49 protein-coding genes (1 of these 49 running past the window's edge) are annotated in these 57671 nt (G+C 72.7%); 25 read left to right on the top strand and 24 right to left on the bottom strand.

Going from position 1 to position 57671, the window contains the following annotated elements; genetic code table 11:
* Positions 1-188: 188 nt before the first annotated feature.
* Genes ACZ6S5_RS26255 through ACZ6S5_RS26270 form a run of 4 tightly spaced genes read left to right on the top strand, consistent with a single transcriptional unit; the run spans position 189 to position 4157 of the window.
* Complete coding sequence (locus ACZ6S5_RS26255) at positions 189-1115, top strand: ABC transporter permease (RefSeq protein ID WP_466004599.1); 927 nt, start codon at positions 189-191, stop codon at positions 1113-1115.
* Entirely contained in the window at positions 1108-2094 is a 987-nt protein-coding gene (locus ACZ6S5_RS26260; protein ID WP_466004600.1) for an ABC transporter permease, read from the top strand. The genes ACZ6S5_RS26255 and ACZ6S5_RS26260 overlap by 8 nt, the downstream gene beginning before the upstream one ends.
* 25 nt (positions 2095-2119) lie before the next feature.
* Positions 2120-3148, top strand: a complete 1029-nt coding sequence (locus ACZ6S5_RS26265) for an ABC transporter ATP-binding protein (protein WP_466004709.1) — start codon at positions 2120-2122, stop codon at positions 3146-3148.
* On the top strand, positions 3141-4157 hold the full coding sequence (locus tag ACZ6S5_RS26270) for an ABC transporter ATP-binding protein (RefSeq protein ID WP_466004601.1): 1017 nt from the start codon (positions 3141-3143) through the stop codon (positions 4155-4157). The genes ACZ6S5_RS26265 and ACZ6S5_RS26270 overlap by 8 nt, the downstream gene beginning before the upstream one ends.
* A 120-nt stretch (positions 4158-4277) precedes the next feature.
* Here ACZ6S5_RS26270 and ACZ6S5_RS26275 read toward each other — a convergent pair whose 3' ends face one another.
* Positions 4278-4631, bottom strand: coding sequence for a chorismate mutase (locus ACZ6S5_RS26275; RefSeq protein WP_466004603.1), 354 nt, complete (start codon positions 4629-4631; stop codon positions 4278-4280).
* Between the two features lie 292 nt (positions 4632-4923).
* On the opposite strand from ACZ6S5_RS26275, the gene pcrA reads away from it, so the two are divergent.
* Positions 4924-7359: a DNA helicase PcrA gene (gene pcrA, locus ACZ6S5_RS26280; RefSeq protein WP_466004604.1), complete on the top strand. Its 2436-nt coding sequence runs from the start codon at positions 4924-4926 to the stop codon at positions 7357-7359.
* Between the two features lie 60 nt (positions 7360-7419).
* Here pcrA and ACZ6S5_RS26285 read toward each other — a convergent pair whose 3' ends face one another.
* Together ACZ6S5_RS26285 and ACZ6S5_RS26290 are read right to left on the bottom strand one after the other, a co-directional pair.
* Positions 7420-8196, bottom strand: a complete 777-nt coding sequence (locus tag ACZ6S5_RS26285; RefSeq protein ID WP_466004605.1) for a M23 family metallopeptidase — start codon at positions 8194-8196, stop codon at positions 7420-7422.
* Positions 8197-8445: 249 nt separating this feature from the next.
* Positions 8446-9156: a M23 family metallopeptidase gene (locus ACZ6S5_RS26290; protein WP_466004607.1), complete on the bottom strand. Its 711-nt coding sequence runs from the start codon at positions 9154-9156 to the stop codon at positions 8446-8448.
* Between the two features lie 587 nt (positions 9157-9743).
* Here ACZ6S5_RS26290 and ACZ6S5_RS26295 point away from each other — a divergent pair.
* From ACZ6S5_RS26295 to sucD, 4 genes are all read left to right on the top strand, one after another.
* Complete coding sequence (locus ACZ6S5_RS26295; protein WP_123243328.1) at positions 9744-10148, top strand: cobalamin B12-binding domain-containing protein; 405 nt, start codon at positions 9744-9746, stop codon at positions 10146-10148.
* Between the two features lie 997 nt (positions 10149-11145).
* The gene (locus ACZ6S5_RS26300) at positions 11146-11661 is read left to right on the top strand and encodes a hypothetical protein (RefSeq protein WP_466004608.1); all 516 of its coding nucleotides are present in this window, start codon (positions 11146-11148) and stop codon (positions 11659-11661) included.
* 181 nt (positions 11662-11842) lie between these two features.
* Positions 11843-13021 carry an ADP-forming succinate--CoA ligase subunit beta gene (sucC, locus tag ACZ6S5_RS26305; protein ID WP_189195509.1) on the top strand — a complete coding sequence of 393 codons (1179 nt, stop codon included), beginning with the start codon at positions 11843-11845 and terminating at the stop codon, positions 13019-13021.
* A 3-nt stretch (positions 13022-13024) separates the two neighbouring features.
* Positions 13025-13912: a succinate--CoA ligase subunit alpha gene (gene sucD, locus ACZ6S5_RS26310; RefSeq protein ID WP_466004610.1), complete on the top strand. Its 888-nt coding sequence runs from the start codon at positions 13025-13027 to the stop codon at positions 13910-13912.
* A gap of 57 nt (positions 13913-13969) precedes the next feature.
* On the opposite strand, the gene ACZ6S5_RS26315 is transcribed toward sucD, so the two are convergent.
* On the bottom strand, positions 13970-14239 hold the full coding sequence (locus ACZ6S5_RS26315; RefSeq protein ID WP_466004612.1) for a DUF4190 domain-containing protein: 270 nt from the start codon (positions 14237-14239) through the stop codon (positions 13970-13972).
* 160 nt (positions 14240-14399) lie between these two features.
* On the opposite strand from ACZ6S5_RS26315, the gene ACZ6S5_RS26320 reads away from it, so the two are divergent.
* Complete coding sequence (locus tag ACZ6S5_RS26320; RefSeq protein WP_466004614.1) at positions 14400-15758, top strand: cell division protein PerM; 1359 nt, start codon at positions 14400-14402, stop codon at positions 15756-15758.
* A 163-nt stretch (positions 15759-15921) separates the two neighbouring features.
* Here ACZ6S5_RS26320 and ACZ6S5_RS26325 read toward each other — a convergent pair whose 3' ends face one another.
* Positions 15922-16575, bottom strand: a complete 654-nt coding sequence (locus ACZ6S5_RS26325) for a DUF4190 domain-containing protein (RefSeq protein WP_466004615.1) — start codon at positions 16573-16575, stop codon at positions 15922-15924.
* A gap of 301 nt (positions 16576-16876) precedes the next feature.
* Here ACZ6S5_RS26325 and purN point away from each other — a divergent pair, with 301 nt between their 5' ends.
* From purN to ACZ6S5_RS26345, 4 genes are all read left to right on the top strand, one after another.
* Positions 16877-17506 carry a phosphoribosylglycinamide formyltransferase gene (purN, locus tag ACZ6S5_RS26330; protein WP_466004617.1) on the top strand — a complete coding sequence of 210 codons (630 nt, stop codon included), beginning with the start codon at positions 16877-16879 and terminating at the stop codon, positions 17504-17506.
* Complete coding sequence (purH, locus tag ACZ6S5_RS26335; protein ID WP_466004619.1) at positions 17503-19074, top strand: bifunctional phosphoribosylaminoimidazolecarboxamide formyltransferase/IMP cyclohydrolase; 1572 nt, start codon at positions 17503-17505, stop codon at positions 19072-19074. The genes purN and purH overlap by 4 nt, the downstream gene beginning before the upstream one ends.
* A 262-nt stretch (positions 19075-19336) precedes the next feature.
* Positions 19337-19816, top strand: a complete 480-nt coding sequence (locus ACZ6S5_RS26340; protein ID WP_466004620.1) for a hypothetical protein — start codon at positions 19337-19339, stop codon at positions 19814-19816.
* Between the two features lie 178 nt (positions 19817-19994).
* Positions 19995-22628 carry a glycosyl hydrolase gene (locus ACZ6S5_RS26345; protein WP_466004622.1) on the top strand — a complete coding sequence of 878 codons (2634 nt, stop codon included), beginning with the start codon at positions 19995-19997 and terminating at the stop codon, positions 22626-22628.
* A 61-nt stretch (positions 22629-22689) separates the two neighbouring features.
* On the opposite strand, the gene ACZ6S5_RS26350 is transcribed toward ACZ6S5_RS26345, so the two are convergent.
* The 5 genes from ACZ6S5_RS26350 to ACZ6S5_RS26370 all read right to left on the bottom strand — a co-directional run bounded on the left by ACZ6S5_RS26350 (position 22690) and on the right by ACZ6S5_RS26370 (position 28321).
* Positions 22690-23718, bottom strand: coding sequence for an ABC transporter ATP-binding protein (locus ACZ6S5_RS26350; RefSeq protein WP_466004624.1), 1029 nt, complete (start codon positions 23716-23718; stop codon positions 22690-22692).
* Entirely contained in the window at positions 23702-24739 is a 1038-nt protein-coding gene (locus ACZ6S5_RS26355; protein ID WP_466004625.1) for an ABC transporter ATP-binding protein, read from the bottom strand. The genes ACZ6S5_RS26350 and ACZ6S5_RS26355 overlap by 17 nt, the downstream gene beginning before the upstream one ends.
* Positions 24740-24744: 5 nt before the next feature.
* Entirely contained in the window at positions 24745-25701 is a 957-nt protein-coding gene (locus tag ACZ6S5_RS26360) for an ABC transporter permease (RefSeq protein WP_466004627.1), read from the bottom strand.
* On the bottom strand, positions 25694-26632 hold the full coding sequence (locus ACZ6S5_RS26365) for an ABC transporter permease (RefSeq protein WP_466004628.1): 939 nt from the start codon (positions 26630-26632) through the stop codon (positions 25694-25696). The genes ACZ6S5_RS26360 and ACZ6S5_RS26365 overlap by 8 nt, the downstream gene beginning before the upstream one ends.
* Before the next feature lie 90 nt (positions 26633-26722).
* Positions 26723-28321 (bottom strand): peptide ABC transporter substrate-binding protein, encoded by a 1599-nt coding sequence (locus ACZ6S5_RS26370; protein WP_466004630.1) that lies wholly within the window; start codon positions 28319-28321, stop codon positions 26723-26725.
* A gap of 413 nt (positions 28322-28734) precedes the next feature.
* Between ACZ6S5_RS26370 and ACZ6S5_RS26375 the strand changes: the two genes are divergently transcribed.
* The gene (locus tag ACZ6S5_RS26375; protein ID WP_466004632.1) at positions 28735-29598 is read left to right on the top strand and encodes a bifunctional methylenetetrahydrofolate dehydrogenase/methenyltetrahydrofolate cyclohydrolase; all 864 of its coding nucleotides are present in this window, start codon (positions 28735-28737) and stop codon (positions 29596-29598) included.
* A 100-nt stretch (positions 29599-29698) separates the two neighbouring features.
* Positions 29699-30649 (top strand): malate dehydrogenase, encoded by a 951-nt coding sequence (locus ACZ6S5_RS26380; protein ID WP_466004634.1) that lies wholly within the window; start codon positions 29699-29701, stop codon positions 30647-30649.
* A gap of 208 nt (positions 30650-30857) precedes the next feature.
* Here ACZ6S5_RS26380 and ACZ6S5_RS26385 read toward each other — a convergent pair whose 3' ends face one another.
* On the bottom strand, positions 30858-31646 hold the full coding sequence (locus ACZ6S5_RS26385; RefSeq protein WP_466004636.1) for an MBL fold metallo-hydrolase: 789 nt from the start codon (positions 31644-31646) through the stop codon (positions 30858-30860).
* A gap of 133 nt (positions 31647-31779) precedes the next feature.
* On the opposite strand from ACZ6S5_RS26385, the gene ACZ6S5_RS26390 reads away from it, so the two are divergent.
* Entirely contained in the window at positions 31780-32997 is a 1218-nt protein-coding gene (locus ACZ6S5_RS26390) for an NADP-dependent isocitrate dehydrogenase (protein ID WP_466004638.1), read from the top strand.
* A 288-nt stretch (positions 32998-33285) separates the two neighbouring features.
* Here ACZ6S5_RS26390 and galT read toward each other — a convergent pair whose 3' ends face one another.
* The 4 genes from galT to ACZ6S5_RS26410 all read right to left on the bottom strand — a co-directional run bounded on the left by galT (position 33286) and on the right by ACZ6S5_RS26410 (position 38591).
* Complete coding sequence (gene galT, locus ACZ6S5_RS26395) at positions 33286-34359, bottom strand: galactose-1-phosphate uridylyltransferase (RefSeq protein ID WP_466004640.1); 1074 nt, start codon at positions 34357-34359, stop codon at positions 33286-33288.
* Positions 34356-35144, bottom strand: a complete 789-nt coding sequence (locus ACZ6S5_RS26400; protein WP_466004641.1) for a DeoR/GlpR family DNA-binding transcription regulator — start codon at positions 35142-35144, stop codon at positions 34356-34358. The genes galT and ACZ6S5_RS26400 overlap by 4 nt, the downstream gene beginning before the upstream one ends.
* Positions 35145-35345: 201 nt before the next feature.
* Positions 35346-36875 carry an adenylyl-sulfate kinase gene (gene cysC / locus ACZ6S5_RS26405; protein WP_466004642.1) on the bottom strand — a complete coding sequence of 510 codons (1530 nt, stop codon included), beginning with the start codon at positions 36873-36875 and terminating at the stop codon, positions 35346-35348.
* A 210-nt stretch (positions 36876-37085) separates the two neighbouring features.
* Positions 37086-38591: a glycosyltransferase family 2 protein gene (locus ACZ6S5_RS26410; protein ID WP_466004643.1), complete on the bottom strand. Its 1506-nt coding sequence runs from the start codon at positions 38589-38591 to the stop codon at positions 37086-37088.
* A 240-nt stretch (positions 38592-38831) separates the two neighbouring features.
* Between ACZ6S5_RS26410 and ACZ6S5_RS26415 the strand changes: the two genes are divergently transcribed.
* The 4 genes from ACZ6S5_RS26415 to ACZ6S5_RS26430 are packed head-to-tail and all read left to right on the top strand — an operon-like array spanning position 38832 to position 42284.
* Positions 38832-39746, top strand: a complete 915-nt coding sequence (locus ACZ6S5_RS26415) for an ABC transporter ATP-binding protein (RefSeq protein ID WP_466004644.1) — start codon at positions 38832-38834, stop codon at positions 39744-39746.
* Positions 39739-40620 carry an ABC transporter permease gene (locus ACZ6S5_RS26420; protein ID WP_466004646.1) on the top strand — a complete coding sequence of 294 codons (882 nt, stop codon included), beginning with the start codon at positions 39739-39741 and terminating at the stop codon, positions 40618-40620. The genes ACZ6S5_RS26415 and ACZ6S5_RS26420 overlap by 8 nt, the downstream gene beginning before the upstream one ends.
* On the top strand, positions 40617-41570 hold the full coding sequence (locus ACZ6S5_RS26425; protein ID WP_466004647.1) for an ABC transporter ATP-binding protein: 954 nt from the start codon (positions 40617-40619) through the stop codon (positions 41568-41570). The genes ACZ6S5_RS26420 and ACZ6S5_RS26425 overlap by 4 nt, the downstream gene beginning before the upstream one ends.
* 3 nt (positions 41571-41573) lie before the next feature.
* Positions 41574-42284 carry an ABC transporter permease gene (locus ACZ6S5_RS26430; RefSeq protein WP_466004648.1) on the top strand — a complete coding sequence of 237 codons (711 nt, stop codon included), beginning with the start codon at positions 41574-41576 and terminating at the stop codon, positions 42282-42284.
* A 158-nt stretch (positions 42285-42442) separates the two neighbouring features.
* On the opposite strand, the gene valS is transcribed toward ACZ6S5_RS26430, so the two are convergent.
* The 6 genes from valS to ACZ6S5_RS26460 all read right to left on the bottom strand — a co-directional run bounded on the left by valS (position 42443) and on the right by ACZ6S5_RS26460 (position 52642).
* Positions 42443-45112, bottom strand: coding sequence for a valine--tRNA ligase (gene valS / locus ACZ6S5_RS26435; RefSeq protein ID WP_466004649.1), 2670 nt, complete (start codon positions 45110-45112; stop codon positions 42443-42445).
* A 69-nt stretch (positions 45113-45181) separates the two neighbouring features.
* Positions 45182-46726 (bottom strand): trypsin-like serine protease, encoded by a 1545-nt coding sequence (locus ACZ6S5_RS26440; RefSeq protein ID WP_466004651.1) that lies wholly within the window; start codon positions 46724-46726, stop codon positions 45182-45184.
* A 160-nt stretch (positions 46727-46886) separates the two neighbouring features.
* Positions 46887-48791 (bottom strand): ABC transporter ATP-binding protein, encoded by a 1905-nt coding sequence (locus ACZ6S5_RS26445; RefSeq protein WP_466004652.1) that lies wholly within the window; start codon positions 48789-48791, stop codon positions 46887-46889.
* Positions 48788-50602, bottom strand: coding sequence for an ABC transporter ATP-binding protein (locus ACZ6S5_RS26450; RefSeq protein WP_466004654.1), 1815 nt, complete (start codon positions 50600-50602; stop codon positions 48788-48790). Before ACZ6S5_RS26450 ends, ACZ6S5_RS26445 begins: the two co-directional genes overlap by 4 nt.
* 37 nt (positions 50603-50639) lie before the next feature.
* Complete coding sequence (locus ACZ6S5_RS26455; RefSeq protein ID WP_466004656.1) at positions 50640-51152, bottom strand: methylated-DNA--[protein]-cysteine S-methyltransferase; 513 nt, start codon at positions 51150-51152, stop codon at positions 50640-50642.
* Positions 51149-52642: a DNA-3-methyladenine glycosylase 2 family protein gene (locus ACZ6S5_RS26460; RefSeq protein ID WP_466004658.1), complete on the bottom strand. Its 1494-nt coding sequence runs from the start codon at positions 52640-52642 to the stop codon at positions 51149-51151. The genes ACZ6S5_RS26455 and ACZ6S5_RS26460 overlap by 4 nt, the downstream gene beginning before the upstream one ends.
* Positions 52643-52971: 329 nt before the next feature.
* On the opposite strand from ACZ6S5_RS26460, the gene ACZ6S5_RS26465 reads away from it, so the two are divergent.
* Complete coding sequence (locus ACZ6S5_RS26465; protein ID WP_466004660.1) at positions 52972-53427, top strand: hypothetical protein; 456 nt, start codon at positions 52972-52974, stop codon at positions 53425-53427.
* On the opposite strand, the gene ACZ6S5_RS26470 is transcribed toward ACZ6S5_RS26465, so the two are convergent.
* On the bottom strand, positions 53359-54396 hold the full coding sequence (locus ACZ6S5_RS26470) for an EamA family transporter (protein ID WP_466004662.1): 1038 nt from the start codon (positions 54394-54396) through the stop codon (positions 53359-53361). The genes ACZ6S5_RS26465 and ACZ6S5_RS26470 overlap by 69 nt on opposite strands.
* 7 nt (positions 54397-54403) lie before the next feature.
* On the opposite strand from ACZ6S5_RS26470, the gene ACZ6S5_RS26475 reads away from it, so the two are divergent.
* Positions 54404-54913 (top strand): MarR family winged helix-turn-helix transcriptional regulator, encoded by a 510-nt coding sequence (locus ACZ6S5_RS26475; RefSeq protein WP_466004663.1) that lies wholly within the window; start codon positions 54404-54406, stop codon positions 54911-54913.
* 35 nt (positions 54914-54948) lie between these two features.
* Entirely contained in the window at positions 54949-55695 is a 747-nt protein-coding gene (locus ACZ6S5_RS26480) for a Type 1 glutamine amidotransferase-like domain-containing protein (protein WP_466004665.1), read from the top strand.
* Here the strand turns inward: ACZ6S5_RS26480 and ACZ6S5_RS26485 are convergent.
* Complete coding sequence (locus tag ACZ6S5_RS26485) at positions 55683-56246, bottom strand: exonuclease (protein ID WP_466004667.1); 564 nt, start codon at positions 56244-56246, stop codon at positions 55683-55685. The two genes, ACZ6S5_RS26480 and ACZ6S5_RS26485, sit on opposite strands and share 13 nt — an antisense overlap.
* 104 nt (positions 56247-56350) lie before the next feature.
* Between ACZ6S5_RS26485 and ychF the strand changes: the two genes are divergently transcribed.
* Entirely contained in the window at positions 56351-57436 is a 1086-nt protein-coding gene (gene ychF, locus ACZ6S5_RS26490) for a redox-regulated ATPase YchF (protein ID WP_466004669.1), read from the top strand.
* A gap of 44 nt (positions 57437-57480) precedes the next feature.
* Here ychF and ACZ6S5_RS26495 read toward each other — a convergent pair whose 3' ends face one another.
* On the bottom strand, positions 57481-57671 hold the 3' portion of the coding sequence (locus tag ACZ6S5_RS26495; protein ID WP_466004671.1) for a DoxX family protein. 160 nt of this gene lie beyond the right edge of the window; the window shows 191 of its 351 coding nt (coding positions 161-351); its start codon lies off the right edge, out of view; the stop codon is at positions 57481-57483.

The raw sequence follows: 57671 nt of genomic DNA on the forward strand, positions 1-57671 counted from the left end.
CCCCCCCCCCCCCCCCCCCCCCCCCCCCCCCCCCCCCCCCCCCCCCCCCCCCCCCCCCCCCCCCCCCCCCCCCCCCCCCCCCCCCCCCCCCGGGGCCGTTCCGCGAGGGGGTGTACAACAAACCCCTCGCACGTTTGTCACCATCCGTGTCGGCCGTCCGACGCGCCCCCTGTCTGGAGGACCACCCCATGGGCCGTTATCTCTTGAGACGGCTGCTGCAACTCGTGCCGGTCTTCATCGGCACGACGTTCCTGATCTACTGGCTCGTCTGGTCGGTACCCGGCGACCCCTTCGCCGGCAAGTGCGGAGATCGGCCCTGCCCGGACAACTACGTGGCAGTGATGACCGAGAAGTACCACCTGAACGACTCGATCTGGGTGCAGTACGCCACCTACATGAAGAACCTTTTCCAGGGTGACTTTGGCAGCACGTTCAGCGGTCGCGAGATCAGCGACATCATCATGACGTCGTACCCCAACACCCTGAAGCTGGCGGTCGTCGCGCTCAGCATCGAGGCCATCATCGGTCTCGGCGCGGGCGTGCTGACCGGTCTCCGGCGAAACGGCTTCCTGGACAACCTGGTCCTGATCTCCACCCTCTTCCTGATCGCGCTGCCGGTCTTCGTCATCGGCTTCGTGCTCCAGTGGCTGGTCGGCGTCAAGTGGGGCCTCGTCCGCCCGACGGTCTCGAACGACATGCCGATGACCGAGCTGCTCCTCCCCGGCTTCGTGCTGGGCAGCGCCTCGATGGCGTACATCGCCCGGGTGGCGCGGACCAGCATCGCGGAGAACCGCCGCGCCGACTATGTCCGCACCGCCATCGCCAAGGGCCTCCCGATGCGCCGGGTGGTCGGCGTGCACCTGCTGCGCAACTCGCTGATCCCGGTCGTCACCCTGCTCGGCACCGACCTCGGCGCCCTGATGGGTGGCGCCATCGTCACCGAGGGCATCTTCGGCATCAACGGCATCGGCCGCCAGGTGCTCCGAGCGATCGTCACGAAGCAGAGCGCTACCGTTGTCGGCATCGTGGTGGTGCTGGTGCTGGTCTACCTGGTGATGAACCTGCTGGTGGACCTGCTCTACGCCGCCCTGGACCCGAGGATCCGCTATGAGTGACCCGACCGCCGCGTCGATCGTCTCGACGCCGCCCGCGACCATGCCGACCGAGGCCGGTTCCGGCGCGCCCACCAACGCCGGTCTGCCGGAGAGCGCGCAGAAGCAGCACAAGCCGCGTGGCCTGCTCGGGGATGCCTGGCTCGACCTGCGCCGCAAGCCGCTGTTCTGGATCTCGGCCGCGTTCATCCTGGTGTTCCTCCTGATGGCGGCCTTCCCGTCGCTGTTCACCTCCGGCGACGCGGTCAACGGCGCGTTGTCGCGCAGCCGGGTCGAGCCGTCGGCGCACGCCTGGTTCGGCTACGACGTGCAGGGCCGGGACGTCTACGCCCGGGTCATCTACGGCGCCCGCGCCTCGATCTTGGTGGCTGTGCTCTCCACCCTCGGCACCCTGCTGATCGGTGGCGCGATGGGCATCATCGCCGGCTACCGTGGTGGCTGGGTGGACGCGCTGCTCTCCCGGATCGCGGACATCTTCTTCGGCCTGCCGTTCGTGCTCGGCTCGATCGTCATCCTGACCACGTTCAACGGCGCGGGCACGGACAACAGCGAGTGGCAGATCATGGGCCTGGTCATCATGTCGCTCACCGTGCTGAGCTGGCCGGTGACCATGCGGCTGATGCGCTCCTCGGTGCTGGCCACCAAGGAGGCCGACTACATCGTCGCGGCCCGGGCACTGGGTGCCGGCACCGGCCGGATCATCCTCAAGCACCTGCTGCCGAACTGCCTGGCTCCGCTGCTGGTCTACGGCACGATCATGGTCGGCTCGTTCATCGGCGCCGAGGCCACGCTCTCCTTCCTGGGCATCGGCCTGAAGACCCCCGTCGTGTCCTGGGGCATCATGATCAGCGAGGCGCAGAACTACATCCGGGTCTCGCCGTTCCTGCTGTTCTTCCCCTCCGCGTTCCTCGTCGCCGCCGTGCTGAGCTTCGTCATGCTCGGCGAGGCGGTCCGCGAGGCCCTCGACCCGAAGCTCCGATAGGGGAACTGAGTTGTCCGACATTCTCGTGTCCGAGCAGTCCGCCCCGGGCGCCGACGGATCCGGCCGCCCCTCGGGCCGCCTGCTCGAGGTCGACGACCTTCGGGTGGAGTTCCGTACCCGGGACGGCGTCGCCAAGGTCATCAACGGGGTGACGTACCACGTCGACGCGGGGGAGACCCTCGCCGTGCTCGGCGAGTCCGGCTCCGGCAAGAGCGTCACGGCGCAGACCATCATGGGCATCCTGGATAGCCCGCCCGGCTTCGTCACCGGTGGGCAGGTCCGCTTCCACGGCAAGGACATGCTCAAGATGTCCGCCGAGCAGCGGCGCCGGATCCGGGGTGAAGGCATTGCGATGATCTTCCAGGACTCGCTCTCCGCCCTCAACCCGGTTTTCACCGTCGGCTTCCAGATCGCCGAGCAGTTCCGCATCCGCCGGGGCATGAGCCGCGCGGACGCCAAGAAGCGCGCGGTCGAGATGCTCGACCAGGTGAAGATCCCCAACGCCAAGGGTCGGTACAGCAACTACCCGCACCAGTTCTCCGGCGGTATGCGGCAGCGGGCGATGATCGCGATGTCGCTGGCCCTCGACCCCGAGGTGCTGATCGCGGACGAGCCGACCACCGCGCTGGACGTGACCGTGCAGGCCCAGATCATGGACCTGCTCGGCGAGCTCCAGCGGGAGCGGCAGATGGGCATGATCCTGATCACCCACGACCTCGGCGTGGTCGCCGACGTCGCGGACCGGATCGCGGTCATGTACGCCGGCCGGATCGTCGAGGAAGCCGACGTGTACGACCTGTACGCCAAGCCGGCGCACCCGTACACCCTCGGCCTGCTCAACTCGATCCCGCGGATGGACGAGAAGGGGCAGGAGCTCCGCACCATCAAGGGCCTGCCGCCGAACCTGATGAACATCCCGCCGGGCTGCCCGTTCAACCCGCGCTGCCCCATGGCGCAGCCGGTGTGCCGGGAGAAGCTGCCCCCGCTGCTGCAGGTCGGCCGCGCCCGGGCCAGCGCCTGCCACTTCGCCGAGGAGCTCGTGAACCGTGACTGAGAACATCATCGAGGTTCGTGACCTGGTCAAGCACTACCCCGTGACCCGGGGTGTCGTGTTCAAGAAGACCATCGGTCATGTCAAGGCGGTCGACGGCGTCTCCTTCGAGCTGAAGACCGGCGAGACGCTGGGCGTGGTGGGCGAGTCCGGCTGCGGCAAGTCGACGCTGGCCCGGGTCCTGATGAACCTGGAGCGGCCCACCGCCGGCCAGGTGCTCTACAAGGGCCAGGACATCTCCAAGCTCTCCGGCGGCGCGCTGCGGCGCCTGCGCCGGCAGATCCAGCTGGTGATGCAGGACCCGTACACCTCGCTGAACCCGCGGATGACGGTCGGTGACCTGATCGGCGAGCCGTTCGAGATCCACCCCGAGGTGGCCCCGCGGGGCAGCCGGCGCGGCAAGGTCAAGGAGCTGCTCGACCTGGTCGGCCTCAACCCGGAGCACATCAACCGGTACCCGCACCAGTTCTCCGGCGGTCAGCGGCAGCGCATCGGCATCGCCCGGGCGCTCGCCCTGCGGCCCGAGGTCATCGTCTGCGACGAGCCGGTGTCCGCCCTGGACGTGTCCATCCAGGCGCAGGTGATGAACCTGCTGGAGAAGCTCCAGGCGGAGTTCGGCCTGTCGTACGTCTTCATCGCCCACGACCTGTCGGTCGTGCGCCACCTCTCCGACCGGGTCGCGGTGATGTACCTGGGCAAGATGGTGGAGGTCGGCACCGAGGACGAGATCTACGAGCGGCCGACCCACCCGTACACCCAGGCGCTGCTCTCGGCGGTGCCGGTGCCGGACCCGACGCTGCGGGACAACAAGGCGATCATCCGGCTCACCGGTGACGTCCCCTCCCCGGTCAGCCCGCCCTCGGGCTGCCGGTTCCGCACCCGGTGCTGGAAGGCGCAGGACGTCTGCGCCCAGGAGGTGCCGCTGCTTCAGATCCGGCATGGCTCGGACCACCCGAGCGCCTGCCACTTCGCGAAGCCGCGGGAGATCGTCCCCACCCACGAGGCGGCCTGATCCGTCCCCGAACCGCCTGCCGGCGTCAGCACGACGCCGGCAGGCGGTTCGTCGTCTGCGGCGACTCCAGCTCGGCGCGTCTACCGCCGCGCCACGACCCGGAGCCGCCGTCCGGGCCGCTCACAGCGGGCCGCGGCCGGCGCGCAGCAGCAGCAGCGCCAGCTGGGTGCCGTCTGCGCCGAGCGCCTCGCGGAACCGCTCCAGGATCTCCCGCTCCCGGCTGAGCACGAGGCGGGTGCCGCCGGAGGCCATCCGGGTGGCCCCGACCTCCTGGGACAGGGCGGCGCGCTCCTGCCAGAGCGCGATGATGGTGCGGTCGATCTCGTCGATCCGCTCCCGGATCTCCACGATCCGCTCCGCGGCCGCCGAGTCGTCGGTGCCGGTGCGGGCCGCCGCGGCCCCGGTCGGGTTCGCGCCGTTCGGCCGGTCGTGCCGCGCCAGGCCGCCGCTGGACTCCACCACGTCAGTCATCATCGTCGTACCCCTCGGGGTCTCGGGCCCGGTGCCCGGATCCCGGGACGAAAAAGCCCCGGGCTCCAGGAGCCCGGGGCTTTTCGCAGGTCTTGTGATCAGGCGCGACCTACGGCTGCCGGACTCCCGGTGCCGTAGTAAAAGTAGAAGCGCTGATCGAACACGCCGTCGAGTATGCCGACCCGCGGGCGGCCGGCGCAAGGAAACCGCCAACCTGTGGGACGGGACGCCTTCGTCGGCTCGCGGCCCCGCGCGCACCGGAGATGTCCGGCCGGCGGCATAGACTCGCCGTGCGATGCATCCTCTCTTCGACATCCCCGCGTCCCCGCCCGCGCCGGAGCGCCCGCCACACCGGTCCGGGCCCCGCGACGACTCCGGCTCGCCGCGCCACGGCCTGACGCCGTCGGCCAGCCGGCCGGGCCCGCAGGCCCTTCTCGACGGGCTGAACGGCCCCCAGCGGGACGCGGTCACCCATGCCGGGTCCCCGCTGCTGATCGTCGCCGGCGCCGGCTCCGGCAAGACCCGGGTGCTGACCAACCGGATCGCCTATCTGCTCGCCGCGCGGGACGTGCACCCGGGCGAGATCATCGCGATCACCTTCACCAACAAGGCCGCCGGTGAGATGAAGGAGCGGGTGGCCGCCCTGGTCGGTCCGCGCGCCCGGCTGATGTGGGTGTCGACCTTCCACTCGGCCTGCGTCCGGATCCTGCGCGCCGAGCACGAGCACGCCGGTCTGAAGTCCACCTTCTCGATCTACGACGCGGACGACTCCCGCCGGCTGATGCAGCTCGTCGCCCGCGAGCTGGACCTCGACCCGAAGCGTTACCCGGCGCGCGGCCTCGCCGCCCAGGTCTCCAACCTCAAGAACGAGCTGGTCGACCCGGAGGAGTTCGCCACCCGGGCCAAGGGGCCCAACGAGCGGGCCCTGTCGGAGGCCTACACGCTCTACCAGCGGCGGCTGCGCGAGGCGCACGCGCTGGACTTCGACGACCTGATCATGACCACGGTGCACCTGCTCCAGTCGCACCCGCACGTGGCGGAGAGCTACCGGCGCCGGTTCCGGCACGTCCTGGTCGACGAGTACCAGGACACCAACCACGCCCAGTACGTGCTGATCAAGGAGCTGGTCTCCGGCACCGAGGGGATCCCGCCGGCCGAGCTCTGCGTGGTGGGTGACGCCGACCAGTCGATCTACGCGTTCCGCGGCGCGACCATCCGCAACATCCTGGAGTTCGAGCGCGACTTCACCGACGCCCGGACGATCCTGCTGGAGCAGAACTACCGCTCCACCCAGACCATCCTCAACGCGGCCAACGCGGTGATCGACCGGAACTCCTCCCGCAAGCCCAAGCGGCTGTGGAGCGACGCCGGTGCCGGCGAGCAGATCGTCGGGTACGTGGCCGACACCGAGCACGCCGAGGCGGACTGGGCGGCCCGGGAGATCGACCGGCTGGTCGACGCGGGCGGCACCCGTCCCGGCGACGTGGCGGTCTTCTACCGCACCAACGCCCAGTCCCGGGTCTTCGAGGAGGTGTTCATCCGGGTCGGCCTGCCGTACAAGGTGGTCGGCGGGGTGCGCTTCTACGAGCGCAAGGAGGTCCGGGACGCGCTGGCCTACCTGCGCGCGGTGGTCAACGACGACGACACGGTCAGCCTGCGCCGGGTCCTCAACACCCCCCGTCGCGGCATCGGCGACCGGGCCGAGGCGTGCGTGGAGGCGCTGTCCAGCCGGGACCGGATCTCCTTCGGCGCGGCGCTGCGCCGGGCCAAGGACGCGCCGGGGATCTCCACCAGGGCGGCCAACGGCATCGCCGACTTCGTCGCGCTGCTGGACTCCGCACGCGAGCTGGCCGAGACCGGCACCCCGGAGGACGTGCTGGAGGCGCTGCTGACCCGTTCGGGCTACCTCACCGAGCTGGAGGAGAGCCTGGACCCGCAGGACGCCGGCCGGGTGGACAACCTCCAGGAACTGGTCAGCGTCGCCCGGGAGTACACCGAGCGGATCGAGGCGCTGGGCGCCGAGGGCGAGCGGGCCACCGTCGCCGGCTTCCTGGAGCAGGTGGCCCTGGTCGCCGACGCCGACCAGGTGCCCTCCGACGACCCGGAGCACCAGGGCGTGGTCACCCTCATGACGCTGCACACGGCGAAGGGCTTGGAGTTCCCGGTGGTCTTCCTGACCGGCCTGGAGGACGGGGTCTTCCCGCACCTGCGCTCGCTCGGCGACACCCGCGAGCTGGAGGAGGAGCGCCGGCTGGCGTACGTGGGCATCACCCGGGCCCGGCAGCGGCTCTACCTGTCCCGGGCGGTCACCCGGTCGGCCTGGGGGCAGCCGGCGTACAACCCGCCGTCGCGCTTCCTGGAGGAGTTGCCGCCCGAGCTGGTCCGCTGGGAGCGCACCGAAGGGTCGTACACCTCGTGGGCCGGCGGGGGCGGCGGCGTCGGCGGCCGCGCGGACCGCGCGCCCGGCGGGCGTGGCGGCTTCACCGGGGGTACGCCGAAGGCGGCCCAGCTCGCCAAGCGGCTCGGGGTGGACGGCAGCCGGCTGGCCACGGCGAGCGAGCTGAAGCAGACGCCGAAGGTATCGGTGGGGGACCGGGTCAACCACCAGCGCTACGGCCTGGGGCGGGTGCTGGCCGTCGAGGGGCACGGCCCGGGGGCCCGGGCGCAGATCGACTTCGGCGACCAGACGATGTGGCTGGTGCTCCGGCACGCCCCGATCGACAAGCTCTGAGCGACGATGAGGCCCGGCCCGGCGAAGTGCCGGACCGGGCCTCTCCTCGTGCCGTGGCCGTCAGCAGGCCACGTCGATGCCCCGGGCGCGCAGGAACGGCGCCGGGTCGATCTGGTTCCACATCTCGCCCTTGTGCACCTCGAAGTGCAGGTGCGGGCCGGTGGCGTCGCCGGTGGCGCCCTCGTAGCCGATGATCTGGCCGGCGCCCACCTTGTCGCCGACGCTGACGATGAGGCGGCTCTGGTGCGCGTAGTGGGTCAGGTAGCCGTTGTGGTGGTCGATGAAGACCGAGTTGCCGTAGCCGTCGCCGGCGTCACCGGCCTTCACCACGGTGCCCGCCGCGGCGGCGTGGATCGGGGTGCCGGCGGGCATGGCGAAGTCGATGCCGGCGTGCAGGGTGCCCCACCGCTGGCCGTAGCAGGAGGTGATCTCCGCGCCCTTCATCGGGATCACCCAGGTGGGCTTGGGCCGGCTGGTCTTCGTCGGCTTCGGCGCGGCGGTCTTCGTCGGCTTCGGGCTGGCCGTGGTCGGGCTCGGCGACGGGCTGACCGGGGTGGCGGACGGGGTGACCGGCGCGGTCGACTCGCGGACCGAGCGGTCGGCGCGGGCGGCGGCCTCGGCGCGGGCCTGGGCGTCGAAGTCCACGGCGGCCGGGGTCGGGGTGTCGTGGCCGGCGGTGGCGACGGAGACGCCGCCGAGGCCGAGGCCGACCAGGGCGGCCGCGCCGATGACGAGGTATGTGGTGCGCCGGACCGGGCGCTTGCGCCGGTGGCGGGCGGGGGCGTTCCGGGTGTTCTCGTTTCGGATGGAGCTGTCTTCCTGCACGGGGACCTTCACCAGTCGAGGGGCACGTGACCTCGAAATACTGGTGTCAGCCCGGGGCGCGGCGGGTATTGGCACCAGGACGCCGCGATGGTCGACAGCCGCCGCTGACCGGCTTCATGCCGGGTCGCGGCTTTTGCGCAGGAAAAGGATCATGTACGGGTGTGCCGCCGTTCACACTTCTGACTGTGACCCGGCAGACTTTGCCGAAACGAAAACCGCCCGGATCGACTGATCCGGGCGGCAAAAAGGCAATACGCAGCGTCAGGACGCGGCTACTTCGCCGTAGATTGCCTCGACTTGCAGCTTGATGTCCACTCCATGGTCCGCCAGGAACGGCACCGGGTCCAGCGGCTGCCCGTTGACATGGATCTCCAGGTGCAGGTGGGAGCCGTACGAGTGGCCGGTGTTGCCGACCAGGCCGAGCTGGTCGCCCGCCTTGACCTGCTGGCCCTCCTTGACGGTGACCGCCGAGGAGTGGCCGTAGATGGCCTCGCTGCCGTCCGGGTGCTGGACGATCACGGCGTAGCCGTAGCCGCCGAACCAGCCGGCCTTGGTGACCGTGCCGTCGTGGATCGCCACGTACGGGGTGCCCTCCGGGGCGACCAGGTCGATGCCGGTGTGCAGCTTGCCCCAGCGCATGCCGTAGGGCGAGTTGAAGTCGTAGCCCAGCAGCGGCAGGCGCCAGACGTCCTGCGCGGTCGAGGACTTGTCGGCACGGCTGTCGCGGGTGGCGCGGTCGGCGGCGTCCCCACGGGCCGCCACGTCCTGGCTGGCGATCGAGGCCTGCTTGAGCTCGTCGAGGACCGACGGGCTGGGGCTCTTGGCGTCCGGGAGGGCGTTCGCGCCGAGGGCGACGAGGCCGGCTCCCACGAAGGCGGTGGTCACGACCGCGGCGTAGCGGCTCCGCGGGGGGGTGGGTACGCGGCGGCGGCCGCGATATCTATCGGGCTCAGACGACAGGCGCTGGCGCACGCACACCCTCCGTTGTCGGGGATCAGATGCGACCTCGAACCGTTCGGTGAAGCTCCGTCGAACGTCCGGTGGCCGCGTCATCACCCGTCCGTGGACCTGATGACAACCGTGGACACGTTAGCCAACCGCCACTCCTGTCACAAGCCGAAGCGCCGAATTGGCGTTTCTTTCTGTCCGTTTCCGTCCGCTCTTGTCATAGCTCGTGCCGCCGGTCGGCTGGCCCGGTGACTGCCCGTTCGTCGCGGACAGTGACCGTTCGGCGGAGGTGTCCGGCTTCCGATGCGACGCGTCCGACGCTAGTGGATCACCGCACGGCGGGCCGCCTTGTTGATTCACTCCGTCTGCGGCATGTCGCGGTGTCGCCTGCGCCGGATACCCCGGGTTGCGCCGAGCCGAGTCGATCAAGGCGGGTCGCCGGACGAGACGTCGCCCGAACCCGGCCGGGCACGGTCGCCGTCGGGCGCGTGTCGGGTGGGCGTGTCGTGGGACACCGGGGCAGGGGTGCAGCCCGGGTTTCCGGCCCCGGGTCGGCCGGGTTACCGTTCGTTCAGGTCAGGAGTGCCCTAGCCGGTGAAAGGTGTGCGCTGATGAGCTCTCGTATCCGGGTCGTCGTCGCGAAGCCCGGCCTGGACGGCCACGACCGGGGCGCGAAGGTGGTCGCGCGCGCCCTGCGGGACGCCGGCATGGAGGTCATCTACACCGGCCTGCACCAGACGCCGGAGCAGATCGTGGAGACCGCGATCCAGGAGGACGCCGACGCCGTCGGCCTCTCCGTTCTCTCCGGCGCGCACATGACCCTCTTCAAGCGGGTGATGGAGCTGCTCGCCGAGCGCGACGCCGCCGACGTGGTGGTCTTCGGCGGTGGCATCATCCCGGACGCCGACATCCCCGAGCTGGAGCGGCTCGGCGTCGCGAAGATCTTCACCCCGGGCGCGACCACTCAGGCGATCGTGGAGTGGGTCCGGGAGAACATCGCCCAGCCGGTCGGCTGACCCGCGCGGGCCGCGACGCCGGCACCCGGACAGGGGGAGGGGCCGGACGCACCCCTCACACGCCCGGCCCCTCTATGCACGATGCCCCGCCGCCACCCCTCGACCGACAGGGCATCGGCCGTTTCGTCGTCGCGCCGTTCAGCGCTCCGACATCAGACTCAACGACGCCCCCACGAGGGGGTTACGCCCCTGTCTCAACATCCCCCGTACGGCTGAACCCGCCCGGCCCGGTGCCGCCCGCCGGCCCGGTGTCACGGCCGCCGCGAGGCAGCAACTTCCGCGAAGTTGGCGTCTCCCGGCTCGTGGAGACCGCAGTTTCCGGGAAGTTGTCGCCTCCTCATGCCCGAGACCGCGGCGTCGAGGGACCGCTGGGCACGGGGCGCGGGTCGTATGGTGTGGCTGCCCGTACCGCGTCCGCGTTCGACGATCCCGCCGGGAGCCCGCCGTGACCCAGCCGTCGTACCCGTCTCCGAACCCGGCCGAGGGGAGTCCGCCGGCCGGCGGCGGGGCGCAGCCGCAGCCGGGTCGGCCGACCCCGCCGCAGCAGGGCGGTGCCGGCTGGCCGGCCCAGCAGACCGGCCCGGCTTGGTCGCCGGCGTCCCAGCAGCCGCCGGCTCCCGGTTGGCCGACCTCGCCTCAGCAGCCGCCGGTTGCCGGCTGGCCGGCCTCGCCCCAGCAGCCCGGCGTGCCGGGGCAGCCGGGGCAGAGCTGGCCGGGCCAGCCGCCCCAGCACCCCGGCGCGGGCTCGCCGGGCCAGGGTCAGCCGCCGCAGCCTGGCCCGGGCTGGCCGGGCCAGCAGCCCGGTCCGGGTTGGCCGGCGCAGTCGCAGCCGCCCGGTTGGCCGGGGCAGCCGTCCCAGCACGCCGGCTGGCCGGGCCAGCCGCCGGCCGGGCCGGGCTGGCCGCCGCAGCCGGGGTATCCCGGTGGACCGGCGTACGCCGGTGGACCGGCGCCCACGGCCGTGACGGCCAGGCGGATCCCGGAGGATCTGCCGTTCGTGGTCCGGCCGAGCCTGCGCAAGCGGGCCCTGACCTTCGGGTTGCTGATCCTCTTCGTCGGCGTGGTGATGGCCTGCCCGATCGGGGCGGCGGCCTCCGCCGGGGACGGTGACCTGGCGGTGCTGTTCGTCATCCCGGTGGTCATGCTGCTGTTCGTGCTGCCGGTGGGTCTCCAGCTCTGGTTGATCACCTCCGGCGGTCCGGTGCTCGCGGTCGGGCCGGACGGGCTCTGGATCAAGACCCGGCCCACCCGGGGGCAGGCGATCTGGCTGCCCTGGACGGCGATCGACCACATCTACCTGCGGCGCTGGGCGCTGGAGAAGATGGTCTGCGTGAAGCCGCGCGACCCGCGGGCCGGCTCCGGACTGGGCGCCTTCACCGCGCTCGACTCGGGTCTGCAGCAGGCCTTCTTCGGCACCGGCTTCACCGCGACGGTGAACTACGCCGACCGGTCCGAGGAGGAGATCATGCGGGCGGTCGTCGGATACGCGGGCGGCCGCTGCCGGGTCGGCTGAGCCGGAGCCGCCGGCGGTTGTGCATTACCGCACACCCCGCACCCGCTCGGTTGCCGCTGGTTCCCATCTCGTTAGGCTGCGGCAAATGGCCTGTCTCATCCGATGACGGGCGTCAAACTGATTTTCCAACGCTGGTGGCGGCGCGAGGGCGCGCCGCGGAGACGGGACGGGACGCGCAATCGTGGACCTGTACGAGTACCAGGGGCGGGACCTGTTCGAGCGGCACGGCTTGCCCGTGCTCGCCGGCGGCGTCGCCACTACCCCGGAGGAGGCCCGCGCGATCGCCGAGCGCCTCGGCGGCCGGGTGGTCGTCAAGGCGCAGGTGAAGGTCGGCGGCCGCGGCAAGGCCGGCGGCGTGAAGCTGGCCGAGGGCGCGGAGGAGACGGTGGCCCGCGCCACCGACATCCTCGGCATGGACATCAAGGGTCACACGGTCCACAAGGTCATGATCACCGTGACCGCGGACGTGGCCGAGGAGTACTACTTCTCGTACCTGCTCGACCGGGCGAACCGCACCTTCCTCTGCATCGCCAGCGTGGCCGGCGGCATGGACATCGAGCAGGTCGCCGCCGACACCCCCGAGAAGGTCGTCAAGGCCCCGATCGACGCCAACACCGGCGTCGACGAGGCGAAGGCGCGCGAGATCGTGAGCGCGGCCGGCTTCCCGGCCGAGGTCGCCGACCAGGTGGTCGAGGTCGCGGTCAAGCTGTGGCAGGCGTTCGTCGCCGAGGACGCCACGCTGGTCGAGGTGAACCCGCTGGCCACGACCAAGGACGGCAAGCTGCTGCTGCTGGACGCCAAGGTCACCCTGGACGAGAACGCCGCGTTCCGGCACCCGGACCACGAGGCCCTGGTCGACCAGGCGTCGGTGGACCCGCTGGAGCAGGCCGCCAAGGAGAAGGACCTCAACTACGTCAAGCTCGACGGCGAGGTCGGCATCATCGGCAACGGCGCGGGCCTGGTCATGTCCACCCTCGACGTGGTCGCGTACGCCGGTGAGCGGCACGGCGGCGTCAAGCCGGCCAACTTCCTGGACATCGGCGGTGGCGCGAGCGCCGAGGTGATGGCGAACGGCCTGGAGATCGTGCTCTCCGACCCGTCGGTGAAGAGCGTCTTCGTCAACGTCTTCGGCGGCATCACCGCCTGCGACGCGGTTGCCAACGGCATCGTGCAGGCGCTGGCGCTGCTCGAGCAGCGGGGCGAGAAGGCCACCAAGCCGCTCGTCGTCCGCCTCGACGGCAACAACGCCGAGGCCGGTCGGGCGATCCTCGACGGCGCGAACAACCCGCTGATCCAGCGGGTCGACACCATGGACGGCGCGGCCGAGCGGGCCGCCGAGCTGGCAGCTGCGGGGGTCTGACAAATGGCTATCTGGCTGACCAAGGACTCCAAGGTCATCGTGCAGGGGATGACCGGTTCCGAGGGTTCCAAGCACACCCGGCGGATGCTCGCCGCCGGCACCAACGTGGTCGGCGGCGTCAACCCGCGCAAGGCGGGCCAGACGGTCGACTTCGACGGCACCGAGCTGCCGGTCTTCGCCAGCGTCGCGGACGCGATGAAGGAGACCGGGGCGGACGTCACGGTCATCTTCGTGCCGCCGCAGTTCACCAAGGCCGCGGTGGTCGAGGCGATCGACGCCGGCATCGAGCTGGCCGTGGTGATCACCGAGGGCGTGCCGGTGCACGACACCGCCGCGTTCTGGGCGTACAACGTGGCCAAGGGTGAGCGCACCCGGATCATCGGCCCGAACTGCCCGGGCATCGCCTCGCCGGGCGCCTCCAATGCCGGCATCATCCCGGCCGACATCACCGGCAGCGGCCGGATCGGCCTGGTCAGCAAGAGCGGCACGCTGACCTACCAGATGATGTACGAGCTGCGGGACATCGGCTTCTCGACCTGCGTCGGCATCGGCGGCGACCCGATCATCGGGACCACCCACATCGACGCGCTGGCCGCGTTCGAGGCCGACCCGGAGACCGACGCCATCGTGATGATCGGTGAGATCGGCGGCGACGCCGAGGAGCGGGCGGCCGAGTTCATCAAGGCCAACGTGACCAAGCCAGTGGTCGGCTACATCGCCGGCTTCACCGCCCCGCCCGGCAAGACCATGGGTCACGCCGGCGCGATCATCTCCGGCTCGGCGGGCACCGCCGACGCCAAGAAGGCGGCGCTGGAGGCGGTCGGCGTCAAGGTCGGCAAGACCCCGACCGAGACCGCCAAGCTCATGCGGGAGATCATGTCCAACCGCTGAGCGGTCGTACGACGTGCCGAGGGGGTCGACCGGATCCGGTCGACCCCCTCGTTCCTGTCAGCGGTACCAGTACGGGTAGTAGTAGTTGCCCCGCGCCCGGATGACCGCGCTGGCGATGATGTTGATGACGCCGAACGCGATGGCCAGCCAGCCGAGCAGCGGGGACTTCCCGAAGCGCCGGGCGTCCCGGATCGACAGGTAGCCGAAGACGATGCCCAGGATGCCGCAGCAGAGCAGGCCGAGGATGATCCCCAGGACGCCCCACAGGGTGGTCCGGTCGCGGCCCGCGGCCGGTGGCGGTGTCGGCGGCGGATACGGAGCGTTCACGGCTTCCTCCGAGCGATCGGTGCCGCGACAGGAAAGGTCGCGTCCTGCGCCGAGGCTAAACCGGATCAGGGCCGCCGAGCCGGTGGATCAGGGAACTCGCCGAGGCCCGGAGGCGGTATCGGACTGCCGCCACGGGCGCAACGTGCCAGAGTAGAACGCGATGTCACCCGTCACCCCCGACCAGCCCCACCGGACCGCCGCCGGGGTCGCCGCCGATGCCCGGCCCACCGGCCGTGCCGGAGCGGGTCCCCGGGTGCCCGCGCCCCGATCGGGGGAGGGCCCGCGCGGTCGGGCCCCGCTGCCCGTCGCCGCCGGGGTGGCGGCCGGCTGGGCGGCCCTGACCTCCTGGCTGCCGGTCACCGTGGTGCTCGGCCTGGCGCAGCTCAGCGAGGACGCCGGCTCGCTGCCGGGCGCGCTGCGCGCCGGCCTCGCCGGTTGGCTGCTCGGCCACGGCGTGCCGCTGGAAACCTCCGCCGGGTCGCTCGGCCTGGCCCCGCTGGCCCTGACCGCGCTCGCCGTCTGGCGGCTCACCCGGGCCGGAGTGCACGTCACCCGGGCGATCGGCGCCCGCGGCGGTCGGTCCCCCCGGCAGGCGCTCACCGTCGGGGTCGCCGTCGGCCTCGGGTACGCGCTGCTCGGCGTCCTCGCCGCGATCACGGTCAGCGCCGGCGGCCTGCGCGTCTCCCCGGTCCGGGCCGGGGTCACCTTCGCCGTGGTCGGCGCGCTCTCCGCCCTGGTCGGCGCGGTGCGGACGACCGGCGTGTCGGGGCTGCTGGCCCGGCGGTCCGCGCCGCCGCTGCGGGACGGGCTGCGTACCGGCCTGGTCGCCGGCCTGCTGTTGTTCGGCGCCGGTGCGGGGGCGGCCGGGCTGGCCGTGGCGACCGGCGGCGGGGACGCCGCCGACATGATCGGCGCGTACCGGACCGGGGTCGCCGGTCAGGCCGGCATCACCCTGGTCAGCCTCGCGTACGCGCCGAACGCCACCGTCTGGTCGGCCAGTTACCTGCTCGGCCCCGGGTTCGCCGTCGGCACCGACACGGCCGTCCGGACCAGTGAGGTGTCGGTGGGCGCGCTCCCCGCCGTACCGCTGCTCGCCGGGCTGCCGCGCGGCCCGGTGGACGGGCTCGGTGCGGCGCTGCTCGCGGTGCCGGTGCTGGCCGGGATGGCCGCGGGCTGGCTGCTGGCCCGGCGGCTGCTGCGGATCGCGGCCGAGGAACGGGCGCTGGTCGGCTGGCCGGCGCTGCTCGTCCCGGCGGCGCTCGCCGGCCCGGTGGCCGGCGTGCTGCTCGGCGTGGCCGCGGCCGGGTCCGGCGGCCCGCTCGGTGGCGGGCGGCTCGCCGAGATCGGCCCGGTGCCGTGGCAGGTGGCCGGGGTGGCCACCCTGGTCGTCGCCGTCGGCGCCCTGCTCGGCGCGGCCGCCACCCGGATGCTCGCCCGCGCCACCCCCACCCGCCCGCTTCCTCCGCCCCGCCCGTCCCGCCCTCCCCGCACTTCCCGCCCGGCCGCCGAGACCCACTGATCAAAGCAGCCCACCGGGCCACCCAACGGGCGTTGATCAAGGGGTTTGCGTCGGGAGGCCGTCGGATCCGGACGCGAACTTCTTGATCAACCCGGCAGGGCGGGGTCGGAGACGGGGAAAGGGGCGGCCGGCCGGTGGCCGGACGCCCCTTTCGGGGTTCTGGTCAGGAACCGAGGTTGTTCAGGTTGATCGCGGCGCCCGCGACGGCGCTGATGATGGAGAGCACGATGCCGACGCCGCCGCAGATCAGCGCGGCCTTGGCCTGGCCGCCGTTGGTCGCCTCACCGGCCTGCACCTTCTTCTGGCCGAGGATGCCGAGGATCACGCCGGCGATGCCGCCGATGATGCCCAGCGGGGTGCAGCAGAGGGCGAACACGATGGACGCGATGCCGGAGATCATGCCGATCAGGCCGAGGGTGTTGTTCTGCCCCTGCGCCTGCGGGTAGCCGGCGGCCGGGTACTGCGGCGTGGCGCCGTACGGCTGCTGGCCGTACGGGTCCTGGTACGGCTGCTGGCCGTACGGCTGCCCCGAGGTCGGCTGCTGGCCGTACGGCTGCCCCGAGGTCGGCTGCCCGTAGGGCTGGCCCGAGGTCGGCTGCTGGCCGTACGGCTGGCCGGAGGTCGGCTGCTGCCCGTACTGGGGGGCCTGCGGCGGCTGGGCGTACGGGTCCTGCCCGTACGGCTGGCCGGAAGTCGGCTGCTGCCCGTACCCGGGGGCCTGCGGCGGCTGGGCGTACGGGTCGTACTGCGGGGAGGTCGGGTCCTGGTTGGGCTGTTGCTGGCCGTACGGGTCCTGGCCGGGGTAACCGGGCTGCATTGCTGGGTGCTCCTCAAACTGGGGGGTCGACGGTCGGTGGTCGGTTGCTGCCGCTCATCATTCCGCCCAGCACCGGGACGCCGCGGCACACGGGCCCGGGACCAAGGTCACGATGTCGACGCCCGGGCCGGCCGGGAAACCGGACACCGGGCGACGGCAGCGTATCGTGCCGGCGCCACCGGGGAGATCACCCGCGACGACTGCTCCGGGTCGGGGCGTGGCGCCGGACACGCCGAGCCGGAGTGGTCGAACGCCGCCGCCCGACCGCTGGACGTCCCTCCCGGCCCGATAGGGTTGCGCCGTGACCGAGCCCGCGTCCGTCGCCCGCCTCGTCGTCCTCGTCGTCCTCGTCTCCGGCTCCGGCAGCAACCTCCAGGCGCTGCTGGACGCCACCGCCGACCCCGGGTACGGGGCGCGGGTGGTCGCCGTCGGCGCCGACCGGAACGGGATCGCCGGCTTGGACCGGGCCGCCGCGGCCGGGGTGCCCGCCTTCGTCGAGCGGCTGACGGACCACCCGACCCGCGAGGACTGGGACAAGGCGCTCACCGCCCGGGTGGCCGAGCACGAGCCGGACCTGGTCATCAGCGCGGGTTTCCTCAAGCTGGTCGGCCCGCACTTCCTGGCCGCGTTCGGCGACCGCTACCTCAACACGCACAACACCCTGCTGCCGGCGTTCCCCGGCATCCACGGCCCCCGGGACGCGCTCGCGTACGGCGTGAAGGTCACCGGGGCCACCCTGTTCTTCGTCGACGCCGGGATGGACACCGGCCCGATCGTCGCCCAGGTCGCCGTTCCGGTGCTGGACGGCGACGACGAGGAGACGCTCACCGAGCGCATCAAGGAGGCCGAGCGGCGCCAGCTCGTCGAGCAGGTCGGTCGGCTGGTCCGTGAAGGTTGGACGATCACCGGCAGAAAGGTCACCGTTCCGTGAGTGCCACTGAGGACGCGCGCCGCCCGATCCGGCGGGCCCTGGTCAGCGTCTACGACAAGACCGGCCTGGTCGAGCTGGCCCGGGCCCTGCAGGAGGCCGGGGTGGAGATCGTCTCCACCGGCAGCACCGCGTCGACCATTTCGGGCGCGGGCGTGCCGGTGACCCCGGTCGAGCAGGTGACCGGCTTCCCGGAGATCCTCGACGGCCGGGTGAAGACCCTGCACCCGAAGATCCACGGCGGTCTTCTCGCCGATCTGCGCAAGGACGCCCACGCCGCCCAGCTCGACGAGCACGGCATCGCCGGCATCGACCTGCTGATCTCCAACCTCTACCCGTTCCAGGCCACGGTCGCCTCCGGCGCGAGCCAGGACGAGTGCGTCGAGCAGATCGACATCGGCGGTCCGGCGATGGTCCGGGCCGCGGCCAAGAACCACGCCTCGGTCGCTGTGGTGACCGACCCGGCGGCGTACCCGGCGCTGCTGGCCGCGCTCGCCGACGGTGGCTTCACGCTGGCCCAGCGCCGGGCGCTCGCCGCCCGCGCGTTCGCCGACATCGCCGAGTACGACGTGGCCGTCGCCGACTGGTTCGCCACGACCGTGGCGCCGGCCGCCGACGGGTGGCCGGAGTTCGCCGGTCTGTCGCTGTGCCGGCAGGCGGTGCTGCGCTATGGCGAGAACCCGCACCAGGCGGCGGCGCTCTACGGCGACCCGGCCAGTCCGGCCGGCCTGGCCCAGGCGGAGCAGCTGCACGGCAAGGAGATGTCCTACAACAACTACGTCGACGCGGACGCCGCCTGGCGGGCCGCGAACGACTTCCCGGAGCAGCCGGCGGTGGCGATCATCAAGCACGCCAACCCGTGCGGCATCGCGGTCGGGGCGGACGTGGCCGAGGCGCACCGCAAGGCGCACGCCTGCGACCCGGTGTCGGCGTACGGCGGTGTGATCGCGGTGAACCGGCCGGTGAGCGTCGAGCTCGCCCGGCAGGTCGCGGAGATCTTCACCGAGGTGCTGGTGGCGCCCGGCTTCGACGAGGGCGCGGTGGAGATCCTCCAGGCCAAGAAGAACATCCGGCTGCTGCGCGCCCCGGAGTTCACCCCGCTGCCGGCCGAGTGGCGGCCGGTCACCGGCGGCGTGCTGGTGCAGCTGCGGGACGCGATCGACGCCGAGGGCGACGACCCGGCGCACTGGCGGCTGGCCACCGGCGAGGCGGCCGACGAGGCGACCCTGCGGGACCTGGCGTTCGCCTGGCGGGCGGTACGCGCGGTGAAGAGCAACGCGATCCTGCTGGCCAAGGAGGGCGCCACGGTCGGCGTGGGCATGGGCCAGGTCAACCGGGTGGACTCGGCGCAGCTCGCGGTCGACCGGGCCGGCGCCGACCGGGCCCGCGGCGCGGTCTGCGCCTCGGACGCCTTCTTCCCGTTCGCCGACGGACCGAAGATCCTCATCGAGGCCGGTGTCCGGGCGATCGTCCAGCCGGGCGGCTCGATCCGCGACGAGGAGACCATCGCGGCCTGCAAGGAGGCCGGCGTGACCATGTACCTCACCGGCACCCGACACTTCTTCCACTGATCAACGGCGGGAACAGGGGCGGGGCCGACCCGGCCGCGCCCCTGTGTCATTTGTTGACATTCCTGTTCGGAGCGATGTCACGAGTCGCGCGCTGACCAGCCGAAAGTACGACCGCACTCCCGTTGCCGGGTTGTGAAGGTTGTTGCTAGCGTTGTCCCGCAGCAAGCGATCGACCCTCCCCGTTCTCTCCGCCGCCCGCTCCCGCCCGCGGCCACCGCGCCGCCCGCCCGAGCTGCCTCCCCCTCTCCCGACAGGTTGGCCCATGCGCGTACTCGACCGGTTGACCGCCGTCGTCGTCGCGCTGGCGTTCGTCCTGGCCGGCCTGGGGGTGCCCTGCTGCGGCGAGACCCTTGAGCCCGGCGCGGTGGTTACCGCCGCGCACCGGTCGATCGTCCACGACGGCCCGTCCGTTCTTCCTCCGGATGGACGGTCCGTCGACGCACCGGTCACCACGCCGGACCGTCCCGCCCCGCCCTCCGGCGACCCCCGAGCCGTCGGCGCGCGCCTCACGCACCCCGACGCCCCGTCGGAGCTGTGGACGGAATTCTCCGGCGGACCCTGTGGTGACCACCGCGCCGGCGTCGTCAGCAGCGACGGACCGGACGATCTCCTCCTGGCCGCGCCCCTGCGCGTCGGTGGCACCCCGCAGTCGGTGGCCGCCCCGACCCGCTACCGGGAGCCGGCCGTTCCGCTGCCGCCGCGCGGCAGCCTGCCCAGCCGGGCCCCGCCGGCACTGGCCTGACCCTCCCGCGCCCCACCCGTCGGGTGTGACCTGCCGTCCGCCCGGGTGCCCCGCTGACCGAGGGTCGACTGCGGACGGTCGCCGTCCGATCACCGAAGCGCCATGGTCGCCATCCGTCGTCCATGGTTTCCCCACCCGGGCCGACCGCCCGGGGACCCCTTGAATCCGGAGGATTCACATGTCCAAGTTCCGCTGGCGCAAGCCGGCGACAATCGCGGGCGCGCTGGTGCTCACCGCCGCGCTCGGTGGCGTCGTCGCCACCAACCACGAGGTGCAGGAGAAGCTCGGTCTGGCCGACGAGCCCGGCGCCAACATGCCCTGGCACCCCAGGGAGTTCATGGAGATGGCGGCCGGCGAGTCGTCCGAGGAGGCCGGCGAGGAGGCCTTCGAGGCCCGCACCATCGCCGAGCAGTTCGCCCAGGCCCGCTACGCCCCGGGCATCGTCTCGCCGGGGGCGTACTCGAACGCGCTGAGCCAGCTGAACGGCATGGCCGCCACCAAGGGCACCTGGCGCGAGGTCACCAAGATCAAGTATGACGGTGACGACCCGCGCTACCGCGACTACGCCTCCAACTCCTCCGGAGGCGCCGGCCTGGTCACCGGTCGGATGACGGGCCTGGCCGCGGACAACAACGGTTACGTGTACGCGGCCGGCGCGGACGGTGGCGTGTGGCGTTCCTCGACCGGCGGCGGGAGCTGGACGCCGATCGCGGACGCGCTGCCCACCCTGTCCAGCGGCGACGTCGTGCTCGCCACCGACGGCTCGCTCTGGTACGCCACCGGCGAGGCGAACACCGGCGCCACCTCATACGTGGGCGCTGGCGTCTACCGGCTGGCCAACCCGAGGACCGGCACGTTCCAGGCGACCGACCGGGTCGGCGGGACCGAGCTGGAGAGCAGCACCATCAACAAGCTGCGCTTCTTCGGCGGCAAGGTGTGGGCCGCCACCAACCGGGGCCTGTACTCGCACGCGATGTCCAGCACCACCGGCGCCTGGAAGCTGGAGTTCGCGCCGAACCCGACCTACCTGCCGGGTGGCGCGGACGCGGGCACCGCGAACGCCGCGTACAAGAACATCGTCAACGACGTGGCGGGTGACCCGCGCAACCCGAAGCACGTGGTGGTCGCCTCGGCCTGGCGCTCCGGTGACACCTACAACGGCTTCTACGAGACGGCCGACTACACCGCCGGCGGCTGGGCCAAGGTCAACCCGACCGGGTCCATCCCGGCCGACGACATCGGCTACGTGACGTTCGCCTTCTCCGCCGACGGCGGCAAGCTGTACGCGATCAACCAGTCGCCGAGCCTGCTGAACAAGCCGGCCGGCAACGTGAACAGCTACCTGGACGGCATCTACGTCTCCAACAACGGCAACCCGGCCGGCCCGTGGAGCAAGATCGCCGACTCCTCGAAGCTGGGCAACTCCGGTTCGGCCCTCAAGCAGACGGTGATCGGCAAGGGCTACGGCCCGGGCATCCAGGCCTGGTACAACCAGTTCCTGGCGGTGGACCCGGCCAACCCGAACCACGTCTGGGCCGGCCTGGAGGAGGTCTACGAGTCGACCGATGCCGGCGCCAACTGGAAGACCGTGGGCCCGTACTGGAACTTCGGCTTCTCCTGCTGGAACATCTACGACTCGCAGAACAAGTGCAACAAGACCACCCACTCCGACCAGCACTCGGTCGCGGTCGGCAACGGCTTCGTCTACGTCGGCAACGACGGTGGTGTCTACCGCCGGCCGATCAACGGCAGGACCGACAAGGACGGGCACGCCACCGACTGGCAGAGCCTGAACGACGGCACCATCGACGCCCTCCAGTACTACTCGGTGTCGCTGGGCAAGGACCCGGCGAAGGCCGGCACCATCGTCGGCGGTGGTCTGCAGGACAACGGCGTGTCGATCCTGCGCGCCGGGGACACCGTGATGGGCTCCAACTTCGGCGGTGACGGCGGCGACGGCTTCGCCGACCCGGCCAACGGCTGCCGGCAGGTCCAGGAGTACACCAACCTGGCCATGCGGGTGACCGAGAACTGCAACGCCAACCCGGGCCCGGGCACGGCGGACACCTCCACCTCGCGGGACATCCAGCCGTACACCTCGTCGCCGGGCGACGAGCTGGCCCGGTTCATCGCGCCGTTCGCGCCGGACGACCACGACGCCAACGTCTGGGTCGCCGGTGGCCGGCACGTCTGGGTGAACACCAAGGGCTACGCCATCCAGGACGGCAAGGGCTGGACCAACGTGTTCGACCTGGGCGCCGGCCACACCGCCACCTCGGTGGCGGTGTCCAACGGCATGGCGTACGTCGGCTGGTGCGGCCCGTGCAACAACGCCGGGTTCACCCGGGGCGTCGCGGTCGGCAAGGTCACCGACCCGTCGAGCTGGCACCAGATCGCGCTGCCGGGTGACTTCCCGAACCGGTTCGTGCAGGGCGTCGGGATCGACCCGGCGGACGGCGCGCACGCCTTCCTCGCGGTCAACGGGTTCTCCCGCCGGTTCACCGAGGGTCCGGGAGCCGGCTACGGCCACGTCTTCGAGACGACCGACGCGGGCGCGACCTGGAAGGACGTCTCGGCGAACCTGCCGGACGTGCCGACCAGCTCGATCAAGGAGCTGTCCAACCGCGCGCTGGTGCTCGCCACCGACCTGGCCACCTTCTACCGCGCGCCCGGCGCCACCGACTGGCAGCGGCTCGGCGCCGGCCTGCCGCTGACCGTCGGCATGGACGTCGAGTACAACGCGGCGGACAACTCGGTCTACGTCGCGACCCACGGCCGCGGCATCTGGGCGTTCGACCTCGCCCAGCTCTGAGCGACCGGCGACACCGGAGGCCCCGTCCCCCCTTCCTCCGGGGGACGGGGCCTCCGTCGGCTCAGGCGGCCGGGCGTACCTCGGCGAAGTGGCACGCCGAGGGGTGCGGGTCGGCCGCGCGGAGCACGGTGTGCGGCTCCTGGGTGGCGCAGACGTCCTGCGCCTTCCAGCACCGGGTGCGGAACCGGCAGCCCGACGGCGGGTCGGCCGGGCTCGGCACGTCGCCGGTGAGCCGGATGATGTTCCGGTCCGCGCGGGCGTCCGGGTCGGGCACCGGCACCGCCGAGAGCAGCGCCTGGGTGTACGGATGGGTGGCCCGCTCGTAGATCTCCTGCTCGGTGCCGATCTCCACGATCTTGCCGAGGTACATCACCGCGACCCGGTCGGAGATGTGCCGCACCACCGACAGGTCGTGCGCGATGAAGATGTACGACAGCCCGAACTCGTCCTGGAGCTGTTCCAGCAGGTTGATCACCTGGGCCTGGATGGAGACGTCCAGGGCGGACACCGGTTCGTCGCAGACGATGATCTCGGGCCGCAGGGCGAGCGCCCGGGCGATGCCGATGCGCTGCCGCTGGCCGCCGGAGAACTGGTGCGGGTACCGGTTGATGTGCTCCGGGTTCAGCCCCACCACGTCCAGCAGCTCCTGCACCCGCCGCCGCTTGCTGCCCTTCGGCGCCGCCTCGGGGTGGATGTCGAACGGTTCGCCGATGATGTCGCCGACCGTCATCCGCGGGTTCAGCGAGGTGTACGGGTCCTGCATCACCATCTGCATGTTCCGGCGCAGCCGGCGCAGCTCCGAGCCGGAGGCCTTGAACAGGTCCCGGCCCTCCAGGCTGGCCCGGCCGGCGGTCGGCGTCTCCAGCCGCATGAGCAGCCGGGCCAGGGTCGACTTGCCGCAGCCCGACTCGCCGACCACGCCGAGCGTCTCGCCCCGGCGCAGCTCGAAGCTGACCCCGTCGACGGCCTTCACCGCGCCGGTCTGCTTCTTGAACAGCACCCCCTGGCTGATCGGGAAGTGCTTGACCAGGTTGTCGACGGCGAGGATCGTCTCGCCGCGGACCTTGGTCGGGCTAGCGGGCGCTGTCATCACGGACCTCCTGCGCGAAGTGGCACGCGCTGGTCCGGCCGTCGCCGAGGACCAGGTCGTGCGGCACCTCGTCCACGCAGACCTGCTGCGCGTACGGGCACCGGGGGTGGAACGGGCAGCCGGAAGGGATGCGCATCAGGTTCGGCGGCAGCCCCTTGATCGTCGAGAGCGCCTGCCCGCGCACGTCCAGCCGCGGGATGGACTCCAGCAGCCCCTTCGTGTACGGGTGGGCCGGCGCCCGGTACAGCGAGCGCACGTCGGCGTGCTCGACGATCCGGCCGGCGTACATGACGGCGATCCGGTCCGCGACGCCGGCGACCACGCCGAGGTCGTGGGTGATCAGGATCATCGCCATGTCGAGGTCGCGGCGCAGGTCGGCCAGTAGGTCCATGATCTGGGCCTGCACGGTGACGTCCAGCGCCGTGGTCGGCTCGTCGGCGATCAGCACCTTCGGGTTCAGGGCGAGCGCCATCGCGATCATGACGCGCTGCCGCATGCCGCCGGAGAACTGGTGCGGGTAGTCCCCGAGCCGCTTGGCCGCGCCCGGGATCTTCACCAGGTCCATCAGTTCGGCGGCCCGCCTGCGGGCGTCGGCGCGGGACATCCCCTCGCGCTGGCGCAGCGTCTCGCCGATCTGCCAGCCGACCGGGAAGACCGGGTTCAACGCCGACAGCGCGTCCTGGAAGATCATCGCGATCTCCTTGCCGCGCACCTGCCGGCGCTGCTCCTCGGACTGGGTCAGCAGGTCCCGGCCCCGGTAGCGGATCTGGCCGGAGCGGATGTGCGCCGGGGGAGTGTCCAGGATGCCCATGATCGCCTGGGCGGTCACCGACTTGCCGGAGCCGGACTCGCCGAGCACGGCCAGGGTCTCGCCCGGGTCGAGGTGGTACGACACCCCGTTGATCACCCTGGCCACGCCCTCCCGGGTGCGGAACTCGACGTGCAGGTCCCGTACCTCGAGCAGGTGGCCACCGGGCGGGGTGGGGGAGGCCGGCGTGGGCCGGACCGCGGACTGGGTCATGAGGGTCACCGCAGCTTCGGGTCGAAGGCGTCGCGGATCGCGTCGCCGAGCATGATGAAGGCGAGCACGGTCAGCGCCAGGAAGGCGGAGGGGACGACCAGCGGGGTCGCGGACTCGCGCATGTGCACCCGGCCGGCGTCGATGTCGATGCCCCACGAGATGGTCGGGGCCTTGAGACCGATGCCGAGGAAGCTCAGCGTGGCCTCGGCGGCGATGAACGAGCCGAGCGCGATGGTGAGCACCACGATCGCCGGGGCGAGCGCGTTCGGCAGGATGTGGCGCCACATGATCCGGCCGTTGCCGGCACCGAGCATCCGGGCCGCGGCCACGTAGTCCTGCTCCTTGGCGGTGATCACCGAGGAGCGGACAACCCGGGCCGCCGTCGTCCAGCCGAGCACCGCCAGCACGAAGATGACCGCGATCAGGCGGACGTTGTCGCTGCTGGTGCTCACCCGCTTGAGCAGCACGATCGCGGCGAGCAGAAGCGGGATGCCGAGCACGATGTCGATCACCCGGGAGAGCACCGCGTCGATCCACCGGCCGAAGTAGCCGGCGAGCATCCCGACGACCAGCGCGATCACGCCGGTGAACAGCGCGGAGAGCGCGCCGACCAGGAGCGACGCGCGCGCCCCGTAGACCGCCCGGGCGTACGTGTCGCAGCCCTGGAAGTCGTACCCGAAGATGGCCCCGCCGGACGGCCCGGCGTGCTGCCGGGAGAGCACGCAGTCGCGCGGGTCGTTCGCGGTGAACAGCGACGGCGCGGCGGCCATCGCGGCGACCAGTACGACCAGGGTCAGGCTGACCCAGAAGATCGGGTTGCGGCGCAGGTCGCGCCAGGCGTCGCCGGCCAGGCTGCGCGGCTTCTGCGGCGCGCCGACCTGGTTGGGGGCGCCCGGCTCGCCGGAGACGCCCCGCCGCGCGGCCTGATTCTCCGTGGCCGCCACGGTCTCGAAATCACTCATAGCGGATCCTCGGGTCGAGTACGGCGTACAGGACGTCCACCACCAGGTTGGAGACGAGGTAGACCACGACCAGCACGCTGACGATGCCCACCACCAGCGGGCCGTCCTCGGTGCGGATGCCGCGGAACAGGTTGAAGCCGACACCGGGGATGTTGAACACGCCCTCGGTGATGATCGCGCCGCTCATCAGGTTGCCCAGCTCGACGCCGAGGAAGGTGACCACCGGGATGAGCGAGTTGCGCAGCACGTGCACGCTGACGATCCGCCGCTTGACCAGGCCCTTGGACCGGGCGGTGCGGACATAGTCGGCGCGCATGTTCTCCGCCACCGAGGTACGGGTCAGCCGCAGCGCGGTGGCCAGCGAGAGCGAGCCGAGCACGATGCCGGGCAGCAGCAGCGCGTACAGGTCCGGCTCGGCGCCGGCGGTGGGCGGGAAGAGCTGCCACTTCACGCCGAGGAAGTACTGGGCCAGCGGGGCGAGCACGATGGTCGGGATGCCGAGCACCAGCAGGGTGAGCACCAGCGTCGAGTTGTCGAAGATGCCGGCCCGCCGGATGCCGGCGATGACCCCGGCGGTGACCCCGAAGACGACGGCCACGGCCATCGCGATCAGCGCGAGCTGCACGGTGACCGGCCAGGCGGTGGCGAGGATGTCACCGATCTGCCGTCCGGTCAGCGACTGCCCCAGGTCACCCTGGAGCAGGTTCTTGAGGTAGTCGAAGTAGCGGTAGAAGAAGCCGCCGACGCCGGTGGCGTCCAGGTGGTACTTCTCGGTCAGGTATGCCCGCTGGGCCGCGGTGACGGGACGTTCCCCCGCGAGCGCCTGGATGGGGTCGCCCTGCCCGGCGAACATCAGCGCGTAGACGATCAGGGTGGTCCCGAAGAAGGCGAGGACCATCTGGAGCAGTCGCCGCAGAATAAAGCGGAACATACTGTGAAGTCTCTCTGAAAAGGGGCGAAGGGTGCGCCGTCCCGCGGGTCGGGCCACCCGCAGGTGGCCCGACCCGTCGTACGGGGGGTGTTACTTGACGGCCTCGATCTTCAGCAGGTTGACCCGGTCGAAGAGGTCCACCTCGACGTTCTTGACCTTGGTCGAGTGGCCGAAGTTGTTCTGGCCGTACCGGAGCGGGATCACCGGCATGTCCTCGGCCAGGAGGTCCTCCGCCGCCTGGTACTTCTTGATCGCCTCGTCCTGCGTCGGGGCGCTGGCGCCCTCGGCGAGCAGCTTGTCGAACTGCGGGTTGCTGTAGCCGTAGTAGTTCGACGAGCCGTTGGTGCTGTACAGCGGGCCCAGGTAGTTCTCCATGGACGGGTAGTCCATGACCCAGCCCATCCGGAACATGCCGACCGGCTGCTTCTGCTTGAGCTTGGTCAGCAGGTCCGCGAACTTCGGCTCGGCGGTGCCGACGCACTCCACACCCAGGTTGGCCTTGAGCTGGTTGCAGGTGGCGTCGATCCAGTCCTTGTGGCCGCCGTCGCCGTTGTAGGACAGCTCGATCTTCTTCGGGCCGCCCGCGGCCTCGTACATCGCCTTGGCCTTGGCCGGGTCGAACTCACCGGCGGCACCGATGGTGTCCGCCCGGTAGCCCGCCACGACCGGCGAGACGAACGAGCGCGCCGGCTGCTGCGAGCCCTTGAAGATCGACTTGGTGATCTCGTCCCGGTCGATCGCCATCGAGATGGCCTTGCGCACCTCGGGCTTGCTGAACTCCTTCTGGAAGGTCGGGAAGGCCAGCACCTGCAGCGACGAGGCGGGGCTCTGCTGGAACCGGTCGCCGAGGTCGGTCGCCGCGGTGGACAGGTTCTCGGTCGGGATCTCCTTGATCACGTCAAGGTTGTCCGAGAGCACGTCCGCGTACGCGGCCGTCATCTGCTGGTAGATCCGGAACTCGACGCCGTGCACCTTCGGCTGCTGGCCGGGGAAGGCGTCGTACTTCTCCACCTCGACCTTGGCGTCGTGCTGCCAGGTGCCCTTCATCTTGAACGGGCCCTGGCCGATCGGCGCCTGCTCGTAGCCCTCGGCGAGCACGCCCGGGGCGGAGAAGGCCGCCTTGGGCAGCGGGTAGAAGGCGGTGTAGCCGAGCATCGACTTGAAGTCGACGTACGGCTGGGAGAGCGTGACGGTGAAGGTCAGGTCGTCGACCTTCTTCAGGCCGGTCAGCGTCTTCGCCTTCGGCTTCTCGCCCTGCAGGTCCTCGTAGCCGGCGACCTTCTCGAAGAAGTAGCTCGAGTTCTGGCCGTTCGGGGCGTACGCGCCGTAGTTCCAGGCGTCGATGTAGTTGTCGGCCGTGACCTTCTCGCCGTTGTGGAAGGTGTAGCCGGGCTTCAGCTTGATCGTCCAGACCTTGTTGTCCGACGACGTCACCGACTGGGCCGCCACCTCGTACGGCTTGTTGGACTGGTCGTAGTCGACCAGGGGGCTGAACAGGGCGGCCAGCACCTGCGAGCCACTCGTCTCGTTGGTGTTGGTCGGGACCAGGTGCTGCGGCTCGGCGATCTCGATCCGCACGGCCGCGTTGGGGTCGCTCTTGCCGCCGCTGCCGCCCGAGCCGCAGGCCGCAAGGCCCAGGGTCACCGCGAGCGGGAGGGCGGTCCAGGCAGCGAGCCTACGAACACGCATGGGGGCTCCTCATCTCCTCACGCTGCGCAGTCAAGCCCGGCGCTGGGTAACGCTGCGCAACGATCGGCAACGGTAGGTCGTCGCGGGTCGCTTCGGCAACGAGAGCGTTGCGATGCGATAACGGAGTGGGGGGCCCGGGCTTGCCCGGCTCCGGCCGCTCTGCTACGAGAATTGGCCGTTGATGCTGCTCAAAGCCCATTTCCGGATTGCCCGCGCGGCCCGCGATTGCCGTCTCGACCGGCCCGCGCGCTTGCCGACGCGGTGTCCGCTCTGCCCCGATTAATCATCGGGTGCCCGTCCCAGCATGTGGCGGATTCCACAGGCGGTAACTCTCAGTGATCAACTCCACGTAACAGATCGTCACCATTGCCTGTCGTCGGTCCCGCCGGCGCGCGTCGTGAGACGATCCAGGCGTGACGGCGACGATCCTGGACGGCAAGGCGACCGCGGCGGAGATCAAGGACGAGCTGCGGGCGCGGGCCAAGGCGCTGGCCGAGCGGGGCGTCACCCCCGGGCTCGGCACGGTCCTGGTCGGCGCCGACCCCGGCTCCCAGGCGTACGTCAACGGCAAGCACCGGGACTGCGCCGAGGTGGGCATCGCCTCGATCCGCCGCGAACTGCCCGCCGACGCCACCCAGGAGCAGCTCGACGCGGTCCTCGCCGAGCTGAACGCCGACCCGGCCTGCCATGGCTACATCGTCCAGCTCCCGCTCCCCGCGCACCTGGACACCCAGCGGGCCCTGGAGATGATCGACCCCGCGAAGGACGCCGACGGGCTGCACCCGGTCAACCTGGGCCGCCTCGTCCTCGGCTACGAGGGTCCGCTGCCCTGCACCCCGCGCGGCATCGTCGAGCTGCTGCGCCGGCACGACGTCGGGCTGAGCGGCGCGAAGGTGGCCGTGGTCGGCCGGGGCAACACGGTGGGCCGGCCGCTGGGCCTGCTGCTCACCCGGCGCAGCGAGAACGCCACCGTGACCCTCTGCCACACCGGCACGCTGGACCTCGCCGCGCACACCCGCGAGGCGGACATCGTCATCGTCGCGGCCGGTGTCCCCGGGCTGCTCACCGCCGACATGGTCACCCCCGGGGCGACCGTCGTCGACGTGGGCATCACCCGGGTGATCGGCGCCGACGGCAAGGGCCGCTACACCGGCGACGTCGACCCCGAGGTGGCCGAGGTGGCCGGCAAGCTGGTGCCGATGCCCGGCGGGGTCGGTCCGATGACCCGGGCGATGCTGCTCACCAACGTGGTCGAGCGGGCCGAGCGGCAGGATTGACCACCCCGAGCGGGTCATAACCGTCCGCCCCTGGCCCGAACGGTGCCAGGATGGCTGATACGGTCCGGAAAACCGACTGGTATCAGGGAGTGGGACGACCATGGGTAAGAAGGTCACTGTCGTCGGGGCCGGCTTCTACGGCTCCACCACCGCGCAGCGCCTGGCCGAGTACGACGTCTTCGACACCGTCGTGATCACCGACATCGTGGAGGGCAAGCCGGCGGGTCTCGCGCTGGACCTCAACCAGTCCCGCGCCGTCGAGGGCTTCGAGACCAAGGTCGTGGGCGTCACCACCGGTCCCAACGGCGAGGGCTACGAGGCCATCGAGGGCTCGGACGTCGTCGTCATCACCGCCGGCCTGCCCCGCAAGCCGGGCATGAGCCGGATGGACCTGCTGGAGACCAACGCCAAGATCGTCCGCCAGGTCTCCGAGAACGTCGCCAAGTACGCCCCGAACGCCGTCGTCATCGTCGTCTCCAACCCGCTCGACGAGATGACCGCCCTGGCCCAGCTCGCCACCCAGTTCCCGAAGAACCGGGTGCTCGGCCAGGCCGGCATGCTGGACAGCGCCCGGTTCACCAACTTCGTCGCCGAGGCGCTGAACGTACCGGTCAAGTCGGTGAAGACCCTGACCCTGGGCTCGCACGGCGACACCATGGTCCCGGTCCCGTCGAAGAGCACCGTGGACGGCAAGCCGCTGCGTGATGTCATGCCGGCCGCCCAGATCGAGGAGTTGGTCGTCAAGACCCGCAACGGTGGCGCCGAGGTCGTCGCGCTGCTGAAGACCGGCTCGGCGTACTACGCCCCGTCGGCCGCCGCCGCCCGGATGGCGAAGGCCGTGGCCGAGGACTCCGGCGCGGTCATGCCGGTCTGCGCCTGGGTCGACGGCGAGTACGGCATCTCCGGCGTCTACCTGGGCGTCGAGGCCGAGATCGGCCGCGAGGGCGTCAAGCGGGTCGTCGAGACCGACCTGGACGCCGACGAGCTGGCCAGCCTCAAGGAGGCCGCCGAGGCCGTCCGCGCCAAGCAGGCCGACGTCGCCAACATGTGACCCCGTGACACCCGCGAAGGGCGGGCCGGCTCTCGCCGGCCCGCCCTTCGCGCATCCCCCCGCTGCCCCCCCGGGGGGCCCCGGCCCCGCTGCCCCGCCCGGTTGATCAAGAAGTTTGCGTCAGATTCGGGCCGTGTGCTGACGCAAACTTCTTGATCAACTCGGCGGGCGGGCGGGCGGGCGGGCAGGGTGGGGTGGGGTGGGGTGGTTAGAGGGGGGTGAAGGGGTGGCCCAGGTGGGGGGTGGCCAGGGTGGTGGGGCCCTGGGTGGCGAGATTGTGCAGCAGGGTCCGGCGGGTGGCGCGGGCCAATCCGGCGTCCTCCTCGTGGGCGTAGCGCAGGGCCGGGTCGACCAGTTGGAGCTGGTGGACCAGGAGGTCGCCGGTGACCAGGAGGCGGTCGTCGCCGGAGTCGACCAGCACGGACTGGTGGCCGGGGGTGTGCCCCGGGGTGCTCAGCACGCGTACCCCCGGGGGGAGGTCGGTGTCGCCGTCGACCACCCGCAGCCGGCCGGCGGCGCGCAACGGCCTCAGCAGCCGGGCCGGCAGCTCCGGGTGGAACCGTGCCAGGGCGTCCAGCTCGGCCCGTTGCAGCAGGTGGTCCGCGTTCGGGAAGAGGTCACCGGCCCAGCCGACGTGGTCGGTGTGCAGATGGGTGAGGACCACGGTGCGGACGTCCGCGGGGTCGATCCCGGCGGCGGCCAGTTCCTCGGGCAGCCGGCCCGGGACCGGTGCCCAGCTCGCCGCGAGCGAGCCGGCCGGGCCGATGCCGGCGTCGACCAGGGTGACCGGCCCGTCCCCGGTACGCAGCGCGAAGCAGCGGAACGGCAACCACCAGCGGCCGTCCGGGGTGACGGCGGCCGGGTCCCGGCGGTCGGCCTCCGCCCACTGGGCGGCGGTGGCGTCGGGGAACGCCTCCTCGCGGGGCTGGAAGAAGGGCCCCGCTCCGTCGACCAGGGCGGTGACCGTGATAGACCCGACCGTGTGATCCAGCGGCATCCGGGAAGGATGGCACCGCGTCCCCTTCCGGGGCACCCCGTTTCCACGGGGTGAGGCCGGCTGGGGAGCCCCGGTCAGTTTCCAGTACGCTCGTACTGCTTGAGCATGTGTCCCCCGAGAGGAGCGCCGGCCGATGGCGAAGATCAAGGTAAACAACCCGGTCGTGGAAATCGACGGCGACGAGATGACCCGGATCATCTGGAAGCAGATCCGGGAGCAGCTGATCCTGCCGTACCTCGATGTCGACCTGCACTACTACGACCTGTCGATCCAGCACCGCGACGAGACCGACGACCAGGTCACCGTCGACGCCGCGAACGCGATCAAGGAGCACGGCGTCGGCGTCAAGTGCGCCACGATCACCCCGGACGAGGCCCGGGTGGAGGAGTTCGGCCTGAAGAAGATGTGGCGGTCGCCGAACGGCACCATCCGCAACATCCTCGGCGGCGTCGTCTTCCGCGAGCCGATCATCATGTCCAACGTGCCGCGGCTCGTCCCGGGCTGGACCAAGCCGATCATCATCGGCCGGCACGCGCACGGCGACCAGTACAAGGCCACCGACTTCGTCGTCCCCGGTCCGGGCACGGTGACCATCACCTACACCCCGACCGACGGCGGCGCGCCGATGGAGATGGAGGTCGCCAACTTCCCCGGCGGCGGCGTCGCCATGGGCATGTACAACTTCGACGACTCGATCCGGGACTTCGCCCGCGCCTCCATGCGCTACGGCCTGGACCGCGGCTACCCGGTCTACCTGTCGACCAAGAACACCATCCTCAAGGCGTACGACGGCCGGTTCAAGGACATCTTCGCCGAGGTGTTCGAGAACGAGTTCAAGTCGGAGTTCGAGGCCGCCGGCATCACCTACGAGCACCGGCTGATCGACGACATGGTCGCCGCCGCGCTCAAGTGGGAGGGTGGCTTCGTCTGGGCCTGCAAGAACTACGACGGTGACGTCCAGTCGGACACCGTCGCGCAGGGCTTCGGCTCGCTCGGCCTGATGACCTCCGTGCTGATGACCCCGGACGGCCGCACCGTCGAGGCCGAGGCCGCGCACGGCACCGTCACCCGGCACTACCGGCAGTACCAGAAGGGCGAGAAGACCTCGACCAACCCGATCGCCTCGATCTACGCCTGGACCCGGGGCCTGGCCCACCGGGGCAAGCTGGACGGCACCCCGGCGGTCACCGAGTTCGCCAACACGCTGGAGCGGGTCATCATCGACACCGTCGAGGGCGGCCAGATGACCAAGGACCTCGCGCTGCTCATCTCGCGGGACGCCCCGTGGCTGACCACCGACGAGTTCATGAACGCGCTCGACGAGAACCTGGCGCGCAAGCTCGCCGCCTGATCCTCGCCCGCGTCACCGACCGAGCCCGCCGGCCCCGTGCCGGCGGGCTCCGTCGTGCCCGCCGGCGGCGTCACCGCAGCGGGCCGTGCCTCGTTGAGCAAGGTGGACGAGATGCAAGTCCCGTCCTGGAAGGCTGACCGCGGTCGCCTCGCGGCCTGAGTGCCGACCAGCCAGCCTTCCCGGCTGTCGCGCACAGCCAGCCGTCCCTTCCCTTGCGGGGGGCCCTGTCCCGGGCCCCCCGCGCCCTGTTGTCCGCGGTTTCCGCGGGTGGAGAAGGGGCCCTTCCGTTCAGGCGGCGCGGAGCAGCTCCGCGGCGCGCTCCGGGGCGATGTCGTTGATGAAGACGCCCATCCCCGACTCGGAGCCGGCCAGGTACTTCAGCTTGTCCTTGGCCCGCCGGATGCTGAACAGCTGCAGGTGCAGGTGCCCCAGCTCGCGGTCGACGCGTACCGGGGCCTGGTGCCAGGCGGCGATGTAGGGCATCGGCAGGTCGAACAGCCCGTCGAAGCGGCGCAGCACGTCCAGGTAGAGCGGGCCGAAGGCGTCCCGCTCGGCGTCGTCCAGCGCCGGGATGTCCGGCACCGGCCGGTGCGGCGCCACGTGCACCTCGAACGGCCAGCGTGCCGCCGCCGGCACGTACGCCGTCCAGTGCTCGTTCGCCGCCACCACCCGCTCCCCGGCGGTGCGTTCGGCGGCGAGCACGTCCGCGTACAGGTTGCCGCCGGTCCGTTCGGCGTGCCGGCGGGCGGCGGTCAGCATCGTCCGGGTCCGCGGCGTGACGAACGGGTACGCGTAGATCTGCCCGTGCGGGTGGTGCAGGGTCACGCCGATCTCGACGCCTCGGTTCTCGAACGGGAAGACCTGCTCCACGCCGGGCAGCGCGCCCAGCGTGGTGGTCCGGTCGGCGAGGGCGTCCAGCACGGTGCGGACCCGGCGGGGGGAGAGGCCGGCGAACGAGGCGTTGTGGTCGTCGGTGAAGCAGACCACCTCGCACCGGCCGCGTCCGGGGCGGACCGGTGCGAACGGGGTGATCTCGTCCGGCTCCGCGGCGACCCGCTGGCTGAGCGAGGGGAAGCGGTTCTCGAAGACAGCCACGTCGTAGTCGGGTGCCGGAATCTCGCTGAGCCGGTCGCTCCGGGACGGGCAGAGCGGGCACTCGTCGGCCGGGGGGAGGAAGGTGCGGGTCTGCCGGTGCACCGCCACCGCCACCCACTCGTCGGTGAGCGGGTCGTACCGGAGCTGGGAGGCGGGCGGCGGTGGGAGAAGGTCGCGGAGGTCCCGCCGGTCCCGGACCGCGTCGTCCCGCTCGTCGAAGTAGATCAACTCGCGGCCGTCGGCCAGCTCGATCTGCGTACGCTTCACTCCGCCCCCTCGCTGCCCGGCACGATCACCAGCTCGCCCACCCTGTCCTCGAGTACCCGTCGCGCGTCCGGCGCCAACCGGTCGTCGGTGACCAGCACGTCCGCCGCGTCCAGGCCGACGATCGAGGAGATGCCGACCGTGCCCCACTTCGTGTGGTCGGCGAGCACCACCAACCGGTCGGCCGCCGCCACCAGGGCCCGGTCGGTGTCCGCCTCCATCAGGTTCGGCGTGGTGAACCCGGCCCGTTCGCTGATCCCGTGCACGCCGAGGAAGAGCACGTCCAGGTGGAGCGCGCCGAGCGCGGCCACGGCCAGCGGGCCGACCAGCGCGTCCGAGGGGGTGCGCACCCCGCCGGTGAGCACCACGGTCTGGTCCGGCCGGCCGCCGACGTGCAGGATCTCGGCCACCGGCAGAGAGTTCGTCACCACGGTGAGCCCCGGCACGTCGAGCAGGTGGCGGGCGAGCTGGGCGGTGGTCGTACCGGCTGAGAGGGCCACGGCCGCGCCGGGGTGGACCAGCTCCGCGGCCCGGGCGGCGATGGCCGCCTTCTCCGCGGACTGGCGGACCGACTTGGCCCGGAAGCCCGGCTCGTCGGTCGAGCCGGGGCCGGCGACGGTGGCTCCGCCGTGCACCTTGGCCAGCAGCCCCTGGTCGTGCAGCGTCTCCAGGTCGCGCCGGATGGTCATGTCGGAGACGCCGAACTCGGCGGCCAGCTCGGTGACCCGGACGCCGCCGGCGGCGCGGACCCGGTCCAGGATGGCCGCCTGCCGCTGCCGCGCGAGCACCCGTCCGTCACCTCCCGCTCTCCCGACCGCGCGCAGGCGCACGCGGTCGAACGTGTTCCAACAAAGATGAACACTACCGCGCAGCGGGCCGCGGCGAAAGAAACGATGCGAAGCCGCGAACCGCCGCCCGGGAAGGTGCTCTTTCCGGGAATCTGTGCGGATCGGGGGGTGAGGGGTGGGGGAGAGGTGGGGGCCCGAGGGTCAGGCGGACTGGAGGCGGGGCTCCACCCAGCCGGTCTCGGTCAGGTGGTCCATCACCCGCTGCACCGCCTCGTCGACGGTCAGGTCCGTGGTGTCCACCACGAGGTCGGCGTCGGTCGGCTCCTCGTACGGGTCGTCGACGCCGGTCATCCCGGTGAGCAGGCCGGCCCGGGCGCGGGCGTACAGGCCCTTGCGGTCGCGCAGCTCGCACACCTCCAGCGGGGTGGCGACGTGGACCAGCAGGAACCCGGCCCCGGCGGCGTGTGCCATCTCCCGGGCGGTGGCGCGGGCCGCCGCGTACGGGGCGATCGGGCAGCAGATGGCCACGCCCCGGTGCCGGGCGATCTCGCCGGCCACCCAGCCGATCCGCCGGACGTTGGCGTCCCGGTCGGCCTTGCTGAAGCCCAGCCCGGCGGAGAGCTCCCGGCGCACCACGTCCCCGTCGAGCAGGGTGATGGTGCGGTCGCCGCCCTCGCGCAGCACGTCGGCCAGGCCGCGGGCGATGGTCGACTTGCCGGAGCCGGAGAGGCCGGTCAGGAAGACCACCAGGCCGCGGTGCCGGCGCGGCGGGCGGGCCCGGGCCAGCTCCTTGGCCACCGCCGGCGGGGTGTGCCACTCGGGCAGCGGGAAGCCCCGGTCCAGCAGGTCCTCGATCTCCGCCTGGCTGAGCGCCAGCCGCCGGTTGCGCGGCGGGATGTCCTCCCGCCAGCGCCACTGCCCGTCCCGGTTGTCGTACGCCAGCTCGCGCGGCACCAGCACCCGCAGCCCGGCCCCGGAGAGCATGCCCTCGGTGGAGAGCAGGTGGGTCACCCCGTACGCGGCGGCCACCCGGGCGCGCAGCAGGGCGTCGCTGATCTCGTCCCGCCGGCGGGCCAGGGGCACCGCCACCAGGGTGGCCGGGGGCATCCGGTCCCGGGCGGCGAACACGCTGCGGACCAGCGCCTCGGCCGGCAGCCCGGCGACCGACTCCTCGCCGACCGGGATCAGCACCAGCAGGTGCGCGCCCAGGGTGCGGGCGGCGTGGGCGATCTGCGCGAGCTGCGGCCGGTGCAGCGGACGGTCGGCGAAGATGCCGAGCACCCGACCCGGGGGCAGCAGCGCGGTGACCTCCTCCGGGCTGCGCCGCAGCCGCTGGAACGGCCCGTGGCCGCCGTCGCCCAGGCGGCGTACCGCGCCGCCCACGCCGACGATCCCCTCCCGGACCGGCCACACGTCGGTCACGTCCATGGCGGCCACCGGGGCGCCCTCGCCGTCGGTGAGCACCAGCGCCCGGCGCAGCGGGTCGTCCAGCACCAGCCCCTCGGTGAGCGCCGCCGGCACCTGGAGGGTCACCGGCACCGGCCACGCCGTGCCGTCGTGCAGCCGGCCACGCCGGCTCAGCGAGACCAGGTCGGGGCGGGTCATGAACCCGGTCAGCGGGGCGTACGCCCCGGTCAGCAGCAACTCCAGATCGGCCAGCTCACCGGTGCGCGGCGCGTACGTCGGCGCGTCCCGCAGCACGTCCTCGGGAAGCACCCAGCCGTTGCTCATCGAACCCCCAACTCACCGACCGGCCCACAGTTTCGCAGCCGACCGGCGATCGGTCGAGAGCGCCACTCCCCTCCCGGCCACCGGCGGGGGCGCCGGGTCAGCCGGCCGGGTCGGGCAGGGCGACGCCGATCGGCGCGGCGGACCGCTCGCCCCGGATGGCGACGCTGGTCAGCCCGGGCGGCGGGCGTCTCCGGTGACCGGCCCGCGCGCTCACGCGACCAGCACCGGCACCGGGGTGACGGGCCGGCGGCCCAGCCGGCGCGTCACCGCCCGGCGGAGCCGGGGCCAGAAGGCCTGCTCGTTCTCCACCCGCGGCGGAGCGCCGTCCGCGGCGCAGTGCACGAGCAACGGCAGGCGGGTGTCCCGGGTCCACCCCGCGCCGGTGACCCGGGCCTTGAGCCGCCAGGTGCCCCGGGTCCGGCCGCCGTTCAGCGCGGCGAAGTCGACGGTGGCGGTCGCCAGGTGCCGGATCCGCAGGACGTCCCCGTCGGGTACGCGCTCGGTGTCGACGGTGACCGGCAGGAAGACCTCCTCCTGGGTCTCCTGGTGCCGGGCGACGAGGTCCACCTTCGGCCGGCCGGCCGGGGCGGCGCCGGGCGGCGGCTCGACGCCGTCCACCGGGAACACCGGCAGGTCCCGGCCGTCGGCGCCGAACCGCATCGGCTCGTCCCCGGCCCGGAGTTCGGCGGCGACGGTGACCGTGAGGGTCGACCCGGCGACCGCCCAGCCCTGCACCGAACCGTACGCCCGGACGCTCGCCTCCCACTCGGCCAGCCGGCGCAGGTCGGCGACCCGGCCCTGTTCGGCGAGGGACGCGATGGCCCGGTGCAGCGGCGGCAGGCCGGCGGCGACGCCCGGGGCGAACCGGTCCCGGATGATCTGCCGGATCTCCCCGGCGACCTGCTCGATCCACTCCTGCGGGGCGTCGGTCATCCGGCGTCCGCGCAGCCGCTCCACCATCTCGTTGCGCAGCCACCGCCGGTGCAGCCGGTCGCGCAGCGCTCCGGGCGGCACGTGGGCGTCCACGATGTCGAGCGCCTCGCGCAGGCCGGCGTAGTACTCCGCCGGGTCGAGCCGGGTGGCGGTCACGTTCCCCGCGTCGGTGCGGCGCTGGTGGTGGTAGCAGGTGTAGTCCGCCAGCACGCAGGTCCGCCCGGAGAGCAGGTACGCCCGTACCACCATGCGATGGTCCTCCAGCCGGCGGTGCGGCCCCTCCGAGAACCGCAGCCGGTGCTTGTCGAGGAACGAGCGGCGGAACAACTTGTGGCAGGTCAGGCTGTCGATCAGCGGCGCGTTGGCCAGCGTGGCGTCGAACCGGTTCTGCCGGAACAGCTCGCGCGGGACGCTGCGCCGGTGCCCGGCCATCTTGCCGATCACGATGTCGGCGTCGTACGTCCGGGCGCAGGCGTGGAGCCGTTCGAGCGCCTCGTCGGCGAACCAGTCGTCGTCGTCGGCGAAGAAGACGTACTCGCCCCGGGCCCGCTCCACCCCGACGTTGCGCGGCCGGGACGGCCACCCCGAGTTCTCCTGGTGCACCACGTGGAAGTGCGGGTGGGTGGCGGCCAGGGCGTCCAGGCGTCGCGGGGTGGCGTCGGTCGAGCCGTCGTCGACGAAGATCACCTCGAGCTCGCCCGTCGGCAGCGACTGGCGTTCCAGCGACGCGACGAGACGGTCGATGTGCGGCCCGCAGTTGTGGGTGGGCACCACCACGCTCACTCTGGGACACTCCGCGCCGGCGATCATGTGCTTCCCCCGAATGTGATCGATCCGGCTCTGCCCCCGTCGGCGATGCCGGCTCCCCATGGTGGACGCCCGAACGGCAGTTTCGGTTGCAGGTTCGTTACCAACAGTTCACCTGGCGGGCGTGGCACCTAGGGGCCCGGACCGCCGGGGATCAGGGAAGTGCCGGGGTCGCAGCGGACCCGCGGGCTGCCCCGACTGCCTACGCTGTAGCTCGTGACACTGCTCGCGACCGAGTCGCTGACCAAGACGTACGGAGGTCGGGTCACCGCGCTGACCGACCTCACGGTGTCGGTCGAGCCGGGGATCATCGGGCTGGTCGGCGCCAACGGCGCCGGCAAGTCCACCCTCATCAAGATCCTGCTGGGCCTGCTCGCCCCGACCAGCGGTCGGGTCTCCGTGCTCGGCCTCGACCCCACCACCGATCCCGCGGCCGTCCGCGCCCGGGTCGGTTACATGCCCGAACACGACGCCCTCCCGCCCGACCTCTCCGCTGCGGAGCTGGTCACCCACCTGGGCCGGATGAGCGGTCTGCCGCGCACGGTCGCCCGGGAACGGGCCTCCGAGGCGCTGCGCCACGTCGGGCTGCACGAGGAGCGCCACCGCGCCGTCGGCGGCTACTCCACCGGCATGAAGCAGCGGGTCAAGCTCGCCCAGGCCCTGGTGCACGACCCCGACCTGCTGCTCCTCGACGAGCCGACGAACGGCCTCGACCCGGCCGGGCGGGACGCCATGCTGGCCCTCATCCACCGGATCGGCACCGAGTTCGGCATCTCCGTCCTGGTCTGCTCGCACCTGCTCGGCGAGGTGGAGCGGATCTGCGACACGCTGGTCGCCATCGACGGCGGCCGGCTGCTGCGCGCCGACCGGGTCGCCGCGATGACCTCCGCCACCGACGTGCTCGCCGTCGAGGTCAGCGAGGGCACGGAGGACCTCGCCGCCCGGCTCGCCGGACTCGGCCTGCCGGTGTCCCGGGAGGGCCGGCTGCTGCTCGTGCCGCTCGCCGACGACGCCACCTACGACCAGATCATCGGCGCGGTCGCCGAGCTGGACCTGCCGCTGCACCGGCTGGACCAGCGCCGGCACCGGGTGGCCGAACTCTTCGCCACGAGGGAGCCCAGCCATGTCTGAGCCGACCGGCGTCATCCACGACATCGGCTACCAGCGCTACACCGGTCCCCGGCTGGGCCGCCGCCAGGTCTTCGGCGCGCTCTACGTACACGGCCTGCGGACCGCCTTCGGCCTGGGCCGCTCCGCCAAGGCGAAGATCTTCCCCTGGCTGGTCATGGGCATCGTGCTGGTGGTCGCCGCCGGGCTGACCGCGGTCCGGACCCAGACCGGTCAGGTCGTCATGACGTACGCCCAGTTCGCCGACGCGATGAGCTGGCTGGTGATCTTCTTCGTCGCGGTGGTCGGGCCGGAGCTGGTCTCCCGCGACCTGCTCAGCGGCGTGCTGCCGCTCTACTTCTCCCGGCCGTTGCCGCGTGGCGACTACGCCCTGGCCAAGCTCGGCGCGCTGGTCAGCGCGCTCTGGCTGCTGCTCGGCGCGCCGCAGCTGGTGATGTTCCTCGGCGCCGCGTTCACTACCAAGGACGGGCTGCACGGGGTCTGGACCGAGCTGGGCGACCTGCTGCCTGGTCTGCTCTACGCGGCCCTGTGGGCGGTGGTCTTCGCCTCGGTCGGGCTGCTGATCGCCTCGCTCACCGGCAAGCGGGCGTTCGCGGCCGGCGGCATCGTGGCCGTGTTCCTGATGACCGCCCCGATCGTCGGCATCCTGTCGATCATGCCGTCCCGGACGGTCAACGAACTGGCCATGCTCGGCTCGCCCACCGCCCTGATCCACGCTGTCGGCGCCTACACCCTCGGCGACCTGCTCGTACCCGGTGGGCAGACCGAAGATCAGATCGGCGACTTCGGGCCGCTCTACGTGGCCGTCGCCGTCCTGCTGGTGGCCGGTTGCGTCGCCCTGCTGCTGCTGCGATACCGGAAGGTGGCCACCCGATGACCACGATCAGCGCGGAGGTGGCGGCCGCGACCACACCCGCCGTCACCCTCGACCTCGCGGGCGTCTCCCGCTGGTACGGCAACGTGGTGGCGGTCAACGACGTCACCATGCGGCTCGGGCCGGGGGTGACCGGCCTGCTCGGGCCGAACGGCGCCGGGAAGACCACCCTGCTGCACATGATGGCCGGCTTCCTCGCCCCGTCCCGCGGCGCGGTCACCCTGGACGGCGAGCCCACCTGGCGCAACCCGGGCGTCTACCGCCGGCTGGGCCTGGTCAGCGAGCGGGAGGCGGTGCACACCTTCCTGACCGCGTACGAGTTCGTGCTGGCCAGCGCGAAGCTGCACCGGCTGCCCGACCCGGAGGCGGCGGCCCGGCGGGCCATCGACCTGGTCGAGATGGCCGACGCGCAGGACCGGCGGATCGGCACGTACTCCAAGGGCATGCGGCAGCGCACCAGGGTGGCCGCCGCGCTCGTGCACGACCCGACCGTGCTGCTGCTCGACGAGCCGTTCAACGGGATGGACCCGCGCCAGCGGCTGCACATGATGGCCCTGCTGCACCGGCTCGGCGACGCCGGCCGGACCATCCTGTTCAGCTCGCACATCCTCGAGGAGGTCGAGCAGGTCTCCGGCACCGTGCAGGTGATGGTCGCCGGCCGGCTGGCCGCGTCCGGCGACTACCGGACCATCCGCCGGCTGATGACCAACCGCCCGCACGTCTTCCGGGTCCGCTCCACCGACGACCGGGCCCTCGCGGTCGCGCTGATCGCCGAGGAGTCGGTGGCCGGGGTGGAGTTGGGCCGGGACGGGTTGACCGTCCGGGCCGGGGACTACGGCGCCTTCACCCGGGCGCTGCCGAAGATCGCGCTGGCCCGGAGCGTCCGGGTCCGGTCGCTGACGCCCGAGGACGAATCGCTGGAGAGCGTCTTCTCCTACCTGGTGGGGAGCTGACCCATGTCGACCGTTACCTGGATCACCGCGCGCGGACTCTTCGGCCGGCGCCGGTTTCTGCTGTTGCTCCCGCTGCCCGCGCTGCTGCTGGTGCTGGCCATCGTCTCCCGCTCGCTCGGGGTCGACCCGGGCCAGTGGGGTCCGCCGGTGCTGGTCGGCCTCGGGCTCGCCGTGGTGCTGCCGGTGGTCGCGCTGATCGTCGGCACCGGCGTGCTCGGCGCCGAGATCGACGACGGCACGGTGGTGCACATCCTCACCAAGCCGCTGCCGCGCTGGCAGATCGTGCTGCCGAAGCTGGTGGTGGCGGCCGGGGTCAGCGCGGTCACCGTCGCCGTCCCGCTCTACGTCGCGGGTGTGCTGGCCCATTCGGTACGCCTCGGACTGGCGCTCGCCGCCGCGTCCGCGCTGGGCGCGCTGGCGTACTCGGCGCTGTTCCTGGCGCTCAGCCTGCTCACCCGCCGGCCGGTGCTGCTCGGCCTGGTCTACGTGCTGATCTGGGAGGGGCTGCTGGGCCGGTTCGTGGACGGCACCAAGGTGCTCTCCATCCAGCAGTGGGTGATCGCGATCGCCGACCGGATGGCCCCCACCGGCCTGCTCGGCACCACCGTTTCGGTCTCGGTCGCCGCCGTCCTCACCACCCTGGTCGTGGTCGGCTTCACGGTGCTCGCCATCGACCGCCTCCGCTCCTTCTCCGTCGCCGGCGAAACGAGCTGACCCCCCTCCGCCGCCGCCCCACCCTCCCCGGGGCGGCGGCACGCCGTCCGCCCGTCGAGGCCGCAGATTCACGGAAAGAGTGGCCCCGACGGCGCGGACGGCCACTCTTTCCGTGAATCGGTGCGGATCTTGGACCGGGTGCGGGTGGGTGGGACGGGTCAGAAGGCGCAGGCGATGACGAGTTCGGTGGTGCGGTCGGGAAGGAGGTCGAGCTTGGCGATCCGGCCGGCCGCGCGGAGGTCGTCGGCGACCAGGGTGAGGCGGTCGAGCACGGCGGCCGGGCCGAGCGCCTCGGCCAGCGGCACCTCCGCCTTCATCGACAGCTTCCGCTCCGACTTGGCCCGGCGCACCTGGCCCAGCGCGTCCGCGGCCAGCCGCAGCAGCTCCGGGTCACCCGGCCCCTGGACGGCCCGACCCACCTCGTACGTGGTCGGCCAGGTCGCGCGGTGCACCGAGCCGTACCGCCACCAGGACCAGACCTCCTCGGTGACGAAGGGCAGCACCGGCGCGAAGAGCCGCAACTGCACCGACAGCGCGGTCGCCAACGCCGCCCGGGCCGAGTCGGCCCCGGGCCCGGTGCCGTAGGCGCGTTCCTTCACCAGCTCGATGTAGTCGTCGCAGAACCGCCAGAAGAACGCCTCCGTCGCCATCAGCGCGGCGGTGTGGTCGTACCCGTCGAAGGCGGTGGTCGCGGTGGCGACCACGCCGGAGAGTTCGGCGAGCATGGCGGTGTCCAGCGGCTCGGTGGCCGACAGCTCCAGGTCGTGGCGTGGCGTCAGACGCGCCGAGCTGGAGCTGTCGTACGGGGTGCGCAACGCGTCGGCGGCGCCCAGCCCGAGGGCGAACTTCGACGCGTTGAGCAGCTTGGTGGCGAGCCGGCGACCCACCTTGATCTGCGCCGGGTCGAAGGAGAGGTCCATGCCGGGCTTGCCGTTGGCCGCCCAGTAGCGGACCGCGTCCGAGCCGTGCTGCTCCAGCAGCCCCATCGGGGTGACCACGTTCCCCTTGGACTTGGACATCTTCTTCCGGTCCGGGTCCAGGATCCAGCCGGAGAGCTCCACGTCCCGCCACGGCAGCACGCCGAACTCCAGGTGCGAGCGGAGCAGGGTGGAGAAGAGCCAGGTCCGGATGATGTCGTGCCCCTGCGGGCGCAGGTCCATCGGGAAGACCCGGCGGAACAGGTCCGGGTCGGTCTCCCAGCCACCGACGATCTGTGGGGTCAGCGACGACGTGGCCCAGGTGTCCAGCACGTCCGGGTCACCGACGAAGCCGCCCGGCATCCCGCGCCGCGTCTCCTCGTAGCCCGGCGGCGGCTCGCTGGACGGGTCGACCGGGAGCACCGACGCGTCCGGCGTGAGAGGGTGGGACCAGTCCGGCTCGCCAGCGTCGTCGAGCCGGTACCACACCGGAACCGGCACGCCGAAGAACCGCTGCCGGCTGACCAGCCAGTCGCCGGTCAGGCCGCCCACCCAGTGCTCGTAGCGGTGCCGCATGTGCTCCGGCACCCAGTGCAGCTCCCGGCCCCGGGCCAGCAGCTCGTCCCGCAGGCCGGCGTCCCGGCCGCCGTTGCGCAGGTACCACTGCCGGGTGGAGACGATCTCCAGTGGCCGGTCGCCGCGTTCGTAGAACTTGACCGGGTGGGTGATCGGGCGCGGCTCGCCGACCAGGTCGCCGGCGTCGGCGAGCAACTCCACGATCGTCCGCCGGGCGCCGTTCACGGTCTGCCCGGCCAGCGCCGCGTACGGCTCCGCCGGCACGCCGGCCGGCGGCTCGGGGAGCAGCCGCCCGTCCCGGCCGATCACCACCCGGGTGGCCAGCTCCAGGTCCCGCCACCAGGTCACGTCGGCCAGGTCGCCGAAGGTGCAGACCATCGCGATGCCGGTGCCCTTGGCCGGGTCCGCCAGCGGATGCGCGCGCACCGGCACCTCCACCCCGAAGACCGGGGTACGCACCGATCTGCCGACCAGGTCCGCGTACCGCTCGTCGCCGGGCTGGCAGACCAGCGCCACGCAGGCCGGCAGCAGCTCCGGCCGGGTGGTGTCGATCAGCACCTCTCGCCCGTCCGGCGCGTGGAACCGCAGCCGGTGGTACGCGCCGGGCCGCTCCCGGTCCTCCAGCTCCGCCTGGGCCACCGCGGTGGCGAACCCGACGTCCCAGAGCGTCGGCGCCTCCGCCTGGTACGCCTCACCCCGGGCCAGGTTGCGCAGGAACGCCCGCTGACTGGTCGCCCGGGCCACCCGCCCGATCGTGGTGTACGTCAGCGACCAGTCCACGGAGAGCCCCAGCCGCCGCCACAGCGCCTCGAAGACCTGCTCGTCCTCCACGGTGAGCAGCTCGCACAGCTCGATGAAGTTGCGCCGCGAGATGGCGGTCGGGTTCTTCCGGGCGTCGTCGGTCACCGGGGTGGCCGGCGGCCGCCAGTCCCGGTCGTACGGCAGCGCCGGGTCGGGGCGCACCCCGTACACGTTCTGCACCCGGCGCTCGGTGGGCAGGCCGTTGTCGTCCCAGCCCATCGGGTAGAAGACCGTCCGGCCGCGCATCCGCTGGAACCGGGCCACCGTGTCGGTGTGCGTGTACGAGAAGACGTGCCCCATGTGCAGCTCGCCCGATACGGTCGGCGGCGGGGTGTCGATCGCGTACACGTCCGACCTACGGCCATCCGGGCTCGGCGCGTCTGCCGCCGCGCCGCGACCCCGGACAGCCGCCTTCGAGCGGTCGAACGCGTAGGTGCCGTCCTCCTGCCAGCGGCGCGCCCAGGTCTCCTCGATGCCGTCCAGGGTGGGACGTTCGGGGACGCCGGCGCGGGCCGTCCTCGCCGTGTCGGTCATCGCCCGATCGTAGGCACCCGGTGACGGATGGCTCCACAGCTTTGCCGTGTCCCAGGTGTCGACCTGCGGTCAGCGGGCGATCAGGCCGGTCCCCGGGCCCCGGGTGGCGAGCTGGAAGTAGCCCGGGCCGCCCTGCAATGCGTTGACCCGGGCCAGGATGGTGGAGACCGGGGCGTAGTGGTTGTGCTCGTCCGGGTTGGTGCATGGGCCCGAGCCGGGGTCGCCGTCGGAGAGGATGCCCAGCGCCCTGCCGTCGGACTCGGTGAAGAGCGGGCCGCCGCTGTCCCCCGGCCGGGCGCAGATCCGCACGTCGATGCCGCCGCCGGACTTGCCGTCGATCTCGCCGCAGCGGGTGCCGGGCAGGTAACCGGCGCCGGCGCCGGAGTCGACGTAGACCTCGCCGGACTTCGGCGTGTAGCCGGAGCCGGTAGCGCAGACCACCCAGCCGGTCTGGATCGCGCTGTATCGCACGTACCCGGTGATCGGCACGTCCCGGCCGGTGGTGCAGCCCGGGTTGTCGGCCACGCACCAGTAGTTGACCAGGCTCGGCCCGGCGGCGCCGGGGTACTTCCAGCGCTCCAGCGCCCCCGCCTGGTACGGCATGATCGCGTAGTCGTTCGGGAAGGCGTTCTCGGCCAGCACCGGGGCGGTCGACTCGACCGAGACCGGCACCTTCGGCCCGAGGAACTGGTGCCACGTCGTGTCGACGTGCTGGTGCCGGCCGCCGACCACGCAGTGCCCGGCGGTCAGGATGTACCACTTCCCGGTCCGGGAGCGGATGTTGAAGCCGACCGTGCAGCCACCGACCGTGCCGTCGTCGCGCGGCACGTCCAGCCGGATGCCGCCGCGCATCGGCGCCTGAGCGCAGTAGCGCGGGTCGCACGCCTTCGGCACGACGCCCGCCGGGCGGGGCCGCGCCGTCGCCGGCACACCGGCGGCGGCGAGCGCCTCGGTCAGCCGGCTGTCATCGGCCGCGATCCGCCCTCCGGTGAGCACCGCCAGCGCGTTGCGCTGCGGGTCCACCACCACGTCCTCGCCGGCGGTCCCGCCGAGCGCCTCGGCCAGCCGGGCCGCGGCGTCGGTGAGCTGGCGCAGCGAGTGCCGTACCGCCAGCACCCGTACGTGCCCGGCGTCCGGCGTGTCGGCCACGGCCGGGCGCACTGCGGCCGGGTCGGTGGCCGCGACGACGAGCACCCCGCCGGCCGCCTGGTCCAGCCACATGCCGCCGTACGTGCCGGGCTGGTCGGCGGCCAGCCGGTCGGCGAGCGGGCCGGAGTATTCCTGCAGGGCGAGCCGCCGGGCCGCCTCGGCTGCCGAGACGCCGTAGCGCTCGCGCAGGTAGGCGACCGAGGCGGGGGCGGCCGCGGCCACCTGGGTGGCCGGGCGGGCGGCGGTGGGTGCGGCGGCGGAAGCCGGGCGGCCACCGGTGGTGGTGCGGCCGCCGCGGCTGCCGAGGCCGGCCTGCGCGCCGGCCGTCGGGTCGTCCGCCGGGGCGTCGACGCCCGGCTGTTCGGCGGCGGTCGCGACGACCGGCCGGTCGGCGTCGCCGCCCCGGCTCAATGCCACCGCGGTCGCCCCGATGGCGCAGGCGACGGCCACTCCGGCAACAACCACGCGTCGGCGGATACGCACGCCGCGAACCTCCCGTGTCGGCGATGCCGATCGGCCCGGTCGACGTCTCGGGTCGGGGCGCCCCGGGCAGGGCCGGGGACGGAGCCGATCGACGATCGGGAAGTCTAGCCGCCGCGCCGGCCGCGCCGTGGTCCCGCGCCCGTCAGATCAGCGAGTCCCGCCACTGGCGGTGCAGGGCGGCGTACCGGCCACCGGCGGCGGCCAGCTCGGCCGGCGACCCGTCCTCGACGATCCGACCGCCGTCCAGCACCAGCACCCGGTCGGCGGTCTCCACGGTGGAGAGCCGGTGCGCGATGACCAGCGCGGTGCGGTCCCGCAGTACGCTGCGCAGCGCCCGCTGCACCAGGCGCTCGGTCGGCACGTCCAGCGACGAGGTGGCCTCGTCCAGGATCAGCACGCGCGGGTCGGCGAGGAACGCCCGGGCGAATGCGACGAGCTGGCGCTGCCCGGCCGAGAGCCGGCCACCCCGGCGGTGCACGTCGGTGGCGTACCCCTCGGGGAGCGCCGCGATGAAGTCGTGCGCGCCGATCGCCCGGGCGGCGGCCTCCACCGCCGCGTCGTCGGCGTCCGGCCGGCCGAACCGGATGTTCTCCGCGACCGAGCCGCTGAACAGGTGGTTCTCCTGGGTCACCAGCACGACCGCTCGGCGCAGCTCGGCGTCGGCCAGGTCCCGCAGGTCCACCCCGTCGAGGCTGACCGTGCCGCCGGCCGGGTCATGGAACCGGGCGAGCAGCTTGGCGACGGTCGACTTGCCGGCGCCGGTCGGCCCGATCAGCGCGACGGTCTGCCCGGCCGGCACGGTCAGCTCCAGCCCGGACAGGATCGGCGCGTCCGGCCGGTAGCCGAAGGTGACCGACCGGAAGGCCACCGTGCCCTGGGGCGCGCCGGTGGGGAGCCGTACCGGCCGGTCCGGCTCGGCCACCCCCGGCCGCTCGTCGAGCACCCCGGTTAGCTTCTCCAGCGCCGCGGTGGCCGACTGGAGGGCGTTGTAGAACTGGCTGAGCTCCTCCATCGGCTCGAAGAAGCGGCGCAGGTAGAGCAGGAAGGCGGCGAGCACGCCGACCTCCGTCCGGCCGCCCAGCACCCGGGCGCCGCCGTAGCCGAGCACCAGCGCGGCGGTCAGGTTGCCGATCAGCCGGATGCCCGGCGAGTAGACCGCGATCAGCCGGAACGCGGCCAGGCTGGCCTGCCGGTAGTCGTCGTTCACCGCCGCGAAGATGCGCTGGTTGCGCGACTCCCGGCGGTACGCCTGCACCGCCCGGATGCCGCGCAACGACTCGACGAAGTGGACGATGACCAGCGCCACGGTCTCCCGGGTCCGGCGGTACGCCCCGGCGGACGCGCGGGCGAACCAGCGGGACAGCAGAAGCAGGAACGGGAAGGCGAGCAGGGTGACGGCGGCCAGCGGCGGGTCCAGCCAGAGCAGGATGCCCGCCACCGAGAGCACCGACAGCGCCGCCATCACCAGCTTGTCGATCCCGCCGTCGACCAGTTCGGCGATCGAGTCCAGGTCGCTGGTCAGCCGGGACACCATCCGGCCCGAGGTGTAGCGCTCGTGGAAGCCGACATCGAGGCGGAGGAAGTGGGCGTACACCCGGCGGCGGAGGTCGAGCAGGACGGCCTGGCCGATCCGGGCGGCGAGGGAGAGGAAGCCGCGGCGGGCGGCGTACTCGGTGCCGGTGGCCACGGCGAAGGCGGCGGCGACGGCGATCAGCGGGCCGGGGTCGCCGGCCCGCAACGGGCCGATGCCCCGGTCGATGCCGAGCATGACCAGGTACGGACCGGCCATCGCGGCGGCGTTCTGGACCAGCAGCAGGGCCACCGCCAGCCTGAGCCGTCCCCGGTGCGGGCGCAGCAGCCGGCCGAGCAGCGCCCGGCTGCGGACGCGGAGCCGGGCCACCGCCTCCGGCGTGGTGTCCTCGGCCCGGCTGCGGTCGGCGTCCGGGTCGGTGGCCCGCCCCCGCCAGCGGGACAGGTCGACGGCGTCGCCGCCCGGGGGCCGGCGCGGCCGGGGGACCCGGGGCGGTCCACCCGGCGCGTCGGTCACGAGCGCACCAGGCCGGCGCCGTCGGGCTGCCGCTCTGGCTCGGCGGAGAGCACCGCCCGGTACGCCGGCACCCTCGCCAGCAGTTCCGAGTGGGTGCCGACGGCGACGATCCGCCCGCCGTCGAGCAGGGCGACCCGGTCGGCGAGCGCCACCGTGGACGGCCGGTGCACCACCAGCAGGGCGGTGGTGTCCCGCAGCACCCGCCGCAGCGCGGCCTCGACCAGCGCCTCGGTGTGCACGTCGAGCGCGGACAGCGGGTCGTCGAGGACGAGCAGGGCGGGCCGGCCGAGCACCGCCCGGGCCAGCGCCAGCCGCTGCCGCTGCCCGCCGGAGAGCGAGAGCCCCTGCTCGCCGACCCGGGTGGCCAGCCCCCACGGCAGCTGGTACGCGAAGTCCGCCTGGGCCAGCGCGAGCGCGCCGCGTACCTCGTCCTCACCGGCGTCCGGCCGGCCGAGGGTGAGGTTCTCCCAGACCGACATGGAGAACAGGGTCGGCTCCTCGAACGCCACCCCGACCAGTCGGCGCAGCGAGCCGAGCCGCAGGTCGCGCAGGTCGTGCCCGTCCAGGGTGATCCGGCCGGCGGTCACCTCGTGCAGCCGGGGGACCAACGAGAGCAGCGTGCTCTTGCCGCAGCCGGTCGCGCCGACCAGGGCCAGCGTCTCGCCCGGTTCGACGGTCAGGTCGATTTCGCGCAGCACCGGTCGGCCGGTCCCCGGATAGCGGAAGGTGACCCGCTCGAAGCGCAGCCGGCCCCGGACCTGGCCGCGGTCCAGCGTCCGGGCGTGCGGCGCGTCCACGATGCTCGGCGGGGTGTCCAGCACCTCCTGGATCCGGTCGGCGGCGGTCGCCGCCTCCTGCCCGTTGGCGATGATCCAGCCCAGCGACTGCACCGGCCAGATCAACATGAGCTGGAGACTCACGAAGGCGACCAGCTCACCGATGGTGAGCACGCCCCGGGCGACCGCCGCCGCGCCGGCCACCAGCACCACCCCGAGGGTCAGGTTGGGTACCAGGTCGAACAGCGCCGACGTGCGGGCCAGCAGCCGTGCCTTGGCGATCCCGATGTCGTGCAGCGCCCGGGCGCCGGTGCCGAACCGGGCGGTCAGCTCGGGCCCGCGCCCGTACGCCCGCATGGTCCGCAGCCCCAGCGCGGTCTCCTCCACCAGGGTGGCCACGTCGCCCTGCTGGTCCTGCATCCGGCGCGAGGTCGCGTGGTAGTGGCGGGCGAACCGCCGGCTGATCAGGAACAGCGGCACCGCGCTGGCCGCCACCAGCAGGCCGAGCCACGGGTGCAGCCGGATCAGCAGCACCACCACGGCGGCGTAGGTGACGAGGTTGAGCACCAGGAAGAGCAGGCCGAAGGAGAGGAACCGGCGGATCACCGACAGGTCGCTGGTGATCCGGGAGAGGAGCTGGCCGGACTGCCAGCGGTCGTGGCACGCGGGCGGGAGGCGTTGCAGGTGGGCGTAGACGTCGGCCCGGATGGCCGCCTCCATGCCGACCGAGGAGGAGGACTGGGTCCACCGACGGATGAAGATCAGCACCGCTTCGGCCAGGCCGAGCAGGAGGGCGAGGGCGCCGAGCCGGAGCAGCCCGGCCGCGTCGTGCCGGGCCACCGGCCCGTCCACCACCCGCTGCACCACGAGCGGCACGGCCAGGCTCGCCGCCGTGGCGGCCAGGGCGGCGAGCAGCAGCCAGGCGAACTCGATCGCGTACGGGCGCAGGTAGGGACGCAGCCGCCAGAGGTTGCGCAGCGGGCGCGAGCGGGCGTCGTGACGCACCGCTGGGTTGCCGTCGCTCTGCGCAGGCACTAGCCGACGGTAGCGGCAGGGGGTGACGCCACCGCTGTCAGCTTGCCGTCAGGCGTCCCTCATGCCCGAGAAGCCATTTCTTCACGTCCAGCCCCCACCGGTAGCCGCCGAGCGTGCCGTCGGTGCGCAGCACCCGGTGGCAGGGGACGAAGAGGGCGGCGGCGTTGCGGGCGCAGGCCGCCGCGGCGGCGCGTACCGCGGCGGGCCGTCCGGCCAGCCCGGCGAACCCGGTGTACGTCACCGGCTCGCCCGGCTTGACATCGCGCAGCACTCGCCAGGCGTGCGCCAGGAACGCCCCGTCGGTGTGCTGTTCCACCTCGACCGCGTCGATCGCGGCCAGGTCGCCGGCCAGGTACGCCCGGACGGCGGCGGTCACCGGGCCGAGCTCGGCGCGTTCCCGCAGGTCACCGCGGAGGCTCGGGTGCATCAGCGGCACCAGGGTCGCCGGGTCGGCGGTGAAGCCGGCGGCGCGTACCGCCCCGGTGGGCCCGGCGAGGACGCTCAGCGGGCCGGCGGGGGTGTCGACGAGGGTGCTGTCCAGTGTGGTCATGCCGCTCTCCAGAGTCGGATCACCGCGTACGACCGCCAGGGGCGCCAGCGGTCCGCATACGCGTTCAGGGTCTTCGGGTCGCACGCCAGGCCGAGCGCGGTCGCGCCCCGGCGTACGCCCAGGTCGGTGGGGAGGAGGACGTCGGGGTCGCCGAGTGCCCGCATCGCGACGTAACCGGCGGTCCACGGTCCGATCCCGGGCAGCGCGACGAGCCGCCGGACCGTCTCCTCCCGGTCGCCACCCGGTTCCAGGTCCAGTTCCCCCTCGGCGACGGCCCGGGCCACCGCCCGCACCGTCTCCCGCCGCGCCACCGGCATCCGGAACGCCGAGTCCGGCGCCCCCGCGACCTCCTCCGCGCTCGGAAACGCGCGGTGCTCTTGTCGATCATGAGGTTGGCCGCCGTTTTGGAGATCGACTTCGCCGTCAACCTCATGATCGACTTCGTCGGGTCGGGTGGCCGCGGTGGTGAGGAGGTGGGTGAGGGTGGTGCGGGCGGAGGCCAGGGAGATCTGCTGGGTGGTGATCGCGCGGACGGCCATCTCGAAGCCGTCGACCGCGTGCGGGAGGCGGACGCCGGGCTCGGCGCCGACCGCCGCCGCCAGCGCGGGGTCGTCGGCCAGGGTGGCGTCGATCGCCAGCGGGTCGGCGTCCAGGTCGAGCAGGCGGCGGCAGCGGGCCACCGCGGGCGCCAGGTCGCGCAGGTCGGCCAGGCGCAGCGTGGCGGCCACGTGCCCGTCGGCCGGGCTCAGTGCGATGGTGCCGTCGCCGTGCGGCAGCCGGACCCCCCGCCGGTACGTCCCGTCGCGCACCTCCTCCACGCCGGGCAGCGCCCGGACGGCGAGGAAGTCCAGCAGCGCCGCCGCGTGCAACGGCGGCCGGTACGCCAACCGCAGCGAGATCGTGCCCGCCCCGCTCGGCACCGGCCGACCGCCCCGGGTGACCCGCAGCTCGGACGGGGTGGCCCCGTACACCTCGCGGACCGTGTCGTTGAACTGCCGGACGCTGCCGAAGCCAGCGGCGAACGCGATCTCGGCCATGCCCAGGCCGGTGGTCTCGATGAGGATCCGGGCGGTCTGCGCGCGTTGCGCCCGGGCCAGCGCCAGCGGGCCGGCCCCCAGTTCGGCGTGCAACATCCGGTGCAGGTGTCGCTCGGTGTAGCCGAGCCGGGCCGCCAGCCCCGGCACCCCGTCCCGGTCGACCACCCCGTCCGCGATCAGCCGCATCGCCCGCCCCACCACGTCCGCCCGGACGTCCCACTGGGGCGAGCCCGGGGCGGCGTCGGGGCGGCAACGACGGCAGGCGCGCAGCCCCGCCCCCTGGGCGGCGGCGGCGGACGGGAAGAACCGGACGTTCTGCCGTTTCGGCGTCACCGCCGGGCAGGACGGCCGGCAGTAGATCCCGGTCGAGGTCACGCCGGTGTAGAACCAGCCGTCGAACCGCTGGTCGCGGCTGTCGACGGCCCGGTAGCACCGCTCGAAGTCCAATTCCACGCCACCGATACTGCCTCGCAGGTCCAGCCCTCGGCTGGCGGGATTCGGACCTGGCCGTACGCGGCCGCCCCGGCGTGGTCTCCGCCGGCCTGCCCGGTGGCCGTCACCGTGCCGGCGGGTGAGCTGGGAGCGGCCACACCCCGCAACGCGCTATGCGGCATCTCGCGGCTTCCGCGCGCCCGGATGCCCTGACCTGCCGCATCCGGAGAAACCCTGGTGCCGCAATCGATTCCGGCGCGGAAAGTGTCGGTAGTGGTCGGTACGGTCCCGCCACCAACTCAAGAAAAGGTGCGGGGGATGGCGAGCGTGGCCGGGCGGGGTGCCCGCTGATGCGATCGGGGCGGATACGGCTGGACCGCGCGGTGGTGCAGGGCTTCTACGACCGGATGCGGGTGGTGGCGCCGGCCGCGTACGGCGCGATCGAGCGGGACCGGGCCGACGACCCGGGGCGCGCCTTCGCCGAGACCGCCTGCGGCCGGCTCGCCGGCTCGCTCGACGCGGCCGGGCTGCGCGCGCTCGGCATGTGGGCACACCACTGGTGCCTGCGCTTCTACGACGACGACACCCGGGTCGGGGCGCGCCTGCTCCGGGAGATCGCCGGCCGGTCCGGGCTGGGCTGGACGGTCGACGAGGTGCGCTGGCTGCTCGACCGGTCGTACGCGGCCGGTCCCGCGGCGGCGCACCGGTTGGTGCTGCCGCGGGCCGCCGCGGCCGACCTACCGCCCGGCGCCCTGCCGGACTGGGGCGACGGGGCGGCGGAGCTGCCCCGCCTCCTCGCCGGCTGACCCCGCCGGCGCCGTCGACCGGGCCGGGGCGGGCCGGTCGGGCAGTTGGCCGAACACCATCGCGCCCACCGCCACGGTGAAGCCGACGAGCTGGGCCGGGCTGAGCGTCTGGTTCAGCACCAGCCAGCCGAGCATGGCGGCGGTCAGCGGGCTGAGCGCGCCGAGCACCGACACCCGGGTGACCGGCAGCAGCGCCGCGCCCCGGAACCACAGCGCGTACGCCAGCGCGGTGCCGGCCAGCCCGAGCCAGGCGTACCCGAGCAGGGCGGGCCCGTCCGGGGCGGGCGGCGCGCCCTCCACGGCGGCCGCGACCGGCGCGATCAGCAGGCCACCGGCGACCAGCTGCCAGCTCGTCGCGGCGAGGGTGCCGACGCCGGGCGGCCGGCCCCAGTGGCGGGTGAGCACCAGCCCGGCGGCCATCGCGGCCGTGCCGGCGAGCCCGGCGGCGACGCCGAGCGGGTCGAGGCCGGCGCCCGGCCGCAGCACCACCAGGGCGACGCCGAGCGGCGCGGCGAGCGCGGCGACGAGGGCGCGGCGGCCGGGCCGCTGGCCCAGGACGGCCGCGCCGAGCGCCGCGACCAGGAGTGGCTGGGCCGCGCCCAGCACGGCCGCCGTGCCGCCGGGCAGCCGGTACGCGGCGACGAAGAGCAGCGGGAAGAACGCGCCGATGTTGAGCGCGCCGAGGACCGCCGCCCGCCACCACCAGCCGCCGTGCGGTCGGCGCCGGGTCAGGGCGAGCAGCAGCAGCCCGGCCGGCAGCGCCCGGAGCACCCCGGACCAGAGCGGCCGGCCGGCGGGCAGCAGCTCGGCGGTGACCAGGTACGTGGTGCCCCAGGTGACGGGGGCGGCGGCGGTGAGCAGAACGTCGGCCCAGCGGCGGTCTATGTCGCCTCGCTTTCTCGATGCTAAGTAGCTTAGTGCTAAACTAATCAGTGTCGAGCGAAGGGGGAAGTGCGAGGTGCGGCACAATTCCTGCGTGGCAGCGGACGACGTGGACGTGATCGTCGAGCAGTGGCGCCGGGAGCGGGCGGGGCTGCGCCCCGAACCGATGGCCGTCTTCGGGCGCATCTACCGGCTGGCCCGGCTCGTCGGCGACCGGCAGGAGCGGGTCTACGCCGGCTGGGGGATCGGCCGGGGCGAGTTCGACGTGCTCGCCGCGCTGCGGCGCTCCGGCGAGCCGTACACGCTGGCCCCCAAGGCGCTGGCCGCGGCCCTCATGCTCACCTCCGGCGGGATGACCGGCCGGCTCGACCGGCTGGAGCGGGCCGGTCTGGTCCGGCGGGCCCCCGACCCCGCCGACCGGCGGGCGCTGCGGGTCAGCCTCACCGACGAGGGCCGTCGGGTGGTCGAGGAGTCGGTCGAGGCCGGGCTGGCCGTGCAGCGCCGGATCCTCGACGCGTTGCCCCCCGCCGACCAGGAGCGTCTCGGCGACCTGCTGCGGACCCTGCTCGCCGCTGCCGAGGCGGACCAGCCCGACCGGGCATGATGATCGGGACCCGTCGCCGACCGGAGGGGGAGACCATGCCCGCCAGCGCACCGACCATCGTCGCCACCAGCATGGGCTTCAGCAGCCGCCGCCGCGGCCCGTGGGACGTCAAGCCCGGGCCGGTCTTCGAGCTGATGGCGGAGCTGGCCCAGGCCGGCGACGCGCCGAGGATCTGCTACCTGAACCAGGCGGTCGGTGATCAGCCCACCTCGTTGACCCTCTTCCACGGCGCGTTCGCCGGCACCCGGTTCCGCGCGTCCCACCTGGCCCTCTTCCCGATGCCCAACGTCGACGACGTCCGGGCGCACCTGCTCGCCCAGGACGTCATCTGGGTCGGCGGCGGCAGCGTCGCCAACCTCTGCGCGGTGTGGCGGGTGCACGGGCTGCCGGACATCCTGCACGAGTGCTGGCAGGCCGGCGTGGTGCTCGGCGGTGTCTCCGCCGGATCGATCTGCTGGCACCTCGGCGGCCCCACCGACAGCTACGGGCCGGAGCTGCGGCCGTTCACCGAGGGGCTCGGCTGGCTCCCGTACGGCAACGGCGTGCACTACGACAGCGAGGAGCAGCGCCGGCCGCTGATGCACCGGCTGGTCGCCGAGGGCACCCTGCCGACCAGCCACTGCACCGACGACGGGGTCGGGCTGGTCTACCGGGGCACCGAGCTGGTCGAGGCGGTGGCCGACCGCGAGGGCGTGGCCGCGTACGAGGTGACCCGGGCCGAGGACGGCACCGCCCGGGAGACCCGGATCGAGCCCCGGCTGCTGACCGCTCAGTCCTCCTGAGCCTGCCGGCGGCGGACCGCGTCGAAGACCTGGGCCAGCTCGGCCGCGTCCTCCCCGGCGTGGTGGGTGTGCGGCAGGTCGGTCAGGCCGAGCTGGTGCTTGATCGTGCCCTTGCGGGTGTCCCGCCACTCCACGCCGGTCAGCCCCATCCAGTAACTGCGCAGGTCCACCCCGGAGCCGGTGGCGCCGAACGGGCTGTGCCCGACGAACCGGACGAAGTACCAGTGCACGAACATGCCGTCCCAGACCGCCGGGGCGGCCAGGAACACCGGCCGGCCGATCCTCCGCAGCCCGTTCACCCACCTCGCGGCGGCCCGCATCGCCTCCTCGGCGGTGGGGGCCTCGCGGAGCAGACGGTCCCGGTCCAGCCCGGAGACGGCCAGCGCGGCCGGTACGAACTCGTCGGAGATCGGCCGCAGCTCGGTGTAGAAGGTCAGATCGGGGTGGCCCGCCACGGCCATGCCGAGCGAGATCATGCTGTACGGCCCGGGGATCGGGCCGTCCGCCTCCACGTCCACGGCCACGTACAGCTCGGGCAGTCGGTCGGTCACCGGCGCACGCTAGCAACGCGTACGCGGTGACCGCCGTCCCTTTTCCCGGCCCGGGCGGACCTGCCTGCCCGCTGCCGGCGGCGAACCGCGTAAGCTGGCTCGTCGTGAGTCTCACCATCGGCATCGTCGGCCTGCCCAATGTGGGCAAGAGCACCCTGTTCAACGCGCTGACCAAGAACGACGTGCTCGCCGCGAACTACCCGTTCGCCACCATCGAGCCGAACGTCGGCGTGGTCGGGCTGCCCGACGAGCGGCTGACCACGCTCGCCGAGATCTTCAGCTCGCAGAAGGTGCTGCCGGCGCCGGTCTCGTTCGTCGACATCGCCGGCCTGGTCCGGGGCGCCTCCAAGGGGCAGGGCCGGGGCAACGCGTTCCTGGCGAACATCCGCGACGCCTCGGCGATCTGCCAGGTGGTGCGCGCCTTCTCCGACCCGAACGTGGTGCACGTCGACGGCAAGGTCTCCCCGGCCGACGACATCGAGACGATCAACACCGAGCTGATCCTGGCCGACCTCCAGACCCTGGAGAAGGCGCTGCCCCGGCTGGAGAAGGAGGCCAAGCTCCGCAAGGACCGGGCCGCCGCCGTCGAGGCCGCCAAGAAGGCCGTCGAGGTCCTGGACAACGGCACCACCCTGTACTCGGGCGCGGCCGCCGCCAAGATCGAGCTGGAGCACCTGCGCGAGCTGCACCTGCTCACCACCAAGCCGTTCCTCTACGTGTTCAACGTCGACGAGGCCGAGCTGGGCAACGCCGAGTTCCTCGACGAGCTGCGCGCCCTGGTGGCGCCCGCCGAGGCGGTCTTCATGGACGCCAAGATCGAGTCCGAGCTGGTGGATCTGCCCGAGGAGGAGGCCCGCGAGCTGCTGGAGTCGATCGGGCAGTCCGAGCCGGGCCTGGACCAGCTCGTCCGGGTCGGCTTCCGCACGCTCGGGCTCCAGACGTACCTGACGGCCGGCCCCAAGGAGGCGCGGGCCTGGACCGTCCCGGTCGGCGCGACCGCGCCGGAGGCCGCCGGGGTCATCCACAGCGACTTCCAGCGCGGCTTCATCAAGGCCGAGGTGGTCTCCTACGCCGACCTGGTCGAGGCCGGATCGATGGCCGCGGCGAAGGCCGCCGGCAAGGTCCGGATCGAGGGCAAGGAGTACGTGATGCAGGACGGCGACGTGGTGGAGTTCCGCTTCAACGTCTGACTCCGGCCCGTTCCCGCGGCTCAGGCGGGCCGGCTCCCACGGCTTCAGCCGTGGTAGCCGAGATTCACGGCCAGTGCGGCCACCGCCGTCGAGAAGAACACGGCCCATCCCACGAGCTGGCGGGAACCCACTCGCAGGTGCGCAAAGAGCGCGCCGACGAAGTACAGCACGAGGCCGACGGCGGCGAGTGTGCCCAGCAGTGGCACCGCGAACCCGGCCAGCAGCCCCAGAGAGC

The organism is Micromonospora sp. NPDC051924, assembly GCF_055586005.1.

Coding starts and splice junctions, on each gene's coding strand:
- ACZ6S5_RS26255 (WP_466004599.1), top strand. CDS start 189: ATGGGCCGTTATCTCTTGAGACGGCTGCTGCAACTCGTGCCGGTCTTC.
- ACZ6S5_RS26260 (WP_466004600.1), top strand. CDS start 1,108: ATGAGTGACCCGACCGCCGCGTCGATCGTCTCGACGCCGCCCGCGACC.
- ACZ6S5_RS26275 (WP_466004603.1), bottom strand. CDS start 4,631: ATGATGACTGACGTGGTGGAGTCCAGCGGCGGCCTGGCGCGGCACGAC.
- pcrA (WP_466004604.1), top strand. CDS start 4,924: ATGCATCCTCTCTTCGACATCCCCGCGTCCCCGCCCGCGCCGGAGCGC.
- ACZ6S5_RS26295 (WP_123243328.1), top strand. CDS start 9,744: ATGAGCTCTCGTATCCGGGTCGTCGTCGCGAAGCCCGGCCTGGACGGC.
- sucD (WP_466004610.1), top strand. CDS start 13,025: ATGGCTATCTGGCTGACCAAGGACTCCAAGGTCATCGTGCAGGGGATG.
- ACZ6S5_RS26320 (WP_466004614.1), top strand. CDS start 14,400: ATGTCACCCGTCACCCCCGACCAGCCCCACCGGACCGCCGCCGGGGTC.
- ACZ6S5_RS26325 (WP_466004615.1), bottom strand. CDS start 16,575: ATGCAGCCCGGTTACCCCGGCCAGGACCCGTACGGCCAGCAACAGCCC.
- ACZ6S5_RS26340 (WP_466004620.1), top strand. CDS start 19,337: ATGCGCGTACTCGACCGGTTGACCGCCGTCGTCGTCGCGCTGGCGTTC.
- ACZ6S5_RS26345 (WP_466004622.1), top strand. CDS start 19,995: ATGTCCAAGTTCCGCTGGCGCAAGCCGGCGACAATCGCGGGCGCGCTG.
- ACZ6S5_RS26350 (WP_466004624.1), bottom strand. CDS start 23,718: ATGACAGCGCCCGCTAGCCCGACCAAGGTCCGCGGCGAGACGATCCTC.
- ACZ6S5_RS26355 (WP_466004625.1), bottom strand. CDS start 24,739: ATGACCCAGTCCGCGGTCCGGCCCACGCCGGCCTCCCCCACCCCGCCC.
- ACZ6S5_RS26360 (WP_466004627.1), bottom strand. CDS start 25,701: ATGAGTGATTTCGAGACCGTGGCGGCCACGGAGAATCAGGCCGCGCGG.
- ACZ6S5_RS26365 (WP_466004628.1), bottom strand. CDS start 26,632: ATGTTCCGCTTTATTCTGCGGCGACTGCTCCAGATGGTCCTCGCCTTC.
- ACZ6S5_RS26370 (WP_466004630.1), bottom strand. CDS start 28,321: ATGCGTGTTCGTAGGCTCGCTGCCTGGACCGCCCTCCCGCTCGCGGTG.
- ACZ6S5_RS26380 (WP_466004634.1), top strand. CDS start 29,699: ATGGGTAAGAAGGTCACTGTCGTCGGGGCCGGCTTCTACGGCTCCACC.
- ACZ6S5_RS26385 (WP_466004636.1), bottom strand. CDS start 31,646: ATGCCGCTGGATCACACGGTCGGGTCTATCACGGTCACCGCCCTGGTC.
- ACZ6S5_RS26390 (WP_466004638.1), top strand. CDS start 31,780: ATGGCGAAGATCAAGGTAAACAACCCGGTCGTGGAAATCGACGGCGAC.
- cysC (WP_466004642.1), bottom strand. CDS start 36,875: ATGAGCAACGGCTGGGTGCTTCCCGAGGACGTGCTGCGGGACGCGCCG.
- ACZ6S5_RS26420 (WP_466004646.1), top strand. CDS start 39,739: ATGTCTGAGCCGACCGGCGTCATCCACGACATCGGCTACCAGCGCTAC.
- ACZ6S5_RS26425 (WP_466004647.1), top strand. CDS start 40,617: ATGACCACGATCAGCGCGGAGGTGGCGGCCGCGACCACACCCGCCGTC.
- ACZ6S5_RS26430 (WP_466004648.1), top strand. CDS start 41,574: ATGTCGACCGTTACCTGGATCACCGCGCGCGGACTCTTCGGCCGGCGC.
- valS (WP_466004649.1), bottom strand. CDS start 45,112: ATGACCGACACGGCGAGGACGGCCCGCGCCGGCGTCCCCGAACGTCCC.
- ACZ6S5_RS26455 (WP_466004656.1), bottom strand. CDS start 51,152: ATGACCACACTGGACAGCACCCTCGTCGACACCCCCGCCGGCCCGCTG.
- ACZ6S5_RS26465 (WP_466004660.1), top strand. CDS start 52,972: ATGCGATCGGGGCGGATACGGCTGGACCGCGCGGTGGTGCAGGGCTTC.
- ACZ6S5_RS26480 (WP_466004665.1), top strand. CDS start 54,949: ATGCCCGCCAGCGCACCGACCATCGTCGCCACCAGCATGGGCTTCAGC.